This is a genomic window from Kribbella sp. NPDC104740 (assembly GCF_055583505.1).
Map to the genome: position 1 here is coordinate 126,361 of NZ_JBVJNV010000009.1, position 55,961 is coordinate 182,321.

General features: G+C 70.6%; 55 protein-coding genes. 41 read left to right on the forward strand and 14 right to left on the reverse strand.

Annotated elements, in window-relative coordinates:
* From ACZ6Z4_RS34650 to ACZ6Z4_RS34665, 4 genes are all read right to left on the reverse strand, one after another.
* Positions 1-290: hypothetical protein (locus ACZ6Z4_RS34650; protein ID WP_465574791.1), on the reverse strand; the 290-nt coding region annotated here is incomplete at its 3' end.
* A 708-nt stretch (positions 291-998) separates the two neighbouring features.
* The gene (locus ACZ6Z4_RS34655; RefSeq protein WP_465574795.1) at positions 999-1,415 is read right to left on the reverse strand and encodes a YciI family protein; all 417 of its coding nucleotides are present in this window, start codon (positions 1,413-1,415) and stop codon (positions 999-1,001) included.
* Positions 1,416-2,680: 1,265 nt separating this feature from the next.
* Complete coding sequence (locus tag ACZ6Z4_RS34660; protein ID WP_465574798.1) at positions 2,681-3,133, reverse strand: DUF3515 domain-containing protein; 453 nt, start codon at positions 3,131-3,133, stop codon at positions 2,681-2,683.
* Between the two features lie 194 nt (positions 3,134-3,327).
* Positions 3,328-3,564 (reverse strand): Lrp/AsnC family transcriptional regulator, encoded by a 237-nt coding sequence (locus ACZ6Z4_RS34665; protein WP_184806149.1) that lies wholly within the window; start codon positions 3,562-3,564, stop codon positions 3,328-3,330.
* 126 nt (positions 3,565-3,690) lie between these two features.
* Between ACZ6Z4_RS34665 and ACZ6Z4_RS34670 the strand changes: the two genes are divergently transcribed.
* Genes ACZ6Z4_RS34670 through ACZ6Z4_RS34680 form a run of 3 tightly spaced genes read left to right on the forward strand, consistent with a single transcriptional unit; the run spans position 3,691 to position 6,105 of the window.
* Complete coding sequence (locus ACZ6Z4_RS34670) at positions 3,691-4,653, forward strand: thiamine-phosphate kinase (protein WP_465574801.1); 963 nt, start codon at positions 3,691-3,693, stop codon at positions 4,651-4,653.
* Between the two features lie 13 nt (positions 4,654-4,666).
* Positions 4,667-5,479 (forward strand): bifunctional hydroxymethylpyrimidine kinase/phosphomethylpyrimidine kinase, encoded by an 813-nt coding sequence (thiD, locus tag ACZ6Z4_RS34675; RefSeq protein WP_465574805.1) that lies wholly within the window; start codon positions 4,667-4,669, stop codon positions 5,477-5,479.
* Positions 5,476-6,105: a DinB family protein gene (locus tag ACZ6Z4_RS34680; RefSeq protein ID WP_465574812.1), complete on the forward strand. Its 630-nt coding sequence runs from the start codon at positions 5,476-5,478 to the stop codon at positions 6,103-6,105. Before thiD ends, ACZ6Z4_RS34680 begins: the two co-directional genes overlap by 4 nt.
* Here ACZ6Z4_RS34680 and ACZ6Z4_RS34685 read toward each other — a convergent pair.
* Complete coding sequence (locus ACZ6Z4_RS34685; RefSeq protein ID WP_465574817.1) at positions 6,102-7,262, reverse strand: ROK family protein; 1,161 nt, start codon at positions 7,260-7,262, stop codon at positions 6,102-6,104. The genes ACZ6Z4_RS34680 and ACZ6Z4_RS34685 overlap by 4 nt on opposite strands.
* 41 nt (positions 7,263-7,303) lie before the next feature.
* Here ACZ6Z4_RS34685 and ACZ6Z4_RS34690 point away from each other — a divergent pair, with 41 nt between their 5' ends.
* Positions 7,304-7,912 carry an HAD-IA family hydrolase gene (locus ACZ6Z4_RS34690; RefSeq protein ID WP_465574820.1) on the forward strand — a complete coding sequence of 203 codons (609 nt, stop codon included), beginning with the start codon at positions 7,304-7,306 and terminating at the stop codon, positions 7,910-7,912.
* Positions 7,909-9,012, forward strand: coding sequence for an MFS transporter (locus ACZ6Z4_RS34695; RefSeq protein WP_465574823.1), 1,104 nt, complete (start codon positions 7,909-7,911; stop codon positions 9,010-9,012). The genes ACZ6Z4_RS34690 and ACZ6Z4_RS34695 overlap by 4 nt, the downstream gene beginning before the upstream one ends.
* Here ACZ6Z4_RS34695 and ACZ6Z4_RS34700 read toward each other — a convergent pair.
* Positions 8,941-9,585, reverse strand: coding sequence for an HAD family hydrolase (locus tag ACZ6Z4_RS34700; RefSeq protein ID WP_465574825.1), 645 nt, complete (start codon positions 9,583-9,585; stop codon positions 8,941-8,943). The two genes, ACZ6Z4_RS34695 and ACZ6Z4_RS34700, sit on opposite strands and share 72 nt — an antisense overlap.
* A gap of 149 nt (positions 9,586-9,734) precedes the next feature.
* Between ACZ6Z4_RS34700 and ACZ6Z4_RS34705 the strand changes: the two genes are divergently transcribed.
* From ACZ6Z4_RS34705 to rpmB, 5 genes are all read left to right on the forward strand, one after another.
* On the forward strand, positions 9,735-11,021 hold the full coding sequence (locus ACZ6Z4_RS34705; protein WP_465574829.1) for an ABC transporter substrate-binding protein: 1,287 nt from the start codon (positions 9,735-9,737) through the stop codon (positions 11,019-11,021).
* A gap of 1 nt (position 11,022) precedes the next feature.
* The gene (locus ACZ6Z4_RS34710; protein ID WP_465574830.1) at positions 11,023-12,060 is read left to right on the forward strand and encodes a carbohydrate ABC transporter permease; all 1,038 of its coding nucleotides are present in this window, start codon (positions 11,023-11,025) and stop codon (positions 12,058-12,060) included.
* Entirely contained in the window at positions 12,050-12,877 is an 828-nt protein-coding gene (locus ACZ6Z4_RS34715) for a carbohydrate ABC transporter permease (RefSeq protein ID WP_363676366.1), read from the forward strand. Before ACZ6Z4_RS34710 ends, ACZ6Z4_RS34715 begins: the two co-directional genes overlap by 11 nt.
* Before the next feature lie 24 nt (positions 12,878-12,901).
* The gene (locus ACZ6Z4_RS34720) at positions 12,902-14,887 is read left to right on the forward strand and encodes an aldo/keto reductase (protein ID WP_465574835.1); all 1,986 of its coding nucleotides are present in this window, start codon (positions 12,902-12,904) and stop codon (positions 14,885-14,887) included.
* An 80-nt stretch (positions 14,888-14,967) separates the two neighbouring features.
* Complete coding sequence (gene rpmB / locus ACZ6Z4_RS34725; RefSeq protein WP_077012774.1) at positions 14,968-15,189, forward strand: 50S ribosomal protein L28; 222 nt, start codon at positions 14,968-14,970, stop codon at positions 15,187-15,189.
* A gap of 102 nt (positions 15,190-15,291) precedes the next feature.
* On the opposite strand, the gene ACZ6Z4_RS34730 is transcribed toward rpmB, so the two are convergent.
* A complete protein-coding gene (locus ACZ6Z4_RS34730) occupies positions 15,292-15,780 on the reverse strand; it encodes a P-loop nucleotide/nucleoside kinase family protein (RefSeq protein WP_465574841.1) in 489 nt (162 codons plus the stop codon).
* Between the two features lie 41 nt (positions 15,781-15,821).
* On the reverse strand, positions 15,822-16,835 hold the full coding sequence (locus ACZ6Z4_RS34735) for an SAM-dependent methyltransferase (protein ID WP_465574844.1): 1,014 nt from the start codon (positions 16,833-16,835) through the stop codon (positions 15,822-15,824).
* A gap of 44 nt (positions 16,836-16,879) precedes the next feature.
* Here ACZ6Z4_RS34735 and ACZ6Z4_RS34740 point away from each other — a divergent pair, with 44 nt between their 5' ends.
* From ACZ6Z4_RS34740 to ACZ6Z4_RS34800, 13 genes are all read left to right on the forward strand, one after another.
* Positions 16,880-18,469, forward strand: coding sequence for a DAK2 domain-containing protein (locus tag ACZ6Z4_RS34740; RefSeq protein WP_465574846.1), 1,590 nt, complete (start codon positions 16,880-16,882; stop codon positions 18,467-18,469).
* Entirely contained in the window at positions 18,466-20,709 is a 2,244-nt protein-coding gene (gene recG / locus ACZ6Z4_RS34745) for an ATP-dependent DNA helicase RecG (protein WP_465574849.1), read from the forward strand. Before ACZ6Z4_RS34740 ends, recG begins: the two co-directional genes overlap by 4 nt.
* 16 nt (positions 20,710-20,725) lie before the next feature.
* A complete protein-coding gene (gene rsmD / locus ACZ6Z4_RS34750) occupies positions 20,726-21,289 on the forward strand; it encodes a 16S rRNA (guanine(966)-N(2))-methyltransferase RsmD (protein WP_465574852.1) in 564 nt (187 codons plus the stop codon).
* Entirely contained in the window at positions 21,282-21,773 is a 492-nt protein-coding gene (coaD, locus tag ACZ6Z4_RS34755) for a pantetheine-phosphate adenylyltransferase (RefSeq protein ID WP_465574857.1), read from the forward strand. Before rsmD ends, coaD begins: the two co-directional genes overlap by 8 nt.
* A 108-nt stretch (positions 21,774-21,881) precedes the next feature.
* Positions 21,882-22,400, forward strand: a complete 519-nt coding sequence (locus tag ACZ6Z4_RS34760; protein WP_465574863.1) for a YceD family protein — start codon at positions 21,882-21,884, stop codon at positions 22,398-22,400.
* A 107-nt stretch (positions 22,401-22,507) separates the two neighbouring features.
* Entirely contained in the window at positions 22,508-22,699 is a 192-nt protein-coding gene (gene rpmF / locus ACZ6Z4_RS34765) for a 50S ribosomal protein L32 (protein ID WP_077012766.1), read from the forward strand.
* Between the two features lie 14 nt (positions 22,700-22,713).
* The gene (gene rnc / locus ACZ6Z4_RS34770; protein WP_363676357.1) at positions 22,714-23,445 is read left to right on the forward strand and encodes a ribonuclease III; all 732 of its coding nucleotides are present in this window, start codon (positions 22,714-22,716) and stop codon (positions 23,443-23,445) included.
* Between the two features lies 1 nt (position 23,446).
* Entirely contained in the window at positions 23,447-24,301 is an 855-nt protein-coding gene (mutM, locus tag ACZ6Z4_RS34775) for a bifunctional DNA-formamidopyrimidine glycosylase/DNA-(apurinic or apyrimidinic site) lyase (RefSeq protein WP_465574873.1), read from the forward strand.
* Positions 24,302-24,441: 140 nt separating this feature from the next.
* On the forward strand, positions 24,442-24,642 hold the full coding sequence (locus tag ACZ6Z4_RS34780) for a hypothetical protein (protein ID WP_363676355.1): 201 nt from the start codon (positions 24,442-24,444) through the stop codon (positions 24,640-24,642).
* A gap of 319 nt (positions 24,643-24,961) precedes the next feature.
* Complete coding sequence (gene smc / locus ACZ6Z4_RS34785; RefSeq protein WP_465574881.1) at positions 24,962-28,513, forward strand: chromosome segregation protein SMC; 3,552 nt, start codon at positions 24,962-24,964, stop codon at positions 28,511-28,513.
* 66 nt (positions 28,514-28,579) lie between these two features.
* Positions 28,580-29,155, forward strand: a complete 576-nt coding sequence (locus tag ACZ6Z4_RS34790) for a TetR/AcrR family transcriptional regulator (RefSeq protein ID WP_465574884.1) — start codon at positions 28,580-28,582, stop codon at positions 29,153-29,155.
* 46 nt (positions 29,156-29,201) lie between these two features.
* Positions 29,202-30,239, forward strand: a complete 1,038-nt coding sequence (locus ACZ6Z4_RS34795) for a zinc-binding dehydrogenase (RefSeq protein ID WP_465574887.1) — start codon at positions 29,202-29,204, stop codon at positions 30,237-30,239.
* Positions 30,236-31,210, forward strand: a complete 975-nt coding sequence (locus ACZ6Z4_RS34800) for a zinc-dependent alcohol dehydrogenase family protein (RefSeq protein ID WP_465574894.1) — start codon at positions 30,236-30,238, stop codon at positions 31,208-31,210. The genes ACZ6Z4_RS34795 and ACZ6Z4_RS34800 overlap by 4 nt, the downstream gene beginning before the upstream one ends.
* On the opposite strand, the gene ACZ6Z4_RS34805 is transcribed toward ACZ6Z4_RS34800, so the two are convergent.
* Positions 31,200-31,523 carry a nuclear transport factor 2 family protein gene (locus tag ACZ6Z4_RS34805; RefSeq protein ID WP_465574899.1) on the reverse strand — a complete coding sequence of 108 codons (324 nt, stop codon included), beginning with the start codon at positions 31,521-31,523 and terminating at the stop codon, positions 31,200-31,202. The two genes, ACZ6Z4_RS34800 and ACZ6Z4_RS34805, sit on opposite strands and share 11 nt — an antisense overlap.
* A gap of 86 nt (positions 31,524-31,609) precedes the next feature.
* Between ACZ6Z4_RS34805 and ACZ6Z4_RS34810 the strand changes: the two genes are divergently transcribed.
* The 4 genes from ACZ6Z4_RS34810 to ACZ6Z4_RS34825 all read left to right on the forward strand — a co-directional run bounded on the left by ACZ6Z4_RS34810 (position 31,610) and on the right by ACZ6Z4_RS34825 (position 34,629).
* Positions 31,610-32,140 carry a hypothetical protein gene (locus ACZ6Z4_RS34810; RefSeq protein ID WP_465574903.1) on the forward strand — a complete coding sequence of 177 codons (531 nt, stop codon included), beginning with the start codon at positions 31,610-31,612 and terminating at the stop codon, positions 32,138-32,140.
* 120 nt (positions 32,141-32,260) lie between these two features.
* Positions 32,261-32,785 carry a sigma-70 family RNA polymerase sigma factor gene (locus ACZ6Z4_RS34815; protein WP_363676349.1) on the forward strand — a complete coding sequence of 175 codons (525 nt, stop codon included), beginning with the start codon at positions 32,261-32,263 and terminating at the stop codon, positions 32,783-32,785.
* Positions 32,782-33,504: an anti-sigma factor family protein gene (locus ACZ6Z4_RS34820; RefSeq protein ID WP_465574908.1), complete on the forward strand. Its 723-nt coding sequence runs from the start codon at positions 32,782-32,784 to the stop codon at positions 33,502-33,504. The genes ACZ6Z4_RS34815 and ACZ6Z4_RS34820 overlap by 4 nt, the downstream gene beginning before the upstream one ends.
* A gap of 33 nt (positions 33,505-33,537) precedes the next feature.
* Complete coding sequence (locus tag ACZ6Z4_RS34825; RefSeq protein WP_465574911.1) at positions 33,538-34,629, forward strand: threonine aldolase family protein; 1,092 nt, start codon at positions 33,538-33,540, stop codon at positions 34,627-34,629.
* 176 nt (positions 34,630-34,805) lie between these two features.
* Here the strand turns inward: ACZ6Z4_RS34825 and ACZ6Z4_RS34830 are convergent, their stop codons facing one another.
* Together ACZ6Z4_RS34830 and ACZ6Z4_RS34835 are read right to left on the reverse strand one after the other, a co-directional pair.
* Entirely contained in the window at positions 34,806-35,711 is a 906-nt protein-coding gene (locus ACZ6Z4_RS34830; protein ID WP_465574916.1) for a M56 family metallopeptidase, read from the reverse strand.
* The gene (locus ACZ6Z4_RS34835; RefSeq protein ID WP_465574920.1) at positions 35,708-36,094 is read right to left on the reverse strand and encodes a BlaI/MecI/CopY family transcriptional regulator; all 387 of its coding nucleotides are present in this window, start codon (positions 36,092-36,094) and stop codon (positions 35,708-35,710) included. Before ACZ6Z4_RS34835 ends, ACZ6Z4_RS34830 begins: the two co-directional genes overlap by 4 nt.
* Positions 36,095-36,208: 114 nt before the next feature.
* Here ACZ6Z4_RS34835 and ACZ6Z4_RS34840 point away from each other — a divergent pair, with 114 nt between their 5' ends.
* From ACZ6Z4_RS34840 to ACZ6Z4_RS34870, 7 genes are read left to right on the forward strand one after another with little or no spacing between them, the layout of a single operon-like run.
* Complete coding sequence (locus tag ACZ6Z4_RS34840) at positions 36,209-37,630, forward strand: cytochrome ubiquinol oxidase subunit I (protein ID WP_465574925.1); 1,422 nt, start codon at positions 36,209-36,211, stop codon at positions 37,628-37,630.
* A gap of 10 nt (positions 37,631-37,640) precedes the next feature.
* Positions 37,641-38,627 (forward strand): cytochrome d ubiquinol oxidase subunit II, encoded by a 987-nt coding sequence (gene cydB / locus ACZ6Z4_RS34845; RefSeq protein ID WP_465575410.1) that lies wholly within the window; start codon positions 37,641-37,643, stop codon positions 38,625-38,627.
* On the forward strand, positions 38,627-40,243 hold the full coding sequence (cydD, locus tag ACZ6Z4_RS34850; protein ID WP_465574929.1) for a thiol reductant ABC exporter subunit CydD: 1,617 nt from the start codon (positions 38,627-38,629) through the stop codon (positions 40,241-40,243). Before cydB ends, cydD begins: the two co-directional genes overlap by 1 nt.
* On the forward strand, positions 40,240-41,844 hold the full coding sequence (gene cydC / locus ACZ6Z4_RS34855) for a thiol reductant ABC exporter subunit CydC (protein ID WP_465574935.1): 1,605 nt from the start codon (positions 40,240-40,242) through the stop codon (positions 41,842-41,844). Before cydD ends, cydC begins: the two co-directional genes overlap by 4 nt.
* A gap of 46 nt (positions 41,845-41,890) precedes the next feature.
* Complete coding sequence (gene ftsY / locus ACZ6Z4_RS34860) at positions 41,891-43,039, forward strand: signal recognition particle-docking protein FtsY (protein ID WP_465575413.1); 1,149 nt, start codon at positions 41,891-41,893, stop codon at positions 43,037-43,039.
* A gap of 54 nt (positions 43,040-43,093) precedes the next feature.
* Complete coding sequence (locus ACZ6Z4_RS34865) at positions 43,094-44,398, forward strand: NAD(P)/FAD-dependent oxidoreductase (protein WP_465574940.1); 1,305 nt, start codon at positions 43,094-43,096, stop codon at positions 44,396-44,398.
* Positions 44,399-44,416: 18 nt separating this feature from the next.
* Positions 44,417-45,619: an RNA polymerase sigma factor gene (locus ACZ6Z4_RS34870; RefSeq protein ID WP_465574946.1), complete on the forward strand. Its 1,203-nt coding sequence runs from the start codon at positions 44,417-44,419 to the stop codon at positions 45,617-45,619.
* Here ACZ6Z4_RS34870 and ACZ6Z4_RS34875 read toward each other — a convergent pair.
* Together ACZ6Z4_RS34875 and ACZ6Z4_RS34880 are read right to left on the reverse strand one after the other, a co-directional pair.
* On the reverse strand, positions 45,591-46,562 hold the full coding sequence (locus ACZ6Z4_RS34875; RefSeq protein WP_465574951.1) for an asparaginase: 972 nt from the start codon (positions 46,560-46,562) through the stop codon (positions 45,591-45,593). The genes ACZ6Z4_RS34870 and ACZ6Z4_RS34875 overlap by 29 nt on opposite strands.
* Positions 46,563-46,601: 39 nt before the next feature.
* A complete protein-coding gene (locus ACZ6Z4_RS34880; protein ID WP_465574953.1) occupies positions 46,602-47,180 on the reverse strand; it encodes an XRE family transcriptional regulator in 579 nt (192 codons plus the stop codon).
* Between the two features lie 79 nt (positions 47,181-47,259).
* Here ACZ6Z4_RS34880 and ACZ6Z4_RS34885 point away from each other — a divergent pair, with 79 nt between their 5' ends.
* The 3 genes from ACZ6Z4_RS34885 to ACZ6Z4_RS34895 are packed head-to-tail and all read left to right on the forward strand — an operon-like array spanning position 47,260 to position 49,918.
* Complete coding sequence (locus ACZ6Z4_RS34885) at positions 47,260-48,201, forward strand: NAD(P)/FAD-dependent oxidoreductase (protein WP_465574956.1); 942 nt, start codon at positions 47,260-47,262, stop codon at positions 48,199-48,201.
* 26 nt (positions 48,202-48,227) lie between these two features.
* The gene (locus ACZ6Z4_RS34890; RefSeq protein WP_465574959.1) at positions 48,228-48,680 is read left to right on the forward strand and encodes a sigma factor-like helix-turn-helix DNA-binding protein; all 453 of its coding nucleotides are present in this window, start codon (positions 48,228-48,230) and stop codon (positions 48,678-48,680) included.
* Positions 48,677-49,918 carry a hypothetical protein gene (locus ACZ6Z4_RS34895; RefSeq protein ID WP_465574962.1) on the forward strand — a complete coding sequence of 414 codons (1,242 nt, stop codon included), beginning with the start codon at positions 48,677-48,679 and terminating at the stop codon, positions 49,916-49,918. Before ACZ6Z4_RS34890 ends, ACZ6Z4_RS34895 begins: the two co-directional genes overlap by 4 nt.
* Here ACZ6Z4_RS34895 and ACZ6Z4_RS34900 read toward each other — a convergent pair whose 3' ends face one another.
* Complete coding sequence (locus tag ACZ6Z4_RS34900; protein ID WP_465574967.1) at positions 49,919-50,515, reverse strand: TetR/AcrR family transcriptional regulator; 597 nt, start codon at positions 50,513-50,515, stop codon at positions 49,919-49,921.
* Between the two features lie 250 nt (positions 50,516-50,765).
* Between ACZ6Z4_RS34900 and ACZ6Z4_RS34905 the strand changes: the two genes are divergently transcribed.
* The 4 genes from ACZ6Z4_RS34905 to ACZ6Z4_RS34920 are packed head-to-tail and all read left to right on the forward strand — an operon-like array spanning position 50,766 to position 55,931.
* Entirely contained in the window at positions 50,766-52,127 is a 1,362-nt protein-coding gene (locus tag ACZ6Z4_RS34905) for an ammonium transporter (protein ID WP_465574970.1), read from the forward strand.
* Complete coding sequence (locus ACZ6Z4_RS34910; protein ID WP_363676331.1) at positions 52,124-52,462, forward strand: P-II family nitrogen regulator; 339 nt, start codon at positions 52,124-52,126, stop codon at positions 52,460-52,462. The genes ACZ6Z4_RS34905 and ACZ6Z4_RS34910 overlap by 4 nt, the downstream gene beginning before the upstream one ends.
* The gene (locus tag ACZ6Z4_RS34915) at positions 52,463-54,724 is read left to right on the forward strand and encodes a [protein-PII] uridylyltransferase (protein ID WP_465574975.1); all 2,262 of its coding nucleotides are present in this window, start codon (positions 52,463-52,465) and stop codon (positions 54,722-54,724) included.
* A gap of 10 nt (positions 54,725-54,734) precedes the next feature.
* Complete coding sequence (locus tag ACZ6Z4_RS34920; RefSeq protein WP_465574978.1) at positions 54,735-55,931, forward strand: DUF2332 domain-containing protein; 1,197 nt, start codon at positions 54,735-54,737, stop codon at positions 55,929-55,931.
* The last annotated feature ends 30 nt before the right edge of the window (positions 55,932-55,961 follow it).

Genomic DNA, 55,961 nt, shown 5'->3' on the forward strand with positions numbered 1-55,961 from the left:
TGCTCCTGCACCTGCGTCCTGCTCCGCCGGTGCTCCTGCACCTGCGTCCTGCTCCGCCGGTGCTCCTGCACCTGCGTCCTGCTCCGCCGGTGCTCCTGCACCTGCGTCCTGCTCCGCCGGTGCTCCCGCGCCTGCGCCCTGCTCCGCCGGTGCTCCCGCGCCTGCGCCCTGCTCGGATGTCGCTCCTGCATCGGCGGCCAGCTCGGCCGGCGTTCCCGCGCTCCGCGCTGCGGGTGCGCCCGCACCTGCGGCCGGCTCCGCGGGTATTCCGGCATGTCCTTCGGGCTCACCGGGCGCTGGTCTACCTCTGTCCGGCTCGGTGGGTGCAGCCGCACCTGCGGTCGGCTCGGCAGGTGTTCCCGCACCTGCGCCCTGCTCGCTCGGCGCTCCCACCCCAGTGAACGGCTCGGCCGGAGCATCAGCGCTTGCGGTCGGCTCGACCGGTACTTCCGCGCCCGACTTTGCGGGTGCTTCCGCACCTGCAGCCGGCCCGGCGGGCGCCCCCGCAGGCTCGCTGGGCGCTGCCGCACCGCTGTCCGGCCCGGCGGCTCCCGCGCGCCCGATCGGCTCGGCGGGTGCAGCCGCATCGGTGGTCGGCTCGGCGGGCCTCCCCGCAACCGCGCGCTGCTCGGTGGGCAGTTCCGCACCAGCGTCCGGCTCGGCCGGAGATCCCGCGCTTGCGGTCGGCTCGACTTGTGCGCCCGCGCCCCGGTCGGCGGGTGCTCCCGGGCTTGCAGTCGGCCCGGCGGGCGTTCCCGCATCTCCTGCGGTCTCGCTGGGCGCTGGCGCGTGACTGTCGAGCTCGGCGACGGCTCCCGCGAGACCGATCGGCTCGGTGACGGCCTCCGCGTCTGCACTCGATTCGGCGGGCGCTCCTGCATCGCGGACCGGATTGGTGGAGGCGTCCGCGGTCGGTCCGGCGGGGGCTCCCGCGCCGCCGGTCGGCTCGGTGGGGGCCGGGCGATCGGTGGGCGGGAGGTCCGCGGGGTGGGGGTTCATCAGGCGAGCATGTCGTCGCGTCCTTCGACGACCGGGCGGATGTCGGCGTACGCCGTGGCCCGCACGTGTTCCGGCGCGGGAGTGTCGCCGAGGCGTGAGGCGATTTCCACCGCGCGGTCGAAGGAGTCGCACTCGACGATCCAGTAGCCGGCGAGTACCTCCTGCGTCTCGGCGTACGGGCCGTCGGTGACGACCGACTCGCCGTCCTTCGACCCGATTCGCCGGGTCAGGACCGGTGCTGCGAGTGCGCGCGTTTCCACCAGTTCGCCGGACTCGGCGAGGTCGGCGTTGAACTTCTCCATGAACGCGCCCATCGCCATGAAGTCGGCCTCGGTCCAGGCGGGTTTGCCGGTGTCCTTCCCGGCCATGCCGTCGTAGTCGGTCTGCGACGCGTAACTCAGGATCATGTACTTCATGTCATCTCCTCGGGTAGCGAGTGACACCACTGTGGCGCCTCTCACCCAGTAGGTCGACGCCCCCACGCGGAACCGGACATGAGTGATCGGAGGAAATACGGAGCTTCTGCTTTCAGCCGTGGATCGGTCTCCTGCTCCGCCCGGCGGTGCAGGGGGGAGCATCACTTCGCGCACGGGGCCGCGCGTGGGAGCGCTCGGATTAGCGGACGTGCAGCACTCAGTAAGTGTCGCGCTGGAGCTCGGCTGCCGGTATGCCCCGCTCGGATGCGTGCCTTCAGGCAGTCGGGTGTGAGGTTGGTGAGTGGTGGAGTGACAGTGATCGACGCCCACCACCGTGCAAGAGGCGGCGTACGTCGAACTTCCCGCCTGAATGAGGCTGATTGGCGCGGTGTGGCGGGGGTTGATCGGTGGTGGGCGTCGGCGAGCGGAGCTACCGCATCCAGCCCCGTGCACCAAACCCGGGCTGAACCGGTGGTGGACCCATCTCGAGTCGCTCCGGGTCTCTGGCGGGCCGAGGACGGGGTAGAACCCAGGGTGGGGCAGCAGGTGGCACGTTCAGCCAGCGGACGTGCAGCACTTAGCAAGTGTCGCGCGGCTGACGGCGAGTGTTGTGTCCCCGCTCGGGCGGGTGCGGATCCGGCGGGCGGGCGAGGGTTGGTGAGTGGTGGAGCGGCGTGATCGACGCCCACCACTGATCAACCGGCGCCACGCGCCGGCCTTCCCGCCTGAACGAGGCTGATCGGCCCAGTGTGATGGGGGTTGATCAGTGGTGGGTGTTGGCTCCAGCAGATCCGTGTCAGTCCTGCCGGGCGGCCGGTCGATCTGTTCGACAAGATGGCGCCCGCGGAGTTCGGACTCGCGCCTGAGTGCGGTTAACCGGCTTTCGGGCCGGATGGCCTCCGTGCTCGGTTGGTGGGCGGCTCGGCGCGATAGTTCCGTTGAGCCGAGGCGCGTGGATGCTGCCTGGCTGGAGCGCAGCTCCGCTTTCGGACACAGGGTGTCCCACGAGGTTGTTGCGGGGCGGGACGAGGTAGCTCCGGGTAGGACGTCGGGTCAGCGCGGAGGTTGTCGCGGGGCTGAGTGCGGTAGCTCCGCTTTCGAATGACGGGCCAGCGCGGAGGTGGGTGCATGGCTGGATGCGGCAGCTCCGCTTTGGACGGAGGACCAGTCCGGAGGTTGTCGGGCGGCTGGATGCGGAAGCTCCGTTTTGGACGGAGGGCCAGCCGGGAGGTTGTCACGCGGCTGGATGCGGTAGCTCCGATTTGCTACGTGCAGGGGGTGATGAGGTCGTTGTGGGTTTTGATCGTGTCGGAGACGTCGGTGAGGGCGTTGGCTTCGGGGGTGTATTTCTTCGGGACGGCGATTTCGACGTACAGCTTGCGGCCGATGGTGGTGAAGATGACGCCGTTCGAGGCTTCCTTGGCGAACCAGCCGACGCCGTTGACCTCGAAGCACTGGGACTGGGCCTCGGCCATGCCGGCGGGTGGGGAGACGCCGCAGGTGATTTCGATGGGTGGGTCGCCGTACGCCGCGGTCAGCGGGCTCTCCGGCGTCGTCGAGCGGGGATCCGTGTCGAGGATCTTCGCGGGGAGGGACTTGATGAGGGGGGCGCAGGCGTCGCTGACCTCGGGGGCCGGGGCGGGGACCGCGATCGGGACCGGGTCGGAGCCGCAGGCGGTGAGGGCGGCCAGGAGGGCCGTCGCCGCAGTGGCGCGCACCGCCGATCGGAGGATGGCGGCACGCCCTGCGCGGGCTCTGGCGGCGCGCCCTGCGCGGATGGTGGCGGCGCGCCCTGCGCGGACTCTGGCGGCGCGCCCTGCGCGGACTGTGGCGAGGGCGCGCTGCTCGGACCGTACGGCGTGCTTGTGGTGCTGACCGGCCGGTGCGGGGGTCAGGGTGGGCCGGTTGATGGTCAGATGTGGACGACGGGGCAGGTCAGGGTGCGGGTGATGCCGGGGACGTTCTGGACCCGGGCGACGACCAGCTTGCCGAGTTCGTCGACGTTGCGGGCTTCGGCGCGGACGATCACGTCGTACGGGCCGGTGACGTCCTCGGCCAGGGTGACGCCCTGGACCTCGGCGATCTGTGCTGCGACGTCGGCGGCCTTGCCGACCTCGGTCTGGATCAGGATGTAGGCCTGGACCACCACGTCGTTCTCCACTCAGTCGTCCTCAGCGGGCACCGGTCACAGTACTGCAGAGCGGCCGGGCGTACTCGTCGTTGCCACGTCACCGTACCGCCTAGACTCCAGTCGGCGATATGGGAGGTCTAACACGTGACAGAGACGTTGGGCACTACCGGGGAGTTCGGGCTGATCGCGGCCGTCACCCGGGGGCTGTCCAGGAGTGAGGACGTCCTGGTCGGGCCGGGGGACGACGCGGCCGTGGTGGCGGTGCCGGACGGGCGGATGGTGATCACCACCGACCTGCTCGTCGAGGGGCGGCACTTCCGGCAGGACTGGTCTTCGGCGTACGACGTGGGACGCAAGGCCGCGGCGCAGAACCTGGCGGACGTGGTCGCGATGGGTGCTCGGCCGACGGCCCTGGTGGTCGGGTTCGGTGGGCCCGCGGATCTGCCGACGGCGTGGGCGGTCGAGCTGAACCAGGGCCTGGCCGACGAGGCCGAGCTGGTCGGCGCGAGCATCGTCGGCGGTGACACCGTGCAGTCGGACAAGATCATCGTGTCCGTCACCGCCTTCGGGTCGCTCGACGGCCGCCGGCCCGTACTGCGTTCCGGCGCCCGTCCCGGCGACGAGCTCGCGGTGGCCGGCCGGCTCGGCTGGGCCGAGGCCGGGTACGCCGTACTGACGCGTGGCTTCCGCTCGCCGCGGACCGTCGTCGACGCGCACCGCCGCCCGCAACCCCCGTACGCCGAGGGCCCGCTCGCCGCGATCGCCGGCGCCTCGTCGATGTGCGACGTGAGCGACGGCCTGATCGCCGACCTGCGGCACATCGCCGAGGCGAGCGAGGTGGTGATCGACGTCCGGACCGCGGCGCTGGCGATCGCCGAGCCGTTGCAGGCGGTGGCCGCGGCGACCGGGCTGGACGCGTTGTCGTTCGTGCTGACCGGGGGCGAGGACCACGCGCTGGTCGGGACCTTCGAGCCGGCCGACGTCCCGGACGGCTGGACCGTCGTCGGCACGGTTGCTGAGGGCAACGAGAATCGCCCGGCCGGGACCGTCACCGTGGACGGCGAGCTGTTCGAGTCGCCGGCCGGTCACGCCCACTTCACGAGCTAGGAGCAGAACACAGATGACGTCCGCCCCGCCCAGAGTGCTCACCGTCGCCGGGTCCGACTCCGGTGGTGGCGCCGGGATCCAGGCCGACCTGAAGGCGATGCTGGCCAACGGCGTGCACGGGATGAGCGTGCTCACGGCGATCACCGCGCAGAACAGCCTCGGCGTCCAGGGCGCCTGGGAGCTGCCGGCCGAGCAGGTGCAGGCGCAGTTCCGCAGCGTGGTCGACGACATCGGCGTCGACGTGGTGAAGACCGGCATGCTCGCCTCCGCGGACATGGTGCGAGTCGTTGCCGCGCTGCTGCGCACGCTGCCGCCGGAGGTGCCGGTGGTGGTCGACCCGGTGGCGGTGTCGAAGCACGGCGACCCGCTGCTGGGTGCTGAGGCGATGGAGGCTGTGCGGTCGGAGATCGTGCCACTGGCGACCGTACTGACGCCGAACCTCACCGAGCTGGGTCCTGTCGCTGGTGTGGAGCTGCGGACGCTGGAGGACCGTGAGCTGGCCGCCAAGACGTTGCTGGACGCCGGTGCGTCCTGGGTGCTCGTCAAGGGCGGGCATGATGACGGTGACCTGGCTACTGACGTGCTGCACGGGCCCGGTGTCCGGCAGGAGTTCAGTGCGCCGCGTGCTGACAACCGGCACACGCATGGGACCGGCTGCACGCTGGCCAGCACCATCGCGTCGTACCTGGCCCGCGGGTACGACGTACCGTCGGCAGTAGGTGCGGCGAAGGAGTACATCAGCGGTGCGGTCGCCCACGGGTTCGCCCTGGGTGGAGGGATCGGGCCGGTGGATCACGCATGGCAGTTCCGAGGGAGTGGTCAGTGAGCAAGCAGCAGCCGCCGGTCGACGGGCTGTGTGAGCAGTGCGGGTTCAACTACGGCACGGGTGACCTGCAGGGCACCGTGACGCTGCTGGTCCGCCAGGCCGCGGAGGCGGCGATGGCGCTGACCAAGGCGGCGGCGGGGCCGGACCCGGATGTGGTCCGGCTGCGGCCGGAGCCGGAGGTGTGGTCGGCGATCGAGTACGCGTGCCACGTGCGGGACGTGCTGGAGGTGCAGCGGCTGCGGATCGCGCAGTGTCTGGCGGAGGACCGGCCGGTGTACGCGCCGATGGACCGGACCGGGCGGGTGAAGCAGGAGAAGTACGAGTTCCAGAACCCGGTCGAGGTCGGGGCGGCGGTGATGAAGTTCGCGCGGGAGTTTGGCGCGGCGGCGCGGGTGCTGACGCCGCAGGAGTTGGGGCGGCTGGGGTTGTACAACTACCCGGTGCGGGCGCCGCGGTCGTTGAGCTGGATCGTTCGGCACACGGCGCACGAGATCCAGCATCATCGGCACGACATCATCGAGATCCTCGCGGAGGTCGAGCCGCCGATCGTGCCGGCGCCGAAGCCGGTGGTCGAAGAGACCACTGAAGAAACAGAGGTTGTCGAGCAGGACATCAACGCGGGCTAGTGCGTGGCGGCCCAGACGGTCAAAGATTCTTCTGATGTCAGATGGTCGAGGCCGAGGGCTCCGGCTCCGCGGAGGACGCCGTCGGTGGGGTGGGCGGCGTCGAGGACCGGTGGGGGAGAGGTCCGGTGGAAGGTCATCAGGTTGTCCTCGTACGCCGCGGCGAAGGCTGCTGGTGCCGCGGCGCGGAGGGGCACGGCCAGGCCGCCGAGGGTGATGACTGAAGGGTCGTGCACGTTGACGAGGCCGGCGATGCCTGCGCCGAGAGCTTCGTTGACGGAGTTGAGGGCAGCCTGGACAGCGGGAGATCCGCGAGTCTGGAGAAGGGTGTCCGCATACTCGTAGGGATCCTCCGGCTCCGGCTCGCCGAGGTGGCGGGCGAGCGCTCTCCCGTCGATCTCGAGATCCCAGCAGCCTCGGGCGCCGCAGGGGCAGCGGACTGAGCGGTCGCCGTACGGGGTGTGGCCGTACTCGCCGGCTGTGCCGCTGGCTCCGGCGACGGGGACGCCGTCCAGGAGGAGGGTGCCGCCGATGCCTACCTCGACGATGAGGTGGAGAGCGGTGCCGGCTCCGGCGGCGGCGCCGGTGCGGGCTTCGGCTACTCCGGCGAGGGTGGCGTCGTTGCCGGCGAGCAGGTGGAGGCCGGTGCCCTCGACTACTGGGGAGAGGTCTACGTCGTTCCAGGAGAGGGTTGAGGCTTGCAGTAGCTCTTGGCCGCGGACGGTGCCTGGTACGGCGAGGGCTACCGCCTGCAGGCGGTCGCCGTACTGGCTGGCGGCTTCAGTGACTGACTCTCGGAGTGCTGCGAGGACGGGGGCGGGGCGGCGGGCTTGGTGCTGGCGGGGTGGGAGCTGCTGGAGGGAGCCGTCGAGGGCGACTACGCCGCTGCGCCAGCCGCCTTGGCGGATCTCCAGAGCTAGCACTACCGGGCCCTGGGGATGTGCGGTGAGGACGGTGGTCGGGCGGCCTCGGCCCTGGATGGGAGCGGGGAGTTCGCTGAGGAGTTGCAGGTCGCGGAGGCGGGCGGTGACCTCGGTCGCAGAACCGGTACTGAGTCTCAGGGTCTTGGCGACGGCGGCGCGGGTGATGCCGGGTTGACGGCTCACCAGGGACAGGACGTCGGACGCGGTCTGCCACTGGCCTCTTCTGCTCACGATCATCTCCAGGTTATCCTCGGAGGACGAGCTTAATGGAGGCGGCTGTGAATCCACGGGACATCCACGCGGTGCTGTTCGACATGGACGGCACGCTGGTCGACTCCGATGCCGCGGTCGAGCGGGCCTGGACGACGTGGGCGGCTGAGTACGGCGTCGATGCGGGGCAGGTGCTTGCTGTTGCGCACGGGAGCCCGGCTGCGTCGGTTGTCGCTCGGGTTCGGCCGGATCTCGAGTTGGATCAACGGGCTGAGGCGGCGCTGCGGCAGCACGAGCTCCAGTACGACGATCTGGCGGATGTCGTTCCTACTCCTGGGGCGCACGAGTTGCTCGCGCTGCTGGAGCGGCGGGGGATTCCGTGGGCGGTTGTCACCAGTGCGGATCAGCGGCTTGCCGAGGCGCGGCTGGGGGCGGCGGGGATCGAGGCGAAGGTGCTGGTGACGATCGAGGACGTTGCGCACGGGAAGCCGGATCCTGAGGGGTATCTACGCGGTGCAGAGCTGCTGGGCGTGCAGCCGGAGCACTGTCTGGTGGTGGAGGATGCCGAGGTCGGGCTCGCGGCCGGCAAGGCGGCGGGTGCTCACACCGCTGGGCTGAAAGGGCTGCAGGGTGACCTCGCGCTGACGGACCTGCACCAGCTCGCAGCACTGCTGTGAACAGGATTGATCTGCGGATCGGCCTGGCGCTCTCGGCGCTCGGCTTTCTGCTCGCCGGGCTGGGCGCTTCGATCGCCGTACTCGCGAGGGACCTCGACAAATCCACCGACCAGCTGGCGATCCTGTCCTCCGCGTTCGCCGTCGGGCTGCTGATCGTTGCCGTGATCGGGCCGTTGCTGCTGCGGAGCTTTCACATCGGGACCGTTCTGCGCGCCGGCTCGCTGCTGTGTGCAGTAGGCGCAGCAGCGCTGGCGCTCGCGCACGGGTTCGCGCTGGCGGTCGCAGGCGGGCTGCTGATCGGCGTCGGCGGTGCGCTGCTCGTCCTCGTTGCGCCGTTGCTGCTGCACGGGCCGACGGCCGCGGCTCGGTTGACCAGGGTCAACGCTGTCTCCAGCGCCACCGGGATCCTTGCCCCGCTGGCGATCGGAGGGGTCGACGCGCTCGGCACCACCGGGCGGATCGCACTACTCGCCGCCGTGCCGCCGCTGCTGGTGCTGGCGGCGCTCGCCGGGTCCGGGGACGCTCCGATTCATGAGGAGGCTGACCGGGCGCCGGCTGGTCAAGTCCTCAAAGGCTGGCTGCGCGTCGTGCTGGCAGTAGCTGTCGAGTTCTGCTTCGTCGTCTGGGCGGTCGCCCGGCTCGCGGCGACCGGCGTACCGATGTCCACAGCAGCGCTGCTCGGCAGTGCCTTCCCGATCGGGATGGCGACCGGCAGATCGATCGGCCCGATCCACTGGCGCGGCTGGTCGCCGCTGGTCCCAGCAGCGCTACTGGCAACCACAGGCACCCTGCTGGTCTGCCTGTTCAACCATCCAGCAGCAGTAGCCACAGGCCTCCTCATCGCAGGCCTCGGCGTAGCGCCGCTCTACCCGCTCAACATCGCCGCCCTCGTCGCCATCCCCGGCATCAACCCAGCCCGCCTGGCAGCACTAGGCGCACTGGCCTCCGGTACGGCGATCCTGCTGGCGCCGACCGCGCTGGCCGCGCTCGCGGGCTGGCTCGACCTCAGGACCGCCTTCCTGATCCCCCTACCCCTGCTGACGATCCTCTGGCTCGTCAGCCGCGACCGGCAGCCCGTACGAGTGCAGGAGCCCGCGTAGTACCGGTACGCCGCTCGACAGGTGGAACAGCTCGGCATGCAGCCCCGCCTCGCGCGCGCCCTCCACGTTCCGCTCGTTGTCGTCGACGAACAGCACCGCCGACGGCGGCAGGTCGATCGCGCGCAGGATCGTCTTGAAGTACGCCGGGTCCGGCTTGGCCAGCCCCAGGTCGCAGGAGTAGAACGACCGGTCGAACCACTGCCCGTAGTCGCGCTCGTCGTTCATGATCGTGCGCCGGTACGACTGCTGGTTCGTCGCCAGATGACACGGTACGCCGGCCGCGCGCAGCTCCTGGACGACCGCGATCGCCTCCGGTACGACGGCGAACCGCTCCCACAACCCCAGCACCTCGGCGATCGGCGTCGTCACCTCCCAGCGCTCCAGTACGGCGGCCACGGCATCGTGGAAGTCGCCCTGGCCGGCGATCGACGGGGCCTCCGAGGCGATCAGGTCGAGCACGAACTCGTCGGCCGACCGGCCGGGGCCGACGAAGGCCGCCAGCGTGGCTTGCCAGTCGACGGTCGGTTCCTGGATCACGCCGTCGGCGTCGAACAGCACGGCATCGATACGCATACCACCATCCAACCAGCCGGTTTGGCCGATTCAGGCACAGGGGACCTGACCCCTTGACCGGTTCAGTTGGTATGCGCTTACCTTGAGGCCGTCTGAACACTTGTGAACAACTTCTGGCGCAATCGAACACAGAGAGCCCGGTGAGGCGCATGACTCTGACCAGACGGAAGTTCCTGACCCTGACCGCGGGCGGCGCCGCCGCCGCGACCACGGGCCTCACCGGGTGCGGCTCCCGGAGCTCGCTCGGGGCCCACGACGAGCTCAGCCTGTGGGCCTGGACCGGCTCGGTGAACGACGACCTGATCGCCCAGGCGGCCAAGGGCATCCCCGGCGCGACCGGCAAGAAGATCGCGCTGACCCGGATCGGGGGCGACTACAAGACCAAGCTGCTGACCTCGCTGGCCGGCAAGTCGATGGTCCCCGACATCGTCGGCCTGAACGACGACGTCGCGACGTACTTCCCGAACGCCGACCAGTTCATCGACCTGCACGAGCTGGGCGCGGACAAGGTCAAGGGCGACTTCCTGGAGTGGAAGTGGAAGCTCGGCATCACCCCGGACAACCGGATGATGGCCTTCCCGATGGACACCGGCCCGACCGCGCTGTTCTACCGCCGGGACATCTTCGACAAGGCCGGCCTGCCGACCGAGCCCGGTGACGTGGCCGCCGCGGTGGCCCAGTGGCCGGAGTACATCGCGCTCGGCAAGAGGCTCAAGCAGGCCGTGCCGGGAGCGGTGATCACCGACAACATCACGTCGACGTACGCCTACCGGCTCGCCCAGCTGCGGCAGCGCTACATGACGCCCGACGGTCAGTACATCGGCGACCAGGACCACATCCGGGAGGCCTGGGACCTGTCGGTGCAGGTGGTCAAGGAAGGGTTGTCGGCCAACGCGCAGAACGGCAGCACCGACGCCAACGCGGTGATCACCAACGGCCGGCTCGCCGCTTTCGTCGGCGCGGTCTGGTGGGCCCAGCTCGGCCCGAAGAACGCGGCCCCCGACAGCAAGGGGCAGTGGCGCGTCACCCCGGCACCTGGTGGGCCGGGCAACCGCGGCGGCTCGTTCCTGGCGATCACGAAGTACTGCAAGGACCCCGAGGCCGCGTTCGCGTTCATCACCTGGCTGGAGTCGGCCAAGAGCCAGGCCCAGTCGTTCCTCGACCCGGTGCTGTTCCCGTCCACGCCGGCCAGCTACGACGACCCGAAGATGAACGACCCGGACGAGTTCTTCGGCGGCCAGAAGATCGTCGACGTCTTCGCGGAGTCGGCCAAGCAGTACCCCGGCACCTACTTCAGCCCGTACGACTCGATCATCAACGACCCGCTGTCCGACCAACTGGTCAACGTGGAGATCGGCGCCAAGACCTCTGACCAGGCCTGGCGCGACGCCCAGCACCAGATCGAACGCGAGCTGACCAGGGTGGGGGCGATCTGAGATGGCCGTCAGCGACGCACTCCGGAGTCCCGCCACCCTCACCACCACGCAGGACGACGGCCCGAGCAAACCGCCGAACAAGTTCCGGCAGGCCTTCCCCCAGTACGCCGCGGTGTCGCCGTTCTTCATCCTGTTCGCGATCTTCGGCGCCTTCCCGGTGTTCTTCTCGATCTGGCTGTCGTTCCATTCCTGGGACGGCATCGGCCAGATGAAGTGGGTCGGGCTGGAGCAGTACAGCTACCTGCTCACCGACCCGACGTTCTGGAAGTCGATCACCAACACCCTGATCATCTGGGTGCTCTCCACGGTCCCGATGCTGCTGCTGGCGCTGCTGATCGCGAACGCGCTGCACAACGCCACCCGGTTCCGCAGCTTCTACCGGATCGCCTACTTCATCCCCAACATCACCTCAGTGGTCGCGGTGACGATGGTGTTCGGCTCGGTGTTCAGCAACAACTTCGGGCTGCTGAACGCGTTCCTGACCTCGATCGGGCTGGACAAGATCGAGTGGCTCAGCCAGCCCTGGGGGATCAAGATCGCGATCGCCACCATCGTCGCCTGGCGCTGGACCGGCTACAACGCGATCATCTTCCTGGCCGGCCTGCAGGCGATCTCGTCCGACATCTACGAGGCGGCCAAGGTCGACGGCGCCTCGAAGCGGCAGCAGTTCTGGCAGATCACCGTCCCGCTGCTGCGCCCGGTGATCCTGTTCACCGCGGTCACCTCGACGATCGGCGGGCTGCAGATCTTCACCGAGTCCCAGGTGCTGTTCGGCGCCAGCGGCTCGATCGGCGGCCCCGGCGACGGCGGTCTGACGATCGTGTCCTACCTGTACGACAACGCCTTCGGCGCCAACCAGTTCGGGTACGGCGCGGCCGTCGGCTGGGCGCTGTTCATCCTGATCGTGCTCTTCTCGATCATCAACTGGCGCCTGATCGGCGGCAACGACGACGAACGGATCACCAAGCGGGCGGCCCGCCGCGCGCAGCGCAGGATCGCCGCGGAGAAGGCCGGGAAGGAGTACGCCGATGCGCACTGAACGAGTCCGTGAGGTGACCAGCCACGTCGTGCTGCTGCTCGGCGTCCTGGTCTCGCTGTTCCCGTTCTACTGGATGCTGGTGATGGCGTCGAACACGACGCCGGACATCTTCACCTACCCGCCGAAGCTGCTGGTCGGGTCGCACCTGCTGGAGAACATGCGCAACGTGCTGGACAACATCGACTTCTTCGGGGCGATGCTGCTCACGCTGTTCGCCTCCCTCGGGGTGACCGTCCTGGTGCTGTTCTTCGACTCGCTGGCCGCGTTCGCGTTCGCCAAGTACGAGTTCCCCGGCCGGAACCTGCTGTTCGGGATCCTGCTGGTCACCTTCATGATCCCGTCCCAGCTCGCGCTGGTCCCGCAGTTCGTGACGCTCGCGGAGTTCGGCTGGATCGGATCCCTGAAGGCCCTGATCATCCCGGGCGCGGCGAACGCGTTCGGGATCTTCTGGATGCGCCAGTACGCCAAGGGCGCGATCCCCGACGAACTGATCTCGGCCGCCAAGGTCGACGGCGCCGGCTTCTTCCGGCAGTACCTCACCGTCGGCCTGCCGGTGCTGCGGCCCGGTCTGGCCTTTCTCGGCATCTTCACCTTCATCAACGTCTGGAACGACTACCTCTGGCCGCTGATCGTGATGACCGACCCCAACCGGCTCACCCTCCAGGTCGCCCTCCAGCAGCTGAACGGTGTGTACGGCACCGACTACAGCATGGTGATGGCGGGCGCCCTGATGAGCGTGATCCCCTTGATCGGGGTCTTCATCATCGGCGGCCGGCACTTCATCGCCGACATCGCCGCCGGCGCCATGAAATTCTGATCGACCACTTCACAAGGGGCACACGTGTCACAAGACAAGATTCGCTGGGGAGTGCTGGGCACCGGCAACATCGCGTCCCGGTTCGCCAGTCAGATCCCGTCCTCGTCCACCGGGGTGCTGGCCGCCGTCGGCAGCCGCAGCCAGGAGTCGGCCGACGCGTTCGGGGACAAGTACTCGATCCCGAACCGGCACGCGTCGTACGAGGAACTGCTCGCCGACGCCGGCGTCGACGCCGTCTACATCGCCACCCCGCACCCGCTGCACCCGGAGTGGGCGATCAAGGCGGCCGAGGCCGGCAAGCACGTGCTGTGCGAGAAGCCGCTGGCCATCAACCGGTCCTGGGCGGCGGCGATGATCGAGGCCGCGGTGCGCAACGACGTCTTCCTGATGGAGGCGTACATGTACCGGTGCCTGCCGCAGACCAAGCTGGTCACCCAGCTGATCCGCGACGGCGAGATCGGGGCCGTGCACCAGATCCAGGCGTCGTTCGCGTTCCAGGCCCAGTTCCGGGCCGAGAGCCGGATCTTCGCCGACGAACTGGCCGGCGGCGGCATCCTCGACGTCGGCGGGTACCCGGTCTCGTACGCCCGGCTGATCGCCGGCGCGGCGACCGGTACGCCGTACGCCGACCCGGCCGCGGTCACCGCGGCCGGTCACGTCGGTGAGACCGGGGTCGACGAGTGGGCGGTGGCGACGCTGTTCTTCGACAGCGGACTCACCGCGCAGGTGCAGACCGGGGTCCGGCTGAAGGACGAGCCGCTGGTCAAGATCCTCGGCAGCGATGGGTTCATCGTCGTCGAGGACCCGTGGTTCGGCGGCGACGGCAAGCCGACCCACGTCACCGTGCACAAGATCGGGCAGGAACCGCGGGACATCTCCGCGGAGCCGGCCTTCATCTACGCCGCCGAGGCGGACGCCGTGGCGGCCGGGATCGCCGCCCGGCAGGCCCCGGAGATGACCTGGGCCGACACCCTGGGCAACCTCGAGGTCCAGGACGAGTGGCGCAAGCTGATCGGCCAGCAGTACGCGAGCGAGCGCGACGACGCCGCCGTACCGACCGCGACCGGCCGCCCGCTGGCCCGGCGCGACGACGCCCCGATGACGTACGGGACCGTGCCCGGCCTGGACAAGCAGGTCTCCCGGCTGGTGATGGGCGTCGACAACCAGAACACGCTGCCGCACGCCGCGACGATCTTCGACGACTTCGTCGAGCGCGGCGGGACGACGTTCGACACGGCGTACATCTACGGCGGCGGGCGTGGCGAGCGGCTGCTCGGGCAGTGGATGAAGACCCGCGGCAACCGCGACGAGGTGGTTGTCATCGGCAAGGGCGCGCACACCCCGCACTGCGACCCCGAGTCGATCACCCGGCAGCTGGGCGAGAGCCTCGAGCGGCTGCAGACCGACCATGTCGACCTGTACCTGATGCACCGCGACAACGAGGAGATCCCGGTCGGGGAGTTCGTCGACGTCATGGACGAGCACTTCCGGGCCGGCCGGATCAAGGCGTTCGGTGGGTCGAACTGGACCACGGCGCGCTTCGACGAGGCCAACGAGTACGCCAAGGCCAACGGCAAGCAGCCGCTGACGCTGCTCAGCAACCACCTCAGCCTCGCGCGGGCGTACGACGTACCGTGGAAGGGCTGCCGGCACGTCAGCGACGACGAGTCGCAGGCGTGGCTGCGGGACCGGCAGGTCGCGCTGTTCCCGTGGTCGAGCCAGGCCCGCGGCTTCTTCACCGGTCGCGCGAAGCCCGAGGACACCTCGGACGAGGAGCTCGTGCGCTGCTTTTACTCCGACGAGAACTTCCAGCGGCTGGACCGCGCGCGGGAGCTCGCGAAGGCCAAGAACGTCGAACCGACGGCGATCGCGTTGGCGTGGCTGCTCCATCAGCCGTATCCTGTGTTTCCGCTGATCGGGCCGCGGCAGATCAGCGAGACCCGTACCTCACTGCCGGGACTGTCGGTGCAGCTCACCGACGAGGAAGTGGCCTGGCTCACGGCGGACTGACCGGTTTGGTCGGCTCCACAGACGCTGTGTAACATGGTCTGTCGGCGTACGACCCTGAACACCCTTGACCACGGAGAATCATGTCTAAGAAGTGCGATGTTTGCGGCAAGCAGCCGACGTTCGGCAACAGTGTTGCCCGGCTGGGTAAGGGCGCGATGATCCGCCGGGTCAAGGCGCGTACGCCGCGGCGGTTCAACCCCAACATTCAGCCGTTCCTGGCGGTCATCAAGGGCACCCCGACCAAGCTGAAGGTCTGCACCTCCTGCATCAAGGCGGGCAAGGTCCAGCGCGTCGTCGGCTAGTACTCTTCCGGCTCCCTGAGAGCCGGTCTCCGTGCAGGGCCTCGTAGGCGTCCGGGATGTCCCGGGCGCCTACTGCTGTTGTACGGCGGCCGCGGGCCGAGGTCAGCTGTTCTGGTGGACGGCGGCGGTGTCGTAGCCGGCCAGCTCGTCGGCGGTGGGCCGCTCGAACAGCTCGTCCCAGGACCGCAGCTCACGTTCGGTGATGTGGAAGGTGTTGGCCGGGGCGACCTGGTTGCGGGCGTCGAGCCGCTTCCACAGCACGTCGAGCGGCAGGTCGAGCACGATCATCTCGGTCCGGGCGCCCAGCTCCACGGACCGCTCGCGGAACAGCTCGCGCTCGTCGCGCGACCAGCAGCCGTAGTCGAGGATCACGTCGGTCCCCAGCGTCAGCACCCGGGCGGCGACGCTCCAGAGCAGCTCCGACTCCAGCACCCAGCGCCGGCCCTCGTGCTCACCGGCGCCGAAGAGCGGGCTCATCCACTCGTCAGGAGTCAGCCGGAGCGCGCTGCGCTCGGTCTCGAGCTGCTTGGCCAGGGTCGTCTTGCCCGATCCGGGCAGGCCGATCAGCAGCGTCATGGTCGGCTGGGACATGGCGGCACCCTAGTCGCGTCGGTGGGGTGAAGGCGCGGGGATTACCGAGCGCGGGCGACCACAGTGATCTCCCGGCGGTTGTGGTGCAGCTGGCGGGCGTGCAGGACGTCGTACTCCTTGCTCAGGACCTCCATCCCGCGCCGCGCCGCGTCCAGCGGGTTGCGGCCGCCGCCCTTCAGCGTGACGACGGCGAGCGCGCCGCGGCGCAGGTGCGGTACGGCGTCGAGCATCACCCGCGCGCTCATCACCTGGTCCATCCGCATGTCGTTCACGACCACGTCGAAGCGCACGTCGTTGCGGCGGAAGAACTCGCCGGCCGTGGTGGCGACGTGGTGGATCCGGCGGTCGGGGTCCAGCCGCGGGTCGAGCGCGCCGGGGTCGACCGACCAGACCTCCTGCTCGTACTGGCGCAGGATCCGCGTCCACCCGCCCGGGCTGGCGCCGAGGTCGAGGCCCTTGCCGCCCGGCTTCAGGCCGAGGTGGAAGGTCCGGATCGCCTCCTCGAGCTTGAACTCCGAGCGCGAGACGCGGTCGTCGGAGCGGGCCAGCCGCATCCGGCCGCCCGGCCAGTCCGCGAGGCTGTCGGCGAGGCGGTTGAGCCCGATCAGGACCTGGCGCTGGGAGACGAAGCAGGAGACGACGACGTCCTGATCGGAGCGGGAGACCGCGATCCCGCGAGCGCCGAGCGCCTCGTCGAGCAGGTGGTAGTAGGTGCCGCCGGTGCCCGCGCCGTCGGTCCAGGTCTGGACGGCGAGCGCCTGGGGATGCTTGGGCAGCTCGGCGAGGATCAGCTCGGCGAGCTCGTGCGCGGGCGGTACGTCGTCCGGCGGGAAGCTCGCGATCTCGACGGTCAGGTGCCGGACGAACACGATCCGGCCGGTGTCACAGGCCGCGGCCAGGTCGGCGACCGGCGGGGCGTTGCCGGTGATCCGGCCGAGGTCGGCGCTGACCCGCTCGATCCGGACCTCGCGGCCGAACTCCTCCCGGATCTCCCGCACCGCGAGCTCGTAGGAATCGCGGTCGACGGAGAACAGCACCGGAGCAGTTGCGAGCACAACACATGGTAAGCGGGTGGTCGGTACCGGATAACCTTCCGGGCGTGGATGAGCTGACGGTCGGGGTGCTGCGGAGCTGGGCCCGTACGGCGCTCGTCGAGCTGGGCCGGGCGCGGACGGAGATCGACGATCTCAACGTCTACCCGGTCCCGGACGGCGACACCGGGACCAACCTGTACCTGACCTGGGAGGCCGCCTGCGACGCGCTGCCGGAGGGCGAGCTGACGTTCGCGGAGGCGGTCCAGGCGTTCGGGCGGGGTGCGCTGCTCGGGGCGCGGGGGAACTCCGGGGTGATCACGTCGCAGCTGGTGCGCGCCTGCGGGCTGCGGCTGATGGAGAACCTGGCTACCGAGAGAGAACCTGCCGCTTTCGCCGACGCTCTCGGGTTCGCCGCCGACGCTGCTTACGGTGCGGTGGCTCAGCCGGTCGAAGGCACCATGTTGACCGTTGCGAGAGCTGCCGCGGACGCCGCGCAGGTGGCTGCCGACGACGGGAGGAATCTGGCTGAGGTTTGTCTGGCTGCAGTCGCCGCCGCGCGGGTGGCGCTGACCAAGACCACCGAGCAGCTCGACGTGCTCAAGCGCGCGGGAGTGGTCGACGCCGGGGGAGCGGGCCTGGTGGTGATCCTCGGCGCGATGGAGCAGGTGCTGTCCGGCCGCGGCCCCGCGCAGACCACCGGAGTGCCGCACCGCGTGGTGCCCGAGCAGCAGACGGCCGACGAGCTGGGCCCGGACGGGCCGGCGTACGAGGTGATGTACCTGCTGGACGCCGACGACGGGCCGATCGGCGAGCTGCGGCGGGCGCTGACCGGGCTGGGCGACTCCGTCGTGGTGGTCGGCGGTGACGGGCTCTGGAACGTCCACGTGCACACCGACGACGTCGGCGCGGTGATCGAGCTCGGGATCGGCATCGGGCGCCCGCACCGGATCCGGGTCACGCACTTCGCGGACCTCGCGCCGCACGCGCCGGTCCCCGGGCGCGCGGTGATCGCGGTGGCCGCCGGTGACGGGCTGGCCGAGCTGTTCGGCGAGGCGGGAGCGATTGTCGTACGCGGTGGTCCCGGCCGCCGCTGCTCGACCGGTGAGCTGCTGCGCGCGATCGAGCAGTCGAAGGCGCCGGAGATCGTGCTGCTGCCGAACGACAAGGACTCGATCGCGGTCGCCGAGGCCGCGGCGGCCGCCGCGCGGCAGGACGGCGTACGGGTGGCGGTGATCCCGACCCGCGCGCAGGTTCAAGGACTGGCCGCGATCGCCGTGCACGACCCCGAGCGCAGCTTCGACGACGACGTCGTGCACCTGTCGGCCGCGGCCGGGCAGACCCGGCACGGCGCGGTCACGATCGCGGTCAAGGACGCCTGGACGATGGCCGGGACCTGCCGGATCGGCGACGCGCTGGGTGTGGTCGACGGCGACTTCACGCTGATCACCGAGGATCTGACCACGGCCGCGACCGGGGTCGTGGACCGGTTGCTGGGCGGTGGCGGCGAGCTGCTGACCGTGGTCAGCGGCCGCGAGGCGGACGCCGAACTGGTCGAGGCGGTGGTCCGGCACGTGCGCCGGCACCGCAAAGATGTCGACGTGATGGTGTACGACGGTGGGCAGGAGCGGTACCCGTTGCTGATCGGGGTGGAATGAAGACAGACATCGACCGGAAGCTGCGCGACTTCGTCGGCGCCCGGACGGCCAAGACGTTCACCGAGGTGCTCGGGATCGAGACCGTCGGCGAGCTGCTGCGGCACTACCCGCGGCGGTACCTGAAGAAGGGCGAGCTGACGCCGTTCGACGAGCTGGAGGTCGGCGACCAGGCGACCGTGAACGGCCGGGTGAAGAAGGTCACCGTGCGGTCGCTGGACTCCAAGCAGGAGATCCGCCCGGACGAGGTGAACAAGTTCCGCCGGCACAAGACGATCACCAAGGTGGTGGTCACCGACGGCCGCAACGACCTGGAGCTGGCGTTCTTCAACCAGCCCTGGCTGGCCAACAAGCTGACCCCGGGCACCGCCGCGCTGTTCTGGGGCGAGGTGACCAAGTTCCGGGAGACCCTGCAGCTGAAGGGCCCGGGCACCGAGATCCTCGACGAGGAGGACCTCAGCGAGGCCGAGATCGAGCGCCGGGCCAAGCCGTTCCGGCCGCTCTACCCGGCGACCGCGAAGTTGCCCACGGCCACCATCGAGCGCAGCCTGAAGATCGTCCTGGACAACCTCGAGGAGCTGGACGACCCGATCCCCGAGCTGATCCTCAAGAACGAGGACCTGATCGGCCTCCGGGACGCGCTGCAGAAGATCCACCTGCCGGAGACCGAGGCCGACATCAAGGCTGCCGAGAAGCGGTTCCGGTTCGAGGAAGCGCTGGTGATGCAGACGATCCTGGCCCAGCGCCGGGCCGTCACCGACGCGCTCAAGGCCGTCCCGCGCGAGCGGACCGCCGGTGGGCTGCTCGACGACTTCGACGCGCGGCTGCCGTTCCAGCTGACCGCCGGCCAGGCCGAGGTCTGCGACGAGATCTTCGCCGACATCGCCCGGGCGCACCCGATGCACCGGCTGCTCCAGGGCGAGGTCGGGTCCGGCAAGACCGTCGTCGCGCTGCGGGCGATGCTGTCGGTGGTCGACGCGGGCGGCCAGGCCGTCCTGCTCGCCCCGACCGAGGTGCTGGCGACCCAGCACCACAAGACGCTGACCAAGATGCTCGGTGAGCTGGCCGAGCAGGGCATGCTCGGCGGCGCCGAGCGGGCCACCAAGGTCGGGCTGCTGACCGGCTCGCTGAACGCGGCAGCCCGGCGTACGGCGATGCTGGACGCCGCGAGCGGCGCCGCGGGGATCGTCGTCGGGACGCACGCGCTGCTCGAGGACAAGGTCCAGTTCGCCGACCTCGGCCTGGTGGTGGTCGACGAGCAGCACAGGTTCGGGGTCGAGCAGCGGGCCGCGCTGAGCACGAAGTCGGGGGAGAACACGCCGCACGTCCTGGTGATGACCGCGACGCCGATCCCGCGCACGGTCGCGATGACCGTGTTCGGCGACCTGTCGGTGTCGACGCTGACCGAGCTGCCCGCCGGGCGGTCGCCGATCAAGTCGTCGGTGGTCCCGGCCAAGGAGCGCCCGGCCTGGCTGGAGCGCGCCTGGGAGCGGGTCCGCGAGGAGGTCCAGAAGGGCCACCAGGCGTACGTCGTCTGCCCGCGGATCGGCGACGACGTGAAGAACGCCGCCGACGAGGAGGGCGAGTTCGCGGCCGGTGCCGAGGAGGAGACCGAGGCCAAGGGCAAGCCGCGGCCGGCGATCTCGGTGCTGCAGGTGGCCGAGGTGCTGGACGACGTCCTGCCGGACCTGCGCAAGGCGGTGCTGCACGGCCGGCTCCCGGCCGACGAGAAGGACGCGGTGATGACCAAGTTCGCCGCGGGCGAGACCGACGTGCTGATCGCGACCACCGTGATCGAGGTCGGCGTCGACGTCCCGAACGCCTCGACGATGGTGATCATGGACGCCGACCGGTTCGGCATCTCGCAGCTGCACCAGCTGCGCGGCCGGGTCGGGCGGGGTCAGGTTCCGGGGCTGTGCCTGCTGGTCACCGACAGCTGGCCGGCGTCGAAGTCGCGGGAAAGGCTGGACGCGGTCGCGTCGACCACCGACGGGTTCGAGCTGTCGCGGATCGATCTGGAGAACCGGCGCGAGGGTGACGTGCTGGGCGTGGCGCAGTCGGGGCGGCGGACGAGTTTGAAGCTGCTGAGCGTGCTGCGGGACGAGGACGTCATCTACGCCGCGCGGCATGTGGCGAACTCGATCGTCTCGGTGGACGCCTCACTCGCCGAGTACCCGGCGCTGAAGGCGTTCGTGGCGGAGACGCTGGAGTCCGAGGCGGCTGAGTACCTGGAGAAAACATGAGCAAGCTGGGCGTGCGGTGAGCCGGATCATTGCGGGGGTCGCGGGCGGGCGGCGGATCGCCGTACCGGCCGGGACCGGGACGCGGCCGACCGGGGATCGGGTGCGGGAGGCGATGTTCGCCTCGGTGGAGACCGAGTTCGGCGGCATGCAGGACCTCGCGGTCCTCGACCTGTACGCCGGGTCCGGCGCGATCGGGCTGGAGGCGCTGTCCCGCGGCGCCGCGCGCGTCGTGCTGGTCGAGCAGGACCGCAAGGCCGCCGAGGTGATCGCGGCGAACATCCGCGTGGTCGGGCTGCCGGGCGCGACGCTGCTCACCCGGCCCGTCGAGAAGGTTGCCCAGGGCGACAACGCGGGCGAGGTGTTCGACCTGGTCTTCGCCGACCCGCCGTACAAGCTGGAGACCGACGCGCTGCAGGACGTGCTGGTGGCGCTGCTGGAGCACGGCTGGCTGGCCGCGGACGCGGTCGTGGTGGTCGAGCGCGGCAAGCGGGAGCCGTGGGAGTGGCCGGAGGGGTTCGCCGCGCTGCGGGACCGCAAGTACGGCGAGGCCCGGCTTTGGTACGGTCACCGCCATGAGTAGAGCGGTCTTCCCAGGCACGTTCGACCCACCCACCAACGGCCACCTGGACGTGATCGCGCGGACGTCGGCCGCGTTCACCGAGGTGATCGTCGCGGCCGGGGTGAACCCGTCCAAGCAGCGGATGTTCGACGCCGCCGAGCGGGTCGGGATGCTGACCGAGATCGCCGCGCCGTACCCGAACGTGCGGGTGGACACCTTCGACGGGCTGCTCGTCGACTACTGCCGCGCGGTCGGCGCGCAGGTGGTGGTGAAGGGCCTGCGCTCGGGCAGCGACTACGACTACGAGCTGCGGATGGCCCAGATGAACCGGCGGCTGACCGGCCTGGACACGCTGTTCCTGCCGACCGCGCCCGAGCACGGCTACGTGTCGTCGAGCCTGGTCAAGGAGATTGCGAGACTCGGCGGTCCGGTGGACGCCTTCCTGCCACCCGCCGTTCACGTCCGACTCGCCGCGAAACTCCAGTGTCACCCCGAATTGGGCTAGTGGCGCCGGAGTTGGTAATGTTGTCCATCGGTCTCGCTGAGACCGAGATTCTGCCTGCCCACGCCTGAAAGGGATGTTCTGAGCGCCTTGGACCCGCGGTCCCCACTCGTGATCGACACCCACGAGCTGTCTCGCCGCGCCGGGTCCCAGCGCGAAGTCTCCTTCACGGTTCCGGCACCGGCCGATCTCGGGATCGACGTGATCGGCGTACCCGAAGGCGACCCGATCCAGTTCGACCTACGACTGGAAGCGGTGGTCGAAGGGGTGCTCGTGACCGGGACGGCCCAGGGCCGGCTGGTCGGGGAGTGCGCGCGGTGCCTGGTCGACATCGAGGACGAGTTCCTCGCCGACGTCCAGGAGCTGTACGTCTACCCGGAGAGCGACGCCGAGCCCGACGAGGCCAGCCGGATGGAGGGCGATCTGATCGACCTCGAGCCGGCGCTGAGGGACCAGGTGGTGCTCGCACTGCCGTTCACGCCCTTGTGCAACGACGACTGTGCCGGTCTGTGCCCCGAGTGCGGGGTGCGGCTGGACGACGCGCCGGGGCACAAGCACGAGGACGCGGTCGATCCTCGCTGGTCGGCTCTCAGCGGGCTGGTCGCGCAGGACGACCGGCCGGACCAGTAACCTCAGAACTTCCCGTACCGCGGTACGGGGGCAGTACAACTACAGAGCAACCGCACACCAAGCCGGCCGGGTTCTCGAGCCTCCGGCCGAACCGAGGAGTCATAACCGTGGCCGTTCCGAAGCGGAAGATGTCGCGCAGCAACACCCGCAGCCGCCGGGCCCAGTGGAAGACCACTGCCCCGTCGCTGGTGACCTGCGTGAACCCCGCCTGCCGCGCGAAGCACCTGCAGCACACCGTTTGCCCGACCTGCGGCCAGTACGGCGCGAAGGGCGAGCGTCGCCAGGTCGTCGAGAGCTAAACGGCACCTACCCAGTGAATTCGGTCAACGAGACGGGGCTCTACGCCGAGCTGAACCAGCGGCTCGGCGTATCGCTGGCTGACGAACTACTGGAGCACGCCTTCACCCACCGTTCGTTCGCGTACGAGAACGGTGGGTTGCCGACCAACGAGCGGCTGGAGTTCCTCGGGGACTCGGTGCTCGGCGTCATCGTCACGGAGTCGCTGTTCCGCAACCATCCGGACCTGTCCGAGGGCCGGCTGGCCAAGCTGCGCGCCGCCGTGGTCAACATGCGCGCGCTCGCCGGGGTCGCCCGCGACCTCAAGCTCGGCAAGTACCTGCGGCTCGGGCGCGGCGAGGAGGCCACCGGCGGCCGGGACAAGTCGTCGATCCTGGCCGACTGTGTCGAGGCACTGATCGGCGCCGTCTACCTGGACCGTGGGTTCGAGGTGGCCGGCGGCGTCGTGCACACGCTGTTCGACGAGCTGATGGAGTCGTCGGCGCGGCTCGGCGCCGGTCTGGACTGGAAGACGTCGCTGCAGGAGCTGGTCGCCCAGCTCGGCGTCGGCGTCCCCGAGTACGTGATCGCCGAGTCCGGACCGGACCACGCCAAGACCTTCGAGGCGCGGGTCCGGATCGGTTCCGACACCTACGGTCACGGCATCGGCCGGAGCAAGAAGGAAGCCGAGCAGCAGGCGGCCGAGACGGCCTGGAAGGCGTTGCGCGCGGCTCATCCCGACAGCATCGATCCCTCCCAGCAGCCCTGAGGTGCCTGAGCTTCCTGAGGTCGAGGTCGTTCGCCGCGGACTCGCGGACTTCACCACCGGGCGGACGATCGACGCCGTCGACGTACTGCACCCTCGTCCGGTCCGGCGGCACCTCGCCGGGCCGGACGATTTCGTCGCCACCCTGAAGGGCCAGACCTTCGGGGCTCCGGCCCGTCGCGGCAAGTACCTGTGGCTCCCGCTGCAGTCCGGTGACGCCGTCCTCGCGCACCTCGGGATGAGCGGCCAGTTCCGCGTCCAGCCGGTCGGGACGCCGGACGAGAAGCACCTGCGGATCCGGTTCCGGTTCGCCGACACCGGCGGAGAGGTCCGTTTTCTGGACCAGCGGATGTTCGGTGGTCTGTCGTACGCCGAGGGCGGCGCCGAGCTGCCGGCCGAGATCGCGCACATCGCCCGCGACCCGTTCGACCCGCTGTTCGACCTGGACGAGGCAGCGGCCAAGCTGCGCCGCCGCAAGACCGGCCTGAAGCGGGCGCTGCTCGACCAGACGGTGGTCTCCGGGATCGGCAACATCTACGCCGACGAGGCGTTGTGGCGGGCCAAGCTGCACTACGCCAAGGCCACCGAGACCCTGAAACCCCAACAGGCCAAGGAGATTCTCGGCCACGCCAAGGCCGTGATGGCCGAGGCGCTGGACGTCGGCGGCACCAGCTTCGACGCCCTGTACGTCAACGTGAACGGGGAATCGGGCTACTTCGAGCGCGGTCTGGCGGTCTACGGCCAGGAGGGTTCGCCGTGCCCGCGCGACGGCCGCCCGATCCGGCGCGAACCGTTCATGAACCGTTCCTCGTTCCGCTGCCCGAAGTGCCAGCCGGTGCCGCGACACGCCCGGTGGTGAGCACTGAACGGTGATTTGACGTACCCCAGGTTGACCCTTGGCTCAGTGGGTGTCACCCTGAAAGACGGCACATCTTTTGAGAAGCGCTCCTCGGACCTGGGGCGCTACCGGCCAGAAAAACCCTTCCGGAGGACAGCACAATGGCCAAGGCTCTTCTAGGGCATCTTGGAGGCACTGACCCGCGTCTGCTCGAGCAGGTTCGACTGCTCAACCGGCGCGTCGCGGACCTGGAGGCGCACGTGATGCGGCTGCAGGCGGAGAACGACCACCTGGTCGCAGCCGTACACGACGGTCGGCTGCTCACCGTGGACGAGGCACTGAACGAGCCTGCCCACGTCTGACCAGCGCGACAGACCAGTCAGTACCAGCTGACCCGGGACCGTCCGGTCCCGGGGAGCTTTCGCACCGTCCGCAGCACCTGAGCCTGGATCCGTCGCGGATCCAGGCTACGGCGGCGGCCCACGTCCGGGCCTCCGCCGTACTTTTTGCGTTTTCCGCGCCGGACCGAGCGCCTGCACCGAGCGCGCGGCCGGCCGACGTAGACTCGGGCCTGGAACACCTTCCCCCGGGTAGCCGCAGCGTCACCGGCAGTTACGACGGTTCCAACGGATACCGGCTGTCCTTTCACGGGTTGGGAGCAAGGCTTTGTACCTGAAGAGCATGACGCTCCGGGGCTTCAAGTCGTTCGCCTCGGCGACGACGATGAACTTCGAACCAGGGATCACCTGCATCGTCGGCCCGAACGGCTCCGGCAAGTCCAACGTCGTGGACGCGCTGGCCTGGGTGATGGGCGAGCAGGGCGCGAAGTCGCTGCGCGGCGGCAAGATGGAGGACGTCATCTTCGCCGGCACCTCCGGCCGCAGCCCGCTGGGCCGGGCCGAGGTGGTGCTCACCATCGACAACACCGACGGCGCGCTGCCGATCGAGTTCGCCGAGGTGACGATCTCCCGGACGATGTTCCGCAACGGCGGTTCCGACTACCAGATCAACGGCCAGAACTGCCGGCTGCTCGACGTCCAGGAACTGCTCAGCGACTCCGGTATCGGCCGCGAGATGCACGTCATCGTCGGCCAGGGCCAGCTCGACTCGATCCTGCGCGCCACCCCCGAGGGCCGCCGCGGCTTCGTCGAGGAGGCGGCCGGCGTCCTGAAGCACCGCAAGCGCAAGGAGAAGGCGCTGCGGAAGCTGGAGTCGACCGAGGGCAACGTGCACCGCCTCGGCGACCTGATCACCGAGATCCGCCGCCAGCTCAAGCCGCTCGGCCGGCAGGCCGAGGTGGCCCGGCGCGCGGTGACGATCCAGGCCGAGGTCCGCGACGGCCGCTCCCGGCTGCTCGCCGACGACATCGTCCAGGCCCAGTCCGCGCTCGAGGCCGAGCTCAAGGACGAGGCCGCGATGACCCAGCGCCGGGCCGAGATCGAGGAGGCGCTGCGCGAGGCCCGCGAGACCGAGGCCGACCTCGAGGAGGCGCTGCGCGAGGACGCGCCGGCGCTGCAGGCCGCCCAGGACACCTGGTACTCGCTGTCCGGCTTCGGGGAGCGGATCAAGGGCACCGCCCGGATCGCCGCCGACCGGATCCGGTCGCTGAACGACGAGGCCGACGAGCCGCGGGCCGGCCGCGACCCCGAGGAGCTGGAGCTGGAGGCGGCCCGGGTCCGCGAGACCGAGGCCCAGATCGAGGCCGAGGTCGAGGCGCACTCCGAGGTGCTCGCCGAGTCGATCGAACGCCGCCAGCAGCTGGAGGCCGAGCACGCCGAGGAGGAGCGCCGGATCGCCGCGCTGATCCGGGCGTCCGCCGACCGCCGCGAGGGCCTGGCCCGGCTGACCGGCCAGGTGAACGCGCTGAAGAGCCGTGCGTCGGCCGCCGAGTCCGAGATCGGCCGGCTGGCCGCGAACCAGCGCGAGGCCGAGCAGCGCGCCGCGAAGGCGCAGCACGACTTCACCGCCCTGGAGACCCAGGTCGCCGGGCTGGACGCCGGTGAGAAGGGCCTCGACGACCAGTTCGAGGCCGCGCAGAGCGTCCTCGACGAGATGGACGAGCGGCTCACCAAGGTCCGCGCCGAGGAGCGCGACGCCGAGCGGGAGCGGACCGGTCTGGCCGCCCGCAAGGAAGCCCTCGAGATCGGCCTGAACCGCAAGGACGGCGCCGGCGCCCTGCTGGCCGCCTCCGAGCAGGTGACCGGGCTGATGGGTTCGGTCGCCGCGCTGCTGAGCGTCCGTACGGGGTACGAGACCGCGATCGCGGCTGCCCTCGGCGAGGCCGCCGACGCGGTCGCCGTGACGCACACCGCCGCCGCCGTCGAAGCCGTCGGGCACCTGAAGGAGCACGACCTCGGCCGCGCCGGGATGCTGCTCGGCGACGCTCCCGCGGAGGACCAGTCGTCCTGGCCGCAGCTGCCGTACGGCGCGACGTACGCGGTGGAGGTCGTGGACTGCCCCGAGCAGTTGCGCCCGGCGCTGCGCCGGCTGCTGCGCAAGGTCGCGGTCGTCGACGACGTGGCCGCTGCGCAGTCCCTGGTCCAGCACCTGCCCGACGTCACCGCGACCACCCGGCAGGGCGACGTACTGGGTGCGCACTTCGCGTACGGCGGGTCCGACGCCGCGCCGAGCCTGATCGAGGTGCAGTCCGCGGTCGACGAGGCCGCCGAGAAGCTCACCGAGGCGACGGCGCGCAGCGAGCGGCTGCGGTTCGAGCTGGCCGCGCTGGAGCAGGAGCGCAGCGCGCAGAAGGAGCACGTCGAGATCACGCTGGCCCGGCTGCACGAGTCGGACGCGGCGATGGCGGCCGTGGCCGAGCAGCTGGCCCAGTTCGGGTCGATGGCCAAGGCGTCGCGCGGCGAGGCGCAGCGGATGGCCGAGGCGATCGCCGCGGCCGAGGAGGAGCGCGACCGGAACCTGTCCGGTCTCGCCGACCTCGAGCAGCGGCTCAGCGACGCGGAGATGTTCGACGAGGACGGCGGCGACGAGCCGGACCCGACCGAGCGCGACCGGCTCAGCGAGGCGGCCAAGGCCGGCCGCGCGGCCGAGATGGAGGCGCGGCTGGCGCTGCGCACCACCGAGGAGCGGGCGCGGGCGCTGTCCGGCCGAGCCGACTCGCTGGAGCGCGCGGCCCGGCAGGAGCGCGAGGCGCGGGCCCGGGCGATCGCTCGGGCGTCGCGGCGGGCGCGGCAGTCGGAGGCGGCGCAGGCCGTGCACCTGGCCGCCGGGCACGTGCTGGCTCGCCTGGAGAGCTCGCTGCAGCTCGCGGCGACCGAGCGCTCGGCGATCCAGGCGCAGCGCGCCGACCGGGAGAAGGGGCTGGCTCAGGCTCGCTCCTCCACGCGCAACCTGAGCTCCGACCTGGAGCAGCTGACCAACACCGTGCACCGCGACCAGCTCGCCCGGGCCCAGCAGAAGATGAAGCTCGAGCAGCTGTACGAGAAGGCGCTCGGCGAGCTGGGCACCGAGGTCGAGCAGCTCGTCGCGGAGTACGGGCCGGACCAGCTGGTCCCGCCGCTGCCGCCGAAGGAGGGCGAGGACCCGGACGTCGAGCGGCCGGGGGAGCCCTTCAACCGGACCAAGGTGGAGAAGCGGCTCAAGTCCGCCGAGCGCGCGCTCGGCCAGCTCGGCCGGATCAACCCGCTCGCCCTCGAGGAGTTCGAGGCGATGGAGGAGCGGCACCGCTTCCTCGCCGAGCAGCTCGACGACCTGAAGAAGTCCCGCCGGGACCTGATGGACATCGTCAAGGAGGTCGACGAGCGGGTCGAGCAGGTCTTCACCGAGGCCTACCGCGACGTCGAGGTCGCCTTCGAGCACGTCTTCAGCCGGCTGTTCCCCGGCGGTGAGGGCCGCCTGGTCCTGACCGACCCGAGCGACATGCTCGCCACCGGCATCGACGTCGAGGCCCGCCCGCCGGGCAAGAAGGTCAAGCGCCTGTCGCTGCTGTCCGGTGGTGAGCGCTCGCTCGTCGCGGTCGCGTTCCTGGTCGCGCTGTTCAAGGCCCGCCCGTCGCCGTTCTACATCCTCGACGAGGTCGAGGCCGCGCTCGACGACACCAACCTGGGCCGCCTGCTGGAGATCTACGAGGAGCTGCGCGAGAACAGCCAGCTCCTGGTGATCACCCACCAGAAGCGCACGATGGAGGTCGCCGACGCCCTGTACGGCGTGACGATGCGCGGCGACGGCGTCTCGGCGGTCATCTCCCAGCGCATCCGGGAGACCGAACCGGCGTAGCGCCGCCGGTCAGCGCTGGTTGATTGAGTTCTTGACTTCCATGAGACGACCGGTCATATTGGTGGCATGGCACGCAGGAGTATGCGGGAGGAGATCGTCGACGCGGCGCTGGCCCAGTTTCACGAGAAGGGGTTCAACGCGGCGGCGGTCAAGGACATCACGGATCGGGCCGGGGTTCCGAAGGGGTCGTTCTACAACCACTTCGCGAGCAAGGAAGCGCTGGCGATCGTCGCCCTCGAGCGGTACGGCGAGCAGCGGCGGCTGACCGATCTGTCCGACCCGGCGGTGCCTCCGGTGCAGCGGATCCGCAAGCACTTCGAGTTCCTGCGTGACGAGATCGTCCAGTTCGGGATCGCCCGCGGCTGCCTGCTCGGCAACTTCGGGACCGAGATCGTCGACCACAGCGACCCGATCCGGGCCGCCGTCAACCACGGCCTCGGGTGCTGGAGCGACCTGCTCGCCAAGGCGATCGCGGAAGGGCAGGAGGCCGGCGAGATCCGCGCCGATCTGCGGCCCGACCAGGTCGCCCGCTACCTGCTGTCGGCCTGGGAGGGGACGCTCATCCAGGCCCGCGCCGACAAGTCGCAGGCGGCCTTCGACGTGTTCTTCGCGCTCACCTTCGACAGCCTGCTGAAGCCGTAATCTTTCCAGCCCCTCGGACCGAGGGGCTTCTCTCGAGGAGCGCAAGATGACCGACCGTCTTGGAGCCTATCGCGCCGTCGAGGCGCTCGACGGGGTCTTCACCCTGGTCGACAAACCCTTCACCGCGCCGCCGCCCGGGCAGGTCCGGATCGCCGTCGAGGCGTGCGGGATCTGCCACAGCGACGAGGCCGGCGTGCACAACCTGCTCGGCGCGCTGCCACCCGGTACGCCGGTCGTCCCCGGTCACGAGGTCGTCGGCCGGATCGACGCACTCGGCGAGGGCGTCACCGGCCGCGCGATCGGCGACCGGGTCGGTGTCGGCTTCCACGCCGGCCCGTGCCTGGTCTGCGCGAACTGCCGCCGCGGCGACTTCGTCTTCTGCACCGACCAGCCGATCGCCGGTGTCAGCGTGGACGGCGGGTACGCCGAGTTCATGACCGTCCGGGCCAGCGGCCTGGTCGCCGTACCGGAGGGCATCTCGGCCGCCGAGGCCGCGCCGCTGCTGTGCGCGGGGATCACCGTGTTCAACGGCCTGCGCAAGGGCGCCGCCCGGGCCGACGCGCTGGTCGCCGTCCAGGGCATCGGCGGTCTCGGCCACCTGGCCGTCCAGTACGCCGCCAAGCTCGGCTACCGCGTCGTCGCGATCGCCCGCGGCGAGTCCAAGCGCGACCTGGCGCTGAAGCTCGGTGCCGACGAGTACGTCGACAGCACGGCCGTCGACCCGGCCCAGGCGCTGCAGGAGCTCGGCGGCGCCGACGTCGTCATCGCGACCGGGACCAGCGGCGCCGCGATCACCGCGCTGCTCGGCGGGCTCGCGCTGCACGGCCGCCTGGTCGTCGTCGGTGTCACCAGCGACCCGGTCGAGGTCGGGATGTCGCTGATCTTCAACGACCAGACCATCCAGGGCTCGCTCACCGGCAGCCCCAGCCAGAACGAGGAGAACCTCGCGTTCGCCCTCGCGCACGACGTCCGGCCGCTGGTCGAGACGGTTCCGCTCGAGCAGGCCGGTACGGCGTACGCGCGGATGCTGTCCGGCGAGGCCCGGTTCCGGATGGTCGTCATCACCGAAGGAGCACAGCTGTGAGCCAGTTGATTCTGAACGCGATCGGCGACATCGACACGAACATCGAGCTGGTCGAGGCGCCGGACCTGGCGGTCGGCGCCGGGGAGGCGCTGGTCCGGATCGAGGCGGCCGCGGTCAACCCGGTCGAGTTCATGATCGCCGCCGGGATGTACGGCTACCAGGCGCAGGTTCCGTTCGCGCTCGGTACCGAGGGGGTCGGTCGCGTCGTCCGGGCCGACGACCCGGAGCTGGCGGGCAAGCGGGTGCTGATCGTCCCGAACTACCAGCAGGGCACGTGGGCCGACGAGGTCGTGGTCGAGGCCGCGAACCTGGTCGTCATCCCGGACGAGGGCGACGCGCTGCAGCTCGCGATGGTCGGGGTGAACCCGCTGACGGCGTACAAGCTGCTGACGGAGTTCGTCGAGCTGAAGCCGGGCGACTGGGTCGGGCAGAACCTCGGCAACTCGGCCGTCGGGCAGTACGTGATCGGGCTCGCCAAGCACCTCGGGCTGAAGACCGTGAGCGTCGTACGGCGTGAGGAGGCGGCGGCCAAGCTCCGCGAGCTCGGCGCCGATCTGGTGGTCGTCGACGGCGAGGACCTGGCCGGGCGGATCAAGCACCGCCTGGACGGCGCCGAGCTGAAGCTCGCGCTGGACGGCACCGGCGACGACACCATCGGCGCGCTCGCTCAGGCCGTCGAGTTCGGCGGCACGGTGGTCAGCTACTCGAGCGTCACCGGCCAGCCGCCGGTGGTCGGGCTCGGCGACTACATCTACCGCCAGCTGTCGCTGCGCGGCCTGTGGATCGTCAACTGGCTGAGCACCGCGCCGAAGGCCGAGCTCGACAAGACCTACACCGAGCTCGCGGCGCTGGTCGCCTCCGGAGTGCTCGGCGCGGAGGTGGCGGCGACGTACCAGGTGGCCGACTTCCGCAAGGCGCTCGAGCACGCCCGCGAAGCCGGCCGGACCGGGAAGATCCTGTTCAGGCCGTGATCGTCATCGAGGCGAGCCGGTCGCCCTGGACGTCGAAGGTGAAGTGGGACGGGCCGTTGAAACCGTCGCCGCCGACCTGGGTCAGCAGGGTGACCGGGTTGCCGGCGGTGGCGACCGACGTCGCGGCGAAGGTCACGTTCTTGCCGATGAACTCGGCGTCGCTCCAGGACCGGATCCGGTCCTGGCCCTGGAACTTGCGGCCCCAGTCGTCGACGTAACCGTCGGCGTGGAAGGCGGCGACGAAGGCGTCGGCGTCGAGCTGGTCGATGGCGTCCAGGGCGCGCTGGACCGCGGCAGGGATGTCGTTGCTCATGACGTGACGATAACCCCGCTGAACCGGTCCGGGGATCTGTCCGTGTGGAGGGTGTTGACAAACACCCATTCCGAGGAGCAGGACCCATGAAGCGTTTCGCCTTTGCCGCCGCCACCGCCGTACTCGGCCTGGCGGCCCTGACCGCCTGTGGTGGCGGTGACGACACCCCGGCTGCCGCCCCGCAGAGCCAGAGCACCGCCAGTACGCCGGACGCCGGCTCCGCCCCGAAGCTGGCGACGGCGGACGTCGCGAACTTCGGCAAGGTCGTTGTCGACGGCAACCAGCGCACCCTGTACGTGTTCGACAACGACACCGCGTCACCGTCGAAGTCGAACTGTGACGGCGAGTGTGCCGCGCTCTGGCCGCCGGTGAAGGCCGGGACGGCCGCGCCGCAGCTGGACGGTATCGACGCCTCGCTGGTCGGCACGGTGACCCGGACCGACGGCAGCAAGCAGGTCACGCTGGCCGGTCTGCCGCTGTACCAGTACGCCCCCGACACCCAGGCAGGCGACGGCAAGGGCCAGGGCGTGCTCGGCAAGTGGTGGGTGGTCGGTGCCGACGGCAAGAAGATCACCACTCCGGCCGGGGGCAGCGACTCCGGCAACAGCGGCTACTGAGCCGCGGTCATGTCCATCGGACACGCGCTGCAGGGCCCGCCGGCGGGCCCTGCGCCCGTCCGGCGGGCGGCATCGCCTATCGTACGAACGACCGCGAGCATCGAGGCCGGGAGGACCGCGGTGGGCGAGCCGGACCGCAGTGGCGAGGAGCTGATCCGCGCCCTGTACGCCGAGCACGGCCGCAGCCTGCTCGCGTACGCCACCCGGCTGACCGGCGACCGGGCCGCCGCCGAGGACGTCGTCCAGGAGACCCTGCTGCGGGCCTGGAAGCACTCCGACGACCTGGTGTCGGGCAAGGGCTCGGTGCGCGGCTGGCTGCTGACCGTGGCCCGCAACATCGTCACCGACCGGGCCCGGGCGCGCGCCGTCCGGCCGGCCGAGGTCGCCGAGGTGGAGGACCTGCCGCCGGTGCAGGGCGACCACTCCGAGTCGGTCGTGAACAGCATGGTCGTCCTGGAGGCGCTGGAGCAGGTCACGCCGGAGCACCGCGAGGTCCTGGTCGAGCTGTACTACCGCGGCCGGACCGTGACCGAGGCAGCCAAGGAGCTGGGCGTCCCGCCCGGTACCGTGAAGTCGAGATCGTATTACGCCCTCCGAGCGCTGCGGAGCGTGCTGGGCGGAACCGGAGCGGAGGTGGCCCGATGAGTACGAGCGAAGGCGGGCACGACCGCTCCCAGCTCGGCGCGTACGCGCTGGGTTCGCTGGAGCCGGACGAGGCCCGTGAGGTCGAGCAGCACCTGGCCGGTTGCGCCGAGTGCCGCGACGAGCTGGCCGAGTTCGAGGAGATGAAGGAGTTCCTCGGCGAGGTTCCGCCGGAGGCGTTCCTGGACGGGCCGCCGGCCGACGGGGACCTGCTGCTGCAGCGGACGCTGCGGGCTGCCCGGACGACTTCTGTTGAGGCGCTCCCGGCGCAGCAGGTCGAGACCGCCTCGCGGCGAAGGGCCAGGCCGTGGCTGCTGGCGGCAGCTGCCGCGGTGGTCGTCGCCGGTGCGCTCGGCGGCGGTGTGGCGATCGGCCGGCAGTCGGTCGACCAGGTGGTCGCCGAGGACACCCCGGCCGGGTCCAAGCAGGTCAGCACGACCGACGCCGCGACCGGTACGACGATGGCCACGACAGTGGAGCCGCGGACCGGCTGGAGCTGGGTCGTGGTCAAGCTGACCGGTCTGAAGGCCGGCGCCGAGTGCGAGATGCTCGTCACCGACACCTCCGGCCGGACGTGGACGGCGGGGAGCTGGACGGTGTCGGAGAAGGCTGCCCAGGAGGGGAGCCGGTTCAGCGGCGGTGTGCTGGTCCCGGTCGAGCAGGTGCGTTCGGTGGAGATCCGGACGGTCGCAGGGGAGCACCTCGTCACCACCCAGGTCTGAAAACCCGGTTGCCGCAAGGGAGAGGATGGACGCGTGGCTGACTCCTCCGAAGACCTGAAGGTACGCCGTAAGGCCGCCGCGGCCGAGTCCACCCGCTGGCTCACCGGGCGGCGGCCGTCGGCGGCGGACACGCTCCGCCGGCTCGCCGACGTGGCCACCGACGAGCAGCGCGACAGCTACGGCGGTGGCGGTGAGGTCGCGCTGCTGGAGGCGGAGGTCGCCGAGCTGCTGGGCAAGCCGGCGGCCGTCTTCATGCCGACCGGGATCGCCGCGCAGCAGAGCGTGCTCCGGGTCTTCGCAGACCGGGCCGGTACGCAGCGGGTCGCCGTCCACGGGCTGTCACACCTGCTGGTGCACGAGCTGAACGCGCTGGAGGAGGTGCACCACCTCCGGATCGAGCGGCTGTGTTCCGAGCCGCGGCAGCCGCGGCCGGACGAGCTGGCCGCCGTACCGGGTGCGCTGGCGGCGGTGACGCTGGAGCTGCCGCTGCGCGACGCCGGGTACGTGCTGCCGACCTGGGACGAGCTGGTGATCTTCGCCGAGGCCTGTACGGCGCGCGGCGTACCGCTGCACCTGGACGGTGCGCGGCTGTGGGAGAGCACGCCGTACCTCGGTCACAGCCTGGCCGAGATCGCCGAGCTGGCCACCACCGTCTACGTCTCGTTCTACAAGGGCCTGGGCGGCCTGGCCGGGGCATCGGTCGCCGGGCCGGTCGACGTCATCGCGGAGGTCCGCCGCTGGCAGCGCCGGCTCGGCGCGAACCCCTACACCCTCTTCCCGTACGCCGTGGCCGCGCGCGAGGGCCTGCGCTCGGTGCTGCCGCTGATGGGTGACCTGCACGACCGTGCGGTCGAGCTGGCCGTCGCGCTGCAGGCCACCGGCTACCGGGTCTTCCCCGAGCCGCCGCACACGAACTCGTTCCGCGTCTACGCGCCGCGCCCGGCCGACAAGATGGAGCGGGCCGCCGTGCGCCGGATGGAGGCGACGCGCGAGTCGCTGACCTGGACCTGGCAGCCGGCCGACGTCCCGGGCTGGTCGTGGGTCGAGCTGGTGGTGACTCCGGACACGTTGGCGTGGCCGGTCGACGAGGTGGCCAAGGCTTTCGGGGAACTTCTGGAAGACTAGGTGCGTATCACCAGTGAGGTTGTTCGCATTCCAGGCGGGGAGAGTTGTAGGTCAGTGCTGACGTTCGTTTTCACCATGATTGTTCTGCTGGTTCTTTCGGGGCTCGTGCTGCTGGCGGTGGCGCGAGGTGAGGGTAAGCACTTCGGGTAAGTAGTTGCTTCGAGCAACAAAAGGCGTCAGCGGACGGCTTCGGCCAGCGCCTTCAGCACGGGAGCGGCGACGGTGACGGTGGGCAGCACGAGCAGTGCGACCGCCGTCGCGTAGGTGGCCGCCGACAGCAGGGGGAAGCGCGGTTCGGGGTCGGCCAGACGCTGGACTCTCAGCACCGTCGCGGACTTGGCCATCGCCATGCCCGCGGCGGGTGCCGGGGAGCCGGCCAGCGCGACCAGTGCGCGGGCCAGCGGGAGCGGGCCGTTGCGGCGGCGGGCGTCGTCGTCGGCGAGCAGCTCGACGAGCGTGCGCGCCTGCTCCAGCGCCACGTCGCTGCGGACCCAGCGCGGGAACGCCATGTGCAGCGCCGTGAACGCCTCCAGCACCAGGTCGTGCCGGGCGCGCAGGTGCGCCTGCTCGTGCGCCAGTACGGCGCGCAGCTCGCTCTCGTCGAGCCGGTCGAGCGCGCCCACCGACACCACGACACGGGAGCCGCGCATCGCGGGCAGGCAGTAGGCGAGCGGCGTCTCTTCGGCCAACACTCGCAGCCCGGGGATCAGGCCGTCCGGTGTGGCCAGTACGTCGACCAGGTCGCGGTGGCGCTTGCGGCGGGCGCGCGTGCCGACGGCGACGCGGCCGGCGGCGTACAGGAGTCTGATGGCGACCAGGGCGGTCAGCGCGAGCACTGCGGCCGCGGCCAGATCGCGTGGGGACGACGGGTCGAAGCGCGGCTCGCCGGGCTCGCCGGCTGTCGAGTAGGACAGGGAGATGCCGGCGCCGAGCGCAGCCAGTACGGCGGCGATCGCCAGCGCCTGCCAGAGCGCTACTGCCGCGCGCGGGATCCGGTACGGCCAGCTGGAGCGAGCCAGCAACGCCGGGGCCGGCCCGGTCAGCACCAGAGCCAGTGCCGCGAGCAGGATCGGGGTGATCACCCCTCTCGCGCCTCGAGCTTGCTCAGGGCCTCGCGCAGCAGCGCGGCCTCCTCGTCGGAGACCTGGCCGACGAACCGGACCAGCGCCTCCCGGCGGTCGCCGGCCTGGTCGAGCGCGTCCCGCATCAGGTCGACGGCCAGGTCGGCGCGCGGCGCGGAGGCCTTGTAGCGCCAGGCCTTGCCGTCGCGCTCGCGCTCGGTCAGCTTCTTCTTGGCCAGCCGGTCCAGCACCGTCATCACGGTGGTGTAGGCCAGGTCGCGGGTGAGCGAGAGCCGCTCGTGCACCTCCCGCACGGTGAGCGCGCCCTCGGCCGCCCAGAGCTGCTCCATCACCACCCGCTCGAGCTCGCCGAGCGGTCGCGGAGCCTTCGGGTCGGTGGTCACGTGACCAGTATAACTACAGGTTGTAGTAGATCGTCGGCGGCATCTACTACATCCCGTCGTAGATCTGCGCTAGCATCTACTACGTAACGTCGTAGATCTTCGGGAGGGGCCCCGATGGACACGCTCGACCTGGCCCGCTGGCAGTTCGCGGTCACCACCGTGTACCACTTCTTCTTCGTGCCGGTGACGATCTCGCTGGTCGCGATCACGGCCGGCCTGCAGACCGCCTGGGTGCGCACCGGCAAGGACAAGTACCTGCGGCTGACCAAGTTCTACGGCAAGCTCTTCCTGATCAACATCGCGATGGGTGTGGTCACCGGGCTGGTCCAGGAGTTCCAGTTCGGGATGAACTGGAGCGACTACTCGCGCTTCGTCGGCGACGTGTTCGGCGCCCCGCTGGCGCTGGAGGGGCTGCTCGCGTTCTTCCTGGAGTCGACGTTCATCGGGCTCTGGATCTTCGGCTGGGACCGGCTGCCGAAGAAGGTGCACCTGGCCTGCATCTGGATGGTCGCGCTCGGCACGCAGCTGTCGGCGTACTTCATCCTGGCGGCCAACTCCTGGATGCAGAACCCGGTCGGCTTTCGCTACAACGCCGAGCGCGGCCGCGCCGAGCTGACCGACTTCTGGTCGGTGCTGACCAACAAGGTCGTCCTGGTCACCTTCCCGCACACGATCTTCGCCGCGTTCATGGTCGGCGGCGCGTTCGTCGCCGGGGTCGCGATCTGGCACCTGGTCCGCCGGCCGGGCGTCGACACCGCGGCGTTCCGGACCGCGATGAGGCTGGGCGCGGTGATCGTGATCGCCGCCGGGGCCGGCGTGGCGCTGAGCGGCGACCAGCAGGGCAAGGTGATGACCGAGGTGCAGCCGATGAAGATGGCGGCGGCCGAGGCGCTCTACCAGTCCGAGAAGCCCGCCGCGTTCTCGGTCTTCACGGTGGGGACGCTGGACGGCTCGAAGGAGATCTTCTCGGTCAAGGTGCCGTACCTGCTGTCCTTCCTGGCCACCGGGACCTTCGACGGCGAGGTGCAGGGCATCAACAACCTGCAGGAGGCCTACGAGAAGCTCTACGGCCCCGGCTCGTACAACCCGAACGTCCCGCTGACCTACTGGACCTTCCGGCTGATGATCGGGGTCGGGATGACCTCGGTCGCGCTGGCCGCGCTGCTGCTGTGGATGACCCGGAAGGGCCGCGAGCCGCACCGGCTGCTGATCTGGATGGCGCTGCCGCTCCCGCTGCTGCCGCTGTTCGCGAACGTCTTCGGCTGGGTGTTCACCGAGACCGGGCGGCAGCCGTGGCTGGTGTTCGGGCTGCTGCCGACGTCGGCGGGAGTGTCACCGGGGACGACGACCGCGGAGGTGCTGACCAGCCTGATCGGCTTCACGCTCCTGTACGGCGTACTGGCGGTGGTCGAGGTGAAGCTGATGTTCAAGTCGATCCGGGCGGGGCTGGCCGGTTCTCCGGCGCCTGAGGATCCCGACGGGCCCGACTCCGACGACGGCTCGGCCGAGGCCAAGCCCCTGTCCTTCGCGTACTGAGGGGATGACGATGGAACTGACGACGGTCTGGTTCATGGTGATCGCGTTCCTGTGGATCGGTTACTTCGTGCTCGAGGGCTTCGACTTCGGCGTCGGCGCGCTGCTCCGGGTGCTCGGCCGCGACGAGCCCGAGCGGCGGGCGGTGGTGACCACGATCGGGCCGGTCTGGGACGGCAACGAGGTCTGGCTGGTGACGGCCGGCGCGATGACGTTCGCGGCCTTCCCGGAGTGGTACGCGACGCTGTTCAGCGCGTTCTACCTGCCGCTGTTCGGGATCCTGGTGGCGCTGATCCTGCGCGGGGTCGCGCTGGAGTACCGCGGCAAGCGCGACGACCTGCCGTGGCGGTCACGGATGGACACGCTGATCGTGATCGGGTCGCTGGCTCCGGCACTGCTGTGGGGGATCGCCTTCGCGAACCTGGTTCGCGGCATCCCGCTGGACGCGTCGTACGAGTTCGTCGGTGGGTTCGGTGACCTGTTGAGCCCGTTCGCGGTGCTGGGCGGTCTGACCTTCACGGCCGTCTTCGTGGCCCACGGCGCGATCTTCCTGGCACTCCGTACGACGGACGAGCTGCGCGAGCGGGCGAACCGGCTGGCCGGGTGGACCGGGCTGGTGGCGGCTGTGCTCGCCGTCGGGTTCCTGGCCTGGGCCCAGCAGCTCCGCGGCGACCGCTGGTCGGTGCTGATCGCCGTACTGGCTGCGCTGGCGCTCGTCGGTGGGCTGGTCGCGAACAGGTTGCGCCGGGAGGGCTGGGCGTTCGCCGGGACCGCGCTGGCGATCGCGCTGACGGTGACGTCTCTTTTTGTCGCCATGTTCCCCGCGGTGCTGCCGTCGACGCTCGACCCCGGCTCGACGCTGACCACCGCGGCGGCCGCCTCCACGCCGTACACCTTGAAGATCCTGACCGTCGTCGCGGCGATCTTCACGCCGCTGGTGATGCTCTACCAGGGCTGGACGTACTGGGTGTTCCGCAAGCGCGTGATCGTCGGCGTCTGATGAAGCCCCTCGATCCGCGGTTGCTGCGCCGGGCCGAGGCGGCCCGGCTGTTCCTGGTCGGGTCGGTGCTGATCGGTGTCGCCACGGGGGCGCTGGTCATCGTGCAGGCGGTGCTGCTCGCCCGCGGGATCTCCGGTGTCGTGCTGCACGGCTCTGGTGTCGGTGAGGTGGCCTGGTTGCTGGCGGCGGTTGTCGCCGGCCGGGCGGCGTTGACCTGGTTGCAGGAGGTCGTTGCCCAGCGGGCGGCGGCTGCGGTGAAGTCGACGCTGCGGCGACAGGTGCTGGAGCACTCCCTGAAGCTGGGACCGGTCTGGCTCAGTGGCGAGCGCAGCAGCCGGCTGACGACGCTGCTGACCAAAGGGCTGGACGACCTCGACCCGTACTTCGCCCGGTACCTGCCGCAGCTGGTGCTGGCTGCGACTGTGCCCGCTGGAGTCATCGGCTGGATGGCCACGGGTGACCTGGTCGCCGCCGCGACGGTGGTGGTGACGCTGCCGCTGATCCCGGTGTTCATGGCGCTGGTCGGCTGGGCCACGCAGGCGTACAGCCGGCGGCGGCAGCGGGCGCACGCCGTACTGGCTCATCATTTCTCCGACGTGATCTCCGGGCTCGCGACGCTGAAGCTGTTCGGCCGCGCCAAGGGCCAGGCCGAGTCCGTACGCCGGGTGACCGAGGAGCACCGGGTCGCGTCGATGGCGAGCCTGCGGCTGGCGTTCCTGTCGTCGTTCGTGCTGGAACTGCTGGCGAGCATCTCGGTCGCGCTGGTCGCCGTCGGGGTCGGGCTGCGGCTGGTGGACGGGAAGCTCGGGCTGGAGACGGCGCTGCTGGTGCTGATCCTGGCGCCGGAGGCCTACCTGCCGTTGCGGCAGGTCGGTGCGCAGTTCCACGCGAGTGCGGACGGGGTGGCGGCGAGCGAAGAGGTGTTCCGGGTGCTGGAGACGCCGCTGCCGCTGGCGGGCGACCGGACCGACGTACCGGACCTGCGGACGACCGGGCTGCACCTGCACGACGTGACCGTCGGGTACGCCGACCGGTCGGCGCTGCGGAGCTTCGACCTGGACCTGTGGCCGGGGGAGGTGGTCGCGCTGACCGGGCCGAGCGGTGCGGGGAAGTCGACCGTGCTGGCGGCGATCCTCGGGTTCGTCGTCCCGGAGTCCGGGGTGATCGTGGCGGGTGGGAGCGCGATGGACGAGTTCGACATGGGCTTGTGGCGGCAGCAGTTCGGGTGGGTGCCGCAGCGGCCGGGGCTGCGGGTCGGGAGCATCGCGGAGAACGTGCGGTTGGGCAGGCCCTCGGCGACCGATGCTGAGGTGCGAGCGGCGTTGGACACGGCAGGGGCTGCTGAGCTGGAGCTGGAAACGCCGGTGGGAGAGCAGGGGCAGTTGCTGTCGGGTGGGCAGCGGCGGCGGGTGGCGCTGGCTCGGGCGCTGGTGACCGATGCGCCGGTGCTGCTGCTGGACGAGCCGACGGCTGGGCTGGACCCAATGGCCGAGGCTGCTGTGGTTGCTGGGCTGCGGTCGACCGGGCGGACGGTACTGCTGGTCGCGCACCGGCCTGCGTTGATGGAGGCGGCTGATCGAGTGGTGTCGGTGACGAGGGAGCTGGTGCCGGTATGAGCCTGCTGGTGATGCCGGAGCGTGGAGTGAGGCTACGGCTGCTGCTGGCTGTCCTGGCCGGGGTGCTCGGGTCCGGGATGGCGGTCGGGCTTTTGGCCACGTCGGCGTGGCTGATCACCAAGGCCTCTGCTGAGCCGCCGGTGCTCACGCTGCTGGTGGCGATCGTGGCGGTGCGGGCCTTCGGCGTCGGCCGCGGTGTCTTCCGGTACGTCGAACGGCTGGCCGGCCACGACGCGGCGTACCGGGTGCTGGGCGACACCAGGGCGCGGATCACCGAGCGGCTGGAGCTGCTGGCGCCTGTCGGGCTGGCGTCGACCCGCAGCGGGGACCTGCTGGCGCGGCTGGTGCTGGACATCGATGCGGTGCTCGACCTGTGGTTGCGGGTGCTGCTGCCTTTAGTGGTCGCGGTGGTGACGGCGACGGCGACTGTTGGGCTGCTGGTGTTGCTGCTGCCGGTGGCGGGTGCTGCGGTGGCTGTGGCGGTGCTGGTCGCGTGCACGGTGGTGCCGTGGCTGACGGCGGCCAGTGCTGCGCGGGCCGAGCGGATGATGGCTGGGCATCGCGGTGAGGTCGCGGCGGCTGCGACCGAGAACCTGCAGACCGCGGGCGACGTACTGGCGTTCGGGGCGGTCGAGCAGGTGCTGGCGTCGTTCGAAACGGCGGACCGGCGGCTGGCGGCGGCGCAGCAGCGGTCTGCGTGGAGCACTGGGCTCGGCGGCGCGCTGCTGGTGCTGTGCGTCGGGGCGGCGAGCATCGCTGGGCTGGTGCTCGGGACTGGTGAGTCGGGGCCGGTCTACGCGGTGCTGGTGCTGACGCCGCTGGCGCTGGCTGACGTGCTGGGCGGGGTGCCGCTCGCTGCGCAGCTGGCGATCCGGGTGCGCGCTGCGCTGCAGCGGGTCGAGGACCTGCTGGGTACGCCGGTGCCGGTGGCTGAGCCCGTCGAGTCGCTGCCGATGCCGGTGGGGTCTGGGCTGCAGGTCCGGGGGCTGCGGGCCGGCTACGGGCCGGACGACGTGCTGCGCGATCTGGATCTGGACCTGCCCGCGGGGAGCCGGGTGGTGATCACCGGTCCGAGCGGGTCCGGCAAGAGCACGCTGGCCTTGGTGCTGCTCCGCTTCTTGGAGCCGCGCGGCGGTGAGGTTCTGCTGGGCGGTTCCGACGTACGGGGGCTGGACAGCGACCAGGTGCGGACGAAGGTCGGGTTGCTGACGCAGGAGAGCTACGTGTTCGACACGAGCATCCGGGAGAACCTGCTGCTCGCTAAGCCCGGTGCGAGCGACTTGCAGCTGTGGAACGCGCTCTACCGAGCCCGGCTCGGTGACTTCGTGCACGACCTGCCGAAGGGGCTCGACACGATGGTGGGGGAGCACGGCGCCCGGTTGTCCGGCGGAGAGCGGCAGCGGCTCGCGCTCGCCCGGCTGCTGCTGGCCGACCACGACGTACTGGTCCTGGACGAGCCGACCGAGCACCTGGACGAGGAGACCGCCCGGAGCCTGCTGACCGACCTGTACCGCGCGGCGGGCCGCCGTACCGTCGTACTACTTACCCACCGCCCGGAGCTGGCGCCTCACCCAACGCGACCGATCGTGGTTCTGGCTTGAGCATCTGCCAAGATGGGGAACCGTGTTGACTCCTCAGCTTGTCCCGATGCTCGCCGACGCCGCCCTGATCGTCATCGTCGCGGTGGTCGTGGTCCTGGTCGCGGCCGGAACCGCCGGGCTGGTCGTTGCCCGGCGCCGGACCCGTGAGCTGCCGCCGGCCACTCCGACCGCGCCGATCGAGACGGCGGAGCCGACCGTCGGCGAGGACGCCGAGGAGCCGCGCGACACCCCCACCCGCACGCTCGAGGACACCGAGCTGCCGACGCTGGAGAAGCCGGAGTCCGCGCAGGGCCGCTTGGTCCGGCTGCGCTCCCGGCTGGCCCGCTCGCAGGGCTCGCTCGGCAAGGGCCTGCTCGCGCTGCTGTCCCGCGACAAGCTCGACGACGAGACGTGGGAGGACATCGAGACCACGCTGATCACGGCCGACGTCGGTGTCACCCCGACCCAGGAGCTGGTCGAGCGCCTGCGCACCCGGGTCCGGGTCGAGGGCGTCGGCGGTGAGCAGGCCCGCGCGATCCTCCGCGAGGAGCTGATCACGCTGGTCGACCCGTCGCTGGACCGGTCGCTGAAGGTGGACCGGGACGACGACCAGCCCGCGGTGATGCTGATGGTCGGCGTCAACGGGACCGGCAAGACCACCACCGTCGGCCGGCTGGCCCGGGTCCTGATCGCCGAGGACAAGAAGGTGCTGCTCGGCGCGGCCGACACGTTCCGCGCGGCCGCGGCCGACCAGCTGCAGACCTGGGGCGAGCGGGTCGGCGCCCGGACCGTGCGCGGCCCGGAGGGCGGCGACCCGGCCAGCATCGCGTTCGACGCGGTCAAGCAGGGCATCGAGCAGCAGGCCGACGTGGTGCTGATCGACACCGCCGGGCGGCTGCACACCAAGACCGGTCTGATGGACGAGCTCGGCAAGGTCCGCCGGGTGATCGAGAAGACCGCCGAGGTGGACGAGGTGCTGCTCGTCATCGACGCCACCACCGGGCAGAACGGGCTGACCCAGGCCCGGGTGTTCGCCGAGGTGATCAACGTGACCGGCCTGGTGCTGACCAAGCTGGACGGGACCGCCAAGGGCGGCATCGTGATCGCGGTGCAGCGTGAGCTCGGCGTACCGGTGAAGCTGGTCGGGCTCGGCGAGGGCGCCGACGACCTGGCGCCGTTCGACCCCGAGCAGTTCGTGGACGCGCTGCTCGACTGAGTACCGGTTCTCGCTCGGCCCGTTTGAACCGGCGCCGATCTGGTATCAAGAAACATGAGCCGACCGAGGATCGTCATCGTGGGCGCCGGGTTCGCCGGGTTCCACGCGGCCAAGACGTTGTGCCGGGTCAGCAAGGGCCGGGCCGACATCGTGCTGGTCAACCCGACCGACTACTTCCTGTACGTGCCGCTGCTGCCGGAGGTGGCCACCGGCATCCTGGAGCCGCGCCGGCTGACGGTGTCGCTGGCCGAGGCGCTGCCGGACGTCCAGCTGGTGCTGGGCGAGGTGGACGGGCTCGACCTGGACAGCCGGACGGTGTCGTACGAGGACCCGGCCGGCCAGGCCGGCTCGGTGCAGTACGACCGGCTGGTGATCGCCGCCGGCAGCGTGAACAAGCTGCTGCCGATCCCCGGTGTCGCCGAGCACGCGCACGGCTTCCGGGGCATCCCGGAGGCGGTGTTCCTGCGCGACCACATGATCCAGCAGATCGAGCTGGCCGACGCCACCGACGACCAGGACGAGCGGGACGCGCTCTGCACGTTCATCGTGGTCGGAGCCGGCTACACCGGGACAGAGGTCGCTGCGCACGGCGTGCTGTTCACCGAGCTGCTCAAGAAGCACCGGCCGCGGCTGCGGGACCAGCGGATGCGCTGGATGCTGCTGGACATCGCTGACCGGGTGCTGCCCGAGCTGGACAAGCGCCTGTCCCGCACGGCCGACAAGGTGCTGCGCAAGCGTGGTGTCGAGGTCCGGATGGGCCTGTCGGTCGAGGAGGTCAAGCAGGACTGCGTCCGGCTGACCGACCAGACCGAGATCGCCACCATGTCGCTGGTCTGGTGCGTGGGCGTTCGGCCGGACCCGGTGGTCGAGGGGCTCGGTTTGAAGACCGAGAAGGGCCGGCTGGTCGTCGACGAGTACCTGAACGTGCCGGGACACCCGGACGTGTTCGCCTGCGGTGACGCGGCCGCCGTACCGGACCTGACCCGGCCCGGCGAGGTGACGCCGATGACTGCCCAGCATGCCGAGCGCCAGGGCCGACGGGCCGCGCACAACGTCGCCGCCTCGTTCGGGACCGGCGAGCGCAAGCCTTACGTGCACAAGGACCTGGGCTTCGTGGTGGACCTCGGTGGGATCGACGCGGCGGCCAACCCGCTGCAGATCCCGCTCGGCGGGCTGCCGGCCAAGGCGGTGACCCGCGGCTACCACCTGCTCTCGATGCCGGGCAACAGGATCCGTACGGCGACCGAGTGGCTGTTCGACGCGACGCTGTCCCGTCAGAGCACACACCTGGGCCTCATCCCGGCCGTCGACGTACCGCTGGAGACAGCGAGCCCGGAGCGCGTTCGGCGGCACCCGTAGGCGGTAGGTTCCTGCAGCATGGAGCTGGAGTACCTGCTGCGCGAGCTGACGCCCCGGGTGGTCGGTGCCGTCGTACGGCGTACTGGTGACTTCGCCGCGGCCGAGGACGCGGTGCAGGAGGCGCTGCTCGCCGCTGCGCGCACCTGGCCGCGTGACGGCGTACCGGACAACCCGCGGGCGTGGCTGATCCAGACCGCGCACCGGAAGGTCATCGACGAGATCCGGCAGGAGCAGGCGCGGCGCAAGCGCGAGGAGCTGGCCGCGCAGCGCGACGTACCGGCTGAGGAGGTGGAGGACAGCGACGACACGCTGCGGCTGCTGTTCATGTGCTGCCACCCGGACCTCACCGCCGCGTCGGCGATCGCGCTGACGCTGCGTGCTGTCGGCGGGCTCACCACCACCGAGATCGCGCAGGCCTACCTGGTGCCCGAGTCGACGATGGCGCAGCGGATCAGCCGGGCCAAGCAGAAGCTCAAGGGCGCGTCGTTCGAGCTGGCGCAGGACGACGAACGGCTGCGCAACGTGCTGCACGTGCTCTACCTGATCTTCAACGAGGGCTACACGTCCAGCAGCGGTCCGGAGCTGCACCGCAGCGACCTGGCGGCGGAGGCGATCCGGCTGACCCGCATGGTGCACGCGCTGCTGCCGGAGAACGGCCAGGTCACCGGTCTGCTCGCGCTGATGCTGCTGACCGATGCCCGGCGGGACGCGCGGACCGGGCCGTCCGGCGAGCTGATCCCGCTGGCCGAGCAGGACCGCTCGCGGTGGGACCGCGAGCTGATCGCCGAGGGGGTCGCGCTGGCGGTCGACGCGTTCAGTCGGCCGCCGCTGGGGGAGTACCAGCTGCAGGCGGCGATCGCTGCGCTGCACGACGAGGTGGACAAGCCGGAGGACACCGACTGGCCACAGGTACTCGGCCTGTACGACCTGCTGGAGCAGCTGTCCGGCAACCCGATGGTGACCCTCAACCGGGCAATCGCAGTGGCCATGGTCGACGGGCCGGACGCGGGTCTGGCCGTGCTGGAGCCGCTGGACGAGCCGCTGGCCGGGCACTACCGGCTGGACGCCGTACGGGGGCATCTGCAGGAGATGCGGGGTGACAGCGAGGCCGCTGCGGAGCACTTCCGCGCAGCGGCCCGGCGTACGACGAGCTTGCCGGAACGGGACTACCTGACGCTGAAGGCCGCCGCGGTCAGTGGTGCTGCGCGAAAGCCGCAGTGATCTCGTCCGGGCCCTCACCTGTTGCCAGCAGCAACTTCAGCAGCACCCGCGCCTTGTAGGGGTCGAGGAAGCCGCCGTCGATGAGGCCCCTGTTGAGAAGGTCCGACTCGGAGCCCACGGCCTTGTAGGTGCTGCGCAGCACCGAGCCACCACCGGTCCGCGACGTCAGTACGACGGGCATCCGCTCAGCCAGCGCACCGAGCACCGGAGCGAGCGCTGACGGCACGTGGCCGACGCCGTAGCCGGCAACGACCAGACCCTGGTGCGTGTCGGCCAGCCCCTCCAGCAGCAGCCCGTCGTCGTCCAGCGTGACGGTGTAGAGCGCCACCCGCGCAGCGTCGAGGTCAGCAGCCTCCGGCCGACCCGGTACGCCGTCCTGCCGCGCGGGCTTGGCCAGGATGCGCACCTGGTCCTCGACCAGGTGGCCGATCGGACCGGCGTTGGGCGACGCGAAAGTCGCCGTACTGGTGCTGTGCGTCTTGCGGACCCAGCGGGCGGCGTGGATCTGGTCGTTGAACACCACCAGAGCGCCCAGGTCTCGAGCAGCGGGGGAGCAGGCGACGCGTGCGGCGGCCAGCAGGTTCGCCGGGCCATCAGGACCGGCCAGCGTCGGGTTGCGCATCGCGCCGGTCAGCACGAACGGGTGCGGGTGCGGCCACACCTGGTCGACCACGAACGCGGTCTCCTCCAGCGTGTCCGTGCCCTGGGTGACGACCACACCGGAAGCACCGGCGCTGACGGCCTTGGAGGCTGCGTCGACGACGTCCAGCATCGTCGCCAGCGTGAGGTTTCCGCTCGGCACCGACTCGACGTCCTGCACCTCCAGGGGTGCACTCAGCTCGGCCAGCCCCGGCACTGCCGCCGTCAGCTCGGCACCGGTCAACCGGTTCGAGCCGCCGGCCACGGAAATCGTGCCGCCGAGGGTGAAGAGCGCGACGCTCACAGGTGTTTCCTCTCGTCCTACTGCCGGGCCGACGGCAGCCTACTGTGACTTGGCGCGTACGTGCAGTCGCTCTCCCTGCGGACCGAACAGACACAGCATCTCCACCGGCCGCGGACCGGGATTGCCGAACCAGTGCGGGATCCGGGTGTCGAACTCGGCGACCTCGCCCTCCTTCAGGACGAAGTCCTGGTCGTCCAGCACCAGCCGCAGCTCGCCGGACAGCACGTACACCCAGTCGTAGCCCTCGTGGGTCTGCTGCTTCACCTCGCCACCGGGCCAGCCGGCCGGGGCGATCTGCTTGAAGGCCTGCAGGCCACCCGGCCGCCGGCTCAGCGGGATCACGATCGCGCCGTGGTGCCGCTTGATCGGCCGGGCGTGGATCCGTGGGTCACCGGTCGGAGGAGCGTCGACCAGCTCGTCCAGCTGGACCTGGTGCGCCCGGGCCAGCGGCAGCAGCAGCTCCAGCGTCGGGCGCCGCTGGCCCGACTCCAGCCGGGAGAGCGTGCTGATCGAGATGCCGGTGGAGGTCGCGAGGTCGGTCAGCGTGGTCCCGCGCTCCTGACGCAGCCGGCGCAACCGCGGACCGACCGCCTCGAGCACGTCGTCGAAGTCGTTCACCTTGCCATCTTGGCAAAGATCTTTGTCATTTTCGAGAACTCTGCCGATTCTGGGGACAGACCTAGCGAAGGAGACGCAGATGTACGACGTGATCGTGATCGGCGGCGGGGTGGCCGGGCTGAGCGGGGCGCTGCCCCTGGTCCGGTCCCGCCGGTCGGTCCTGGTGATCGACCAGGGCGAGCCGCGCAACGCCCCCGCCGACGGGGTGCACAACTTCCTGACGCGCGACGGGATCCCGCCGCTGGAGCTGACCGCGCTCGGCCGCCAGGAGGTGACCGGGTACGGCGGTGAGGTGGTCGACGGCACGGTCGTGTCGGCGCGTTCCGCGGCCGGCGGTTTCGTGGTCGAGACGGCCGACGGCCGGGCGTACGAGTCGCGGCGCCTGCTGGTGACGACCGGGCTGACCGACCAGCTGCCCGGCGTACCGGGGCTGGCGGAGCGGTTTGGGCGGGATGTACTGCACTGCCCGTTCTGCCACGGCTGGGAGGTGCGGGACCAGGCGATCGGCGTACTGGCGACTGGGCCGGCGGCGATCCACCAGACGATGATGTTCCGCCAGCTGAGCGACGACGTGACGCTGTTCCTTCACACCGGGCCGCAGCCGACCGAGCAGGAGTGGGAGGAGCTCGCCGCGCGCGGGATCTCTGTGGTGCAAGGCGTTGTGGAGCAGGTGGAGGTCAGCGACGACCAGGTGACCGGCGTACGGCTGGAGGGCGGCAGGGTGATCCCGCGACAGGCGCTGGCCGTGCAGAGCTACCTGCGGGCGCGTGCTGACTTCCTGGACGAGCTGGGCCTCAAGGCGGTCGAGCGGGAGTTTCGCGGGATCTCGATCGGGACCGCTGTCGAGGCCGGGCCGGGTGGGACGACCAGCGTCCCCGGCGTCTGGGTAGCGGGCAACGTGACCGACCCGATGAGCCAGGTGGTCACCTCGGCGGCTGCTGGATTCTCGGCCGGTGCTGCGATCAACGGCGATCTGGTCGGAGAAGACACCCGGTTGGCTGTGGCCGCACGCAGTAGTTGAGGAGTTGAATAGAGGCGGGAGGGTGGATGCGCGACTCGATCGACCCCGATTTCGCCTCGTACGTCGATGCGCGGCAGGGCAGGTGGCTGCGAACCGCCGCCCTCGTCTACGGCGACCAGGCGCGGGCCGAAGCCCTGCTCCTGCACGCCTTCAGCCGGCTCGCGATGGTGTGGGGGCGGCCGGACGACCCGGACGTGTTCGTCCAGCGGCTGCTCTACCAGCCGGCCCTGTCGCGCCTGCACCCGCCGCGGCCGGCGCCGCCCAGCGACGACACCACCCTGTCAGCGCTGGCTGAGCTGACTCCGGTGCAGCGGACCGTCTTCGTGCTGCTGTACTACGAGGAGCTGACCGAGTTCGAGATCGCCGACCTGCTCAGCCTGTCCCACACCGCCGTCCACGGGCACGGCCAGACCGCGCTCAGCCGCTTCCGCACCGGCCTCGGGCTGGGCGACTGGCGGAACCCGGTGGAGCGGCGATGAGGCGTGAGGACGTCAGACCCCTGCTGGAGCGGGCGATCGGTGAGCTGCCGGAACCGGACCTGGCCGACAGCGCCTGGACCGGGGGCCTGGCGATCCGTCGCAAGCGCCGGCGGAGCCAGGTGCTCGTGGCTGCGCTCGTCGTACTGGTGCTGCTGGTGGGTGGCGTGCTGGTGGCGGTCAAACGGCCGTCGTTCGGGCTGAACCCGCCAGACACCGGGCCGACGCACCCGCCGGGGTACGTGCCGCCGGCCGGTCAGATCGCGGGCATGGACTTCTGGATCGCGCCGCAGGGCGGCAGCGAGCCGTACCTGAACCGGATGATCACCCCGATGGGCGGCGAGCTCGACTACCCCGACAACCCGTCTCCGCTCACCGAGCGGCCGATCGACCAGGTGGCGGCGGTAGTGCTCGCCCGCAACGGCGACAGGTTCCGGCCGCTGCTGCTGGCGAGCACAGCCCGGTGGTCCGAGGTGGACCTCGACCTGGCTCCGATCGCCACCGGCGCACCTCTCAGTGCCGGATCTGTAGCTCTCAGTGGGCGTCTGGTGGCCTTCCCCCAACCAGGTGCCGTCGTAGTGGTCGAGACGACCACTGCGGCGGTACGGCGGATCCCGCTGCCCGACCAGGACATCCGCAGCGTCTCCTGGTTCGGGGACCGCGAGCTGATGCTCGTGAGCAGCGGACGGCGCACCTACCGGGTGGCGCCCGGTGCTGCCGAAGAGGTCCGGGACTTCCAGGCCAGCGTCGACCCGGACGCCGCCACAGCGCCGTACCGGCTGGACGGAATCACCTCCCAGGTGGTGCTGATGCGGTCCAATCTGCGTGGCTGGACGGCGGAGAGCCCGCTGCAGCTGCCGGTGCAGAGGTGGACGGGTCAGACGTTCTCCGACGGCAACCTGGCCGCCCGGATGTTCGTGTCGGACATCCTGCCGCAGGTGCAGACGGTTGCCTCGCGCCCGCAAGTGGTTGCCGCCGTCTCCGCGGTGGACAGCAGGCCGTCGCGGCTGCTGGTGCTGGGGGAGACGCCACCGGCCACGCCCGCGCCGACCGGGCTGCCGGTACCGGACGCCGTCCGCGAGCGCGGCTGCTGCGCCGTACTGGGCTGGTACGACGACGACACCGTGCTGTTCACGGTGACCGGCTGGGTGCTGGCCTGGAGCCTGGAGACCGGCCAGGTACGGCGGGTCGCCGAGCTCAAGGTCCGGTCCGTTGCGGTCGGCCCCGGACTGGCCGGCTGACTACTCGACGATGCAGCGCATCGTCATCTGCACCAGGTGATCGGCCTCCTCGACCCGTGGCATCGGCTCCCCGGTCATCGCGCGGATGATCAGCACACCGGCCAGCCACTGCACCATCAGCACCGCGTCGGCGCTGTCCCGGACGCTCTCACCGCGCGCCCGGGCCCGTTTCAGCGCCGCCTCGGTCTGGTCGACCCGGCGCTGCAGGAAGTTGCGGTAGAAGACCGCGAACTGCTCGTCGCGGTTCATCTCGGTGACCGCGAGCCGGACCAGCGCGACGCCCTCGGCCCGGTTCACGAACGCCAGCGCGTCGCGGTAGACCTGGCGCAGGTCACCCGCGATCGAACCGGTGTCGGCGTCCGGGATCTCGACGTCGAACATGTCGGCCAGCGCGTCGTTGGCCAGCTGTTCCTTGCTGGCCCACCGCCGGTAGATCGTGGCCTTGCCGACACCCGCCGCCTCCGCGACGTCGTCCACGGTCATGCCGTCGAAGCCGCGCTCCAGCAGCAGCTGCACGGCGTACCGCCGGATCCTCGGTTCGGCGTCCGGGTCCCGTGGCCGGCCCCGGCGTGGTTTCTCCCCGCTGTTCGTTCCCATCGTTGGTGTCCCCAGCTCGGACGGTCGCAGTGGCGCGGCTGCGGCCCGTGTGGTCAGGCCAGAGTGCCACACATGACGCGATGTCACCTGGATGTCACCTGACCGACCGCTTTGTCACACGCCCGAAACATCCGGACCGATCGGCTGAAACCGCGCGCCGACACCGTGTCGGTGTGGCGCCGCGTGGGCTTCCCGGCGTTGTGGAGAACTCCTCGATGAGGACGCGGGCCACCACAGATCGATGGAAGGGATGACGTTGATGGAGATCAACGCCGGCGATACCGCCTGGGTCTTGGTCAGTGCCGCCCTGGTGTTCCTGATGACACCGGGCCTGGCTTTCTTCTACGGCGGCATGGTGCGCGTCAAGAGCGTGCTGAACATGATGATGATGAGTGCCATCACCATCGGTGTCGTCACGGTGCTGTGGGTGGTGGTCGGCTACTCACTCACCTTCGGCGGTGACCACGGCGGGGTGATCGGCGACTTCTCGGTGGCCGGGCTGAAGGGCCTGATGGCCCCGGACGCGGTCAGCGGGACCATCCCGACCCTGGCCTACGTCGGCTTCCAGCTGATGTTCGCGATCATCACCCCGGCGCTGATCTCCGGCGCGATCGCCGACCGGGCCTCGTTCCGGGGCTGGATCGTGTTCGTGGCGCTGTGGACCTCGCTGGTCTACTTCCCGGTCGCGCACTCGGTCTGGTTCCTCGACGGCGAGGGTGGTGGCGGCTTCATCGGCACCGGGATCAAGGCGATCGACTTCGCCGGCGGTACGGCGGTGCACGTGAACGCCGGTGCGGCCGCGCTCGCCCTGGCGATCGTGCTGGGCAAGCGGGTCGGCTGGCGCAAGGACCCGATGCGGCCGCACAGCCTGCCGCTCGTCGTACTGGGTGCGGGTCTGCTGTGGTTCGGCTGGTTCGGCTTCAACGCCGGCTCCGCCCTGACCGCCGGTACGACGGCCGCCGTCACCTTCGTGAACACCCAGGTCGCCACCGCCGCCGCCGTGATCGGCTGGCTGGTCGTGGAGCGGATCCGGCACGGCAAGGCCACCACGCTCGGTATGGCCTCCGGCGCGGTCGCCGGTCTGGTCGCGATCACCCCGTCCTGCGGCGCGGTCACCCCGGTCGGCGCCCTGATCCTCGGTGTCGTTGCCGGTGGCATCTGCGCGTTCGCGGTCTCGCTCAAGTACAAGCTCGGCTTCGACGACTCCCTCGACGTGGTCGGCGTGCACCTGGTCGGCGGTCTGGTCGGCTCGCTGGCGATCGGCTTCCTCGGCTCGGCCGCGGCGCCGTCCGCGGTGGACGGCCTGTTCTACGGCAGCGGGGCCGGGCAGCTCGGCCGGCAGGCGCTGGCCAACCTGATCGTCGGCGTCTACTCGTTCGTGGTCGCCTTCGGCCTGGCCAAGCTGATCGACAAGACGATCGGCTTCCGGATCACCGAGGACGACGAGGTCACCGGTGTCGACCAGGTCGAGCACGCCGAGACGGCGTACGACTTCCTGGCCGCGGGCTCCGGGCTGCGCGGCCCGGCGACGATGGTCCGGACACCGGCGCCGGTGGTGGAAGATGACGCTCCGACCAAGGACGCCGCTGAGAAGGAAGGTGCGAACGCATGAAGCTGATCACCGCGGTGGTCAAGCCGCACAAGCTGGAGGACGTCCGGACCGCGCTGGAGACCTTCGGCGTGACCGGGATGACGGTCACCGAGGCCAGCGGCTACGGCCGGCAGAAGGGCCACACCGAGGTCTACCGCGGCGCCGAGTACGAGGTCGACCTGGTCCCGAAGGTCCGGCTCGAGGTGGTCGTCGAGGACGGTGACGCCGGCGACGTGCTGGACGTGATCGTGAAAGCCGCGCAGACCGGCAAGATCGGCGACGGCAAGGTCTGGGTGACCCCGGTCGAGACGATCGTCCGCGTCCGCACCGGCGAGGTCGACGGAGACGCACTGTAGATGGTGGATCGCGCAGCTCAGCGGCGCGCGCGGGCCGAGGAGGCCGACGCGCTGCTGTACCTGCTCCTCGCGAAGGCCTGCGACGCTCTCGGCGTTCCTGCCGAGGGCGTCGCGCTGGTCGCTGTCGGCGGCTACGGCCGCGAGGAGCTGTCGCCGTACAGCGATCTCGACGTGATGCTCGTGCACGTCGAGGGGTACCCACGGGTGGACGAGCTCGCCGCGCAGATCTGGTACCCGCTGTGGGACTCGCGGACCAGGCTGGACCACAGCGTGCGGACCCTGGATCAGGCGCGGCAGGCGGCTGCTGACGACATCCGGGTGGCGCTGGGGTTGCTGGACGCGCGGCACGTCGCGGGGGACTCGCACCTGACGCTGCGGCTGCGGGCGGTGCTGATGGCCGACTGGCGGCGTACGGCTGCTGCGCGGTTGCCGGCGCTGGCTCAGGCCTGTCGCGCCCGGGCGTCGTCGGTGGGGGAGCTGGCGCACCTGGCCGAGCCGGACCTCAAGGAGGCGTACGGCGGGCTGCGGGACGCTGTGGTGCTGCGGGCGCTGGTGGCGTCGTGGTTGGTCGACGTACCGCACCCGGTGGTGGAGCGGTGCCGGCTGGATCTGCTCGATGTGCGGGACGAACTGCACGCTGCTGCCGGTCGGGCAACCGACCGGTTGGTTGCTGATGTCGGTCGCGAAGTCGCTGCCGGGCTTGGGCTTTCGGGGCGGGACGAGCTGCTGCGGCATGTCTATTCGACCGGCCGCACGCTCGCGCACGTGTGCGACGTGTCCTGGCGGCGGATCGAGAGCCTGGTGGCCAGACCGCCTCGCTCACGGCGCCGGCGTACGGGTGGGCCGTTGCTGCTCGCGCTGGACGAGGGCGTCGGCCAGCACGAGGGGGAGGTCGTGCTGATGCCCGATGCGAGGCCGGAGCGGGACGCTGCGCTCGGTCTGCGCGCTGCCGCGGTCGCTGCTGAGCGGGAGCTGGTGCTGTCGCCTGCTGTGTCGGCACGGCTTGCCGCTACCGCTGCCGAGCTGTCGGAGCCGTGGCCGGGGGAGGCCCGGCGGCTGTTCTGTGCGCTGCTGGGTGCTGGGCCGGGACTGCTCGAGGTGTGGGAGACGATGGACCAGACCGGGTACATCTCCCGGCTGCTCCCGGAGTGGGACAGCGTGCGTTTCCGGCCGCCGCAGTCGGCCATCCACCGCTACACGGTCGACCGGCACCTGCTGGAGACCTGTGTCGAGGCGTCCACGATGGTGCGCGACGTACGGCGTCCGGACCTGCTGCTGGTCGCCGCGCTGATCCACGACCTGGGCAAGGCGGTCGAGGGCGACCACAGCGTGACCGGTGCTGCCATCGCTGCGGTGGTGGCTCGGCGGCTGGGGTTTGACTCGTCCGATGTTTCAACGATCACGCTGCTGGTCCGGCAGCACTTGATGCTGGCGCAGGTGGCGACGCGGCGGGACCTGGACGACCCGATGACTGTGGACCTGGTGGTGGGGATCGTCGGGGACACCGAGACGTTGGATCTGCTGGAGGCACTGACGTACGCCGACGCGCGCGCTGCTGGCCCTGCTGCCTCGTCGCCGTGGCGGATGCGGCTGGTGGGAGAACTGGCCCGGCGGGTGCGTGGGGAGCTGTCCGGGGGAGGGGCGTCGCTGTGGAGCGAGGCACCGCCGCTGCCGTTGCCGGAGCTGCATCAGGTGGTTGGCGTTGGACGACTGGGTGTTGCGGTGTCGTCGGTGTCTGCTGGAGAGCTGCGGGTCAACGTGGCTGTGCCTGACCAGGTGGGGACGCTGTCGACGGTTGCCGCCGTACTGGCTGTGGAGCGACTCGCTGTGCGGTCCGCGGTGATCACCTCCGTCGAGGGCCTCGGCATCTCGTCGTGGACTGTCGCCGGGTCTGCTCCTGATCCCGTGCGGCTCCGGGACCGGCTGGCGGTGGCTTTGCGCGACAGCAGCGACCTGGTACGCCGTCTGACCGCCCGGGACTCGTCGGTCTCCCGCGGCCCGGCTGCTCGGGTCGACTTGCTGCCAGGCGTCTCGGAGACGGCGACTGTCCTGCAGGTGCGAGCGCACGACCGCCCTGGTCTGCTCTACGACGTGACTGCAGCCATCGCGGCTACCGGCGCCGACATCCGCTCCGCGCACGTCGGAACGCTCGGCGCCGAGTGCGTCGACGTGTTCTACCTGACGGACTCCCACGGCTCGCCGCTGGAGGAAGAGGACGCGCGAGTGACCGCCAAGACAGTGCTCGATCGCTTGACCTCCTAGTGTCTGCAGTGTGGATGTCGTAGAAGCGTTCCAGTTGCAGGCGACCGCGTGCGAAGAGCTCGGCTCACCCCTGTACGCCGACCTGCTCCGCCGGCTCGTGGACGACTACGAGCTCGGCGGAGTCAGCACCCGGGTCCTCGCCGGGCACGAGCAGGACCCGGGACCGTCAGCGCTAGCGCTGCGGTTGCTGGGCTCGGTGCACCGGCTGGTGCTCGCCGGCGAGGCACCGGAGCTCGCCGTCTTCTACCCGAGCACCGGCGGCGAGTGGGACCCGGTCCTGGGCTGGGAGGCGTTCGAACAGGTCCTCCTGTCGCGCGGCGCCGAACTGCAGAGCCTGCTGACCCAACCCCCGCAGACCAACGAGGTCGGCCGCTCGACTGCCCTGTACGGCGGCCTCCTCCGGCTCCACGAGGCTGTCCCGCTTCCGATCCGCTTGTTCGAGATCGGCGCCAGCGGCGGCCTCAACCTGCGCCCGGACCACTTCCGGTACGAGGTCTCCGCCCCCGAAACCCCCCAAGTCAGCACCACCGACCCGGCCCCCGCCTCCCACCCAGGTCCCGCCCCCGAAACCCCCCAGGTCAGCACCACCGACCCGACCCCCGCCTCCCGCCCAGGTCCCGCCCCCGAAAGCTCCCAAGTCAGCCCCACCGACACCCCCGCGATCTTCGGTGCACCCGACAGCCCCGTCGTCTTCACCGACGCCTGGTCCGGCCGCCCCATCGTCCCCGCACCCGATCTCCGCATCGCCGAACGCGTCGGCAGCGACATCAACCCCGTCAACCCGCTCACCGCAGACGGCGCACTCACGCTCACGTCGTACGTCTGGCCCGACATGACCGAGCGCCTGGCCCGCCTGCGCGGCGCCCTCGAGGTCGCCCGCGCGGTCCCCGCCGACGTCCACCGCGAGGACGCGCTCTCCTTCCTCCGCAACCTCGAGCTCTCCGAAGGTCACGTCACCGTCGTCTGGCACTCGGTCATGTGGCAGTACCTCACCCGCGACGACCAGATCGTCGCCGACGCGGCGATCGCGGCGCTGGGCGAGCGCGCAACCGAGTCGGCGCCGCTCGCGCGGCTCTGCCTGGAGCCGATGCGACGCACACCGGAGGCGGCGTACGAGTTCCTGATCGTGCTGCAGGTCTGGCCGACCGGCGTACGGCGTGTTCTCGGTCACGCGGCACCGCACGGGCTGCCCGCGGTCTGGGAATGAGGCTGGCTTTCCCGGCCGGGTGGGCCTTAG

Excerpts from the sequence above, each read along its gene's own strand:
- ACZ6Z4_RS34840 (WP_465574925.1), top strand. The coding sequence starts at position 36,209 with ATGGACACGCTCGACCTGGCCCGCTGGCAGTTCGCGGTCACCACCGTG.
- cydD (WP_465574929.1), top strand. The coding sequence starts at position 38,627 with ATGAAGCCCCTCGATCCGCGGTTGCTGCGCCGGGCCGAGGCGGCCCGG.
- ACZ6Z4_RS34710 (WP_465574830.1), top strand. The coding sequence starts at position 11,023 with ATGGCCGTCAGCGACGCACTCCGGAGTCCCGCCACCCTCACCACCACG.
- thiD (WP_465574805.1), top strand. The coding sequence starts at position 4,667 with ATGACGTCCGCCCCGCCCAGAGTGCTCACCGTCGCCGGGTCCGACTCC.
- ACZ6Z4_RS34885 (WP_465574956.1), top strand. The coding sequence starts at position 47,260 with ATGTACGACGTGATCGTGATCGGCGGCGGGGTGGCCGGGCTGAGCGGG.
- ACZ6Z4_RS34890 (WP_465574959.1), top strand. The coding sequence starts at position 48,228 with ATGCGCGACTCGATCGACCCCGATTTCGCCTCGTACGTCGATGCGCGG.
- ACZ6Z4_RS34780 (WP_363676355.1), top strand. The coding sequence starts at position 24,442 with ATGGCCAAGGCTCTTCTAGGGCATCTTGGAGGCACTGACCCGCGTCTG.
- ACZ6Z4_RS34895 (WP_465574962.1), top strand. The coding sequence starts at position 48,677 with ATGAGGCGTGAGGACGTCAGACCCCTGCTGGAGCGGGCGATCGGTGAG.
- smc (WP_465574881.1), top strand. The coding sequence starts at position 24,962 with ATGACGCTCCGGGGCTTCAAGTCGTTCGCCTCGGCGACGACGATGAAC.
- ACZ6Z4_RS34870 (WP_465574946.1), top strand. The coding sequence starts at position 44,417 with ATGGAGCTGGAGTACCTGCTGCGCGAGCTGACGCCCCGGGTGGTCGGT.
- ACZ6Z4_RS34900 (WP_465574967.1), bottom strand. The coding sequence starts at position 50,515 with ATGGGAACGAACAGCGGGGAGAAACCACGCCGGGGCCGGCCACGGGAC.
- ACZ6Z4_RS34915 (WP_465574975.1), top strand. The coding sequence starts at position 52,463 with ATGGTGGATCGCGCAGCTCAGCGGCGCGCGCGGGCCGAGGAGGCCGAC.
- ACZ6Z4_RS34655 (WP_465574795.1), bottom strand. The coding sequence starts at position 1,415 with ATGAAGTACATGATCCTGAGTTACGCGTCGCAGACCGACTACGACGGC.
- ACZ6Z4_RS34685 (WP_465574817.1), bottom strand. The coding sequence starts at position 7,262 with ATGATCGTGAGCAGAAGAGGCCAGTGGCAGACCGCGTCCGACGTCCTG.
- ACZ6Z4_RS34705 (WP_465574829.1), top strand. The coding sequence starts at position 9,735 with ATGACTCTGACCAGACGGAAGTTCCTGACCCTGACCGCGGGCGGCGCC.
- ACZ6Z4_RS34820 (WP_465574908.1), top strand. The coding sequence starts at position 32,782 with ATGAGTACGAGCGAAGGCGGGCACGACCGCTCCCAGCTCGGCGCGTAC.
- ACZ6Z4_RS34700 (WP_465574825.1), bottom strand. The coding sequence starts at position 9,585 with ATGCGTATCGATGCCGTGCTGTTCGACGCCGACGGCGTGATCCAGGAA.
- ACZ6Z4_RS34795 (WP_465574887.1), top strand. The coding sequence starts at position 29,202 with ATGACCGACCGTCTTGGAGCCTATCGCGCCGTCGAGGCGCTCGACGGG.
- ACZ6Z4_RS34715 (WP_363676366.1), top strand. The coding sequence starts at position 12,050 with ATGCGCACTGAACGAGTCCGTGAGGTGACCAGCCACGTCGTGCTGCTG.
- cydC (WP_465574935.1), top strand. The coding sequence starts at position 40,240 with ATGAGCCTGCTGGTGATGCCGGAGCGTGGAGTGAGGCTACGGCTGCTG.
- ACZ6Z4_RS34810 (WP_465574903.1), top strand. The coding sequence starts at position 31,610 with ATGAAGCGTTTCGCCTTTGCCGCCGCCACCGCCGTACTCGGCCTGGCG.
- coaD (WP_465574857.1), top strand. The coding sequence starts at position 21,282 with ATGAGTAGAGCGGTCTTCCCAGGCACGTTCGACCCACCCACCAACGGC.
- ACZ6Z4_RS34905 (WP_465574970.1), top strand. The coding sequence starts at position 50,766 with ATGACGTTGATGGAGATCAACGCCGGCGATACCGCCTGGGTCTTGGTC.
- cydB (WP_465575410.1), top strand. The coding sequence starts at position 37,641 with ATGGAACTGACGACGGTCTGGTTCATGGTGATCGCGTTCCTGTGGATC.
- ACZ6Z4_RS34805 (WP_465574899.1), bottom strand. The coding sequence starts at position 31,523 with ATGAGCAACGACATCCCTGCCGCGGTCCAGCGCGCCCTGGACGCCATC.
- ftsY (WP_465575413.1), top strand. The coding sequence starts at position 41,891 with ATGCTCGCCGACGCCGCCCTGATCGTCATCGTCGCGGTGGTCGTGGTC.
- ACZ6Z4_RS34790 (WP_465574884.1), top strand. The coding sequence starts at position 28,580 with ATGGCACGCAGGAGTATGCGGGAGGAGATCGTCGACGCGGCGCTGGCC.
- ACZ6Z4_RS34730 (WP_465574841.1), bottom strand. The coding sequence starts at position 15,780 with ATGTCCCAGCCGACCATGACGCTGCTGATCGGCCTGCCCGGATCGGGC.
- rpmB (WP_077012774.1), top strand. The coding sequence starts at position 14,968 with ATGTCTAAGAAGTGCGATGTTTGCGGCAAGCAGCCGACGTTCGGCAAC.
- recG (WP_465574849.1), top strand. The coding sequence starts at position 18,466 with ATGAAGACAGACATCGACCGGAAGCTGCGCGACTTCGTCGGCGCCCGG.
- ACZ6Z4_RS34910 (WP_363676331.1), top strand. The coding sequence starts at position 52,124 with ATGAAGCTGATCACCGCGGTGGTCAAGCCGCACAAGCTGGAGGACGTC.
- ACZ6Z4_RS34865 (WP_465574940.1), top strand. The coding sequence starts at position 43,094 with ATGAGCCGACCGAGGATCGTCATCGTGGGCGCCGGGTTCGCCGGGTTC.